At 47.7% G+C, this 56,295-nt stretch carries 47 protein-coding genes, 1 tRNA gene and 1 other RNA gene; 7 read left to right on the forward strand and 42 right to left on the reverse strand.

Annotation, left to right across the window (positions count from 1 at the left end; genetic code table 11):
* From FGT79_RS29085 to FGT79_RS29095, 3 genes are all read left to right on the forward strand, one after another.
* On the forward strand, nt 1-597 hold a 597-nt coding region (locus FGT79_RS29085), incomplete at its 5' end, for a transposase (protein ID WP_138756324.1).
* A gap of 636 nt (nt 598-1,233) precedes the next feature.
* The gene (locus tag FGT79_RS29090; protein ID WP_138756325.1) at nt 1,234-1,497 is read left to right on the forward strand and encodes an AbrB/MazE/SpoVT family DNA-binding domain-containing protein; all 264 of its coding nucleotides are present in this window, start codon (nt 1,234-1,236) and stop codon (nt 1,495-1,497) included.
* Nucleotide 1,498: 1 nt separating this feature from the next.
* A complete protein-coding gene (locus tag FGT79_RS29095) occupies nt 1,499-1,894 on the forward strand; it encodes a type II toxin-antitoxin system death-on-curing family toxin (protein ID WP_138756326.1) in 396 nt (131 codons plus the stop codon).
* Between the two features lie 52 nt (nt 1,895-1,946).
* Here the strand turns inward: FGT79_RS29095 and FGT79_RS29100 are convergent, their stop codons facing one another.
* From FGT79_RS29100 to FGT79_RS29125, 6 genes are all read right to left on the reverse strand, one after another.
* On the reverse strand, nt 1,947-2,348 hold the full coding sequence (locus FGT79_RS29100) for a hypothetical protein (RefSeq protein ID WP_138756327.1): 402 nt from the start codon (nt 2,346-2,348) through the stop codon (nt 1,947-1,949).
* 1,208 nt (nt 2,349-3,556) lie between these two features.
* Nucleotides 3,557-8,752 (reverse strand): discoidin domain-containing protein, encoded by a 5,196-nt coding sequence (locus FGT79_RS29105; RefSeq protein WP_171056504.1) that lies wholly within the window; start codon nt 8,750-8,752, stop codon nt 3,557-3,559.
* A 96-nt stretch (nt 8,753-8,848) separates the two neighbouring features.
* A complete protein-coding gene (locus FGT79_RS29110; RefSeq protein WP_138756329.1) occupies nt 8,849-9,895 on the reverse strand; it encodes a glycoside hydrolase family 130 protein in 1,047 nt (348 codons plus the stop codon).
* 30 nt (nt 9,896-9,925) lie between these two features.
* On the reverse strand, nt 9,926-11,458 hold the full coding sequence (locus FGT79_RS29115; protein WP_138756330.1) for a DUF3502 domain-containing protein: 1,533 nt from the start codon (nt 11,456-11,458) through the stop codon (nt 9,926-9,928).
* 74 nt (nt 11,459-11,532) lie between these two features.
* Nucleotides 11,533-12,417: a carbohydrate ABC transporter permease gene (locus FGT79_RS29120; RefSeq protein WP_138756331.1), complete on the reverse strand. Its 885-nt coding sequence runs from the start codon at nt 12,415-12,417 to the stop codon at nt 11,533-11,535.
* 10 nt (nt 12,418-12,427) lie between these two features.
* Nucleotides 12,428-13,366, reverse strand: a complete 939-nt coding sequence (locus tag FGT79_RS29125) for an ABC transporter permease (RefSeq protein ID WP_138756332.1) — start codon at nt 13,364-13,366, stop codon at nt 12,428-12,430.
* A 287-nt stretch (nt 13,367-13,653) separates the two neighbouring features.
* Here FGT79_RS29125 and FGT79_RS29130 point away from each other — a divergent pair, with 287 nt between their 5' ends.
* Nucleotides 13,654-15,993, forward strand: coding sequence for a helix-turn-helix domain-containing protein (locus FGT79_RS29130; protein ID WP_138756333.1), 2,340 nt, complete (start codon nt 13,654-13,656; stop codon nt 15,991-15,993).
* 796 nt (nt 15,994-16,789) lie between these two features.
* Here FGT79_RS29130 and FGT79_RS29135 read toward each other — a convergent pair.
* From FGT79_RS29135 to FGT79_RS29195, 13 genes are all read right to left on the reverse strand, one after another.
* On the reverse strand, nt 16,790-17,092 hold the full coding sequence (locus FGT79_RS29135) for a hypothetical protein (protein WP_138756334.1): 303 nt from the start codon (nt 17,090-17,092) through the stop codon (nt 16,790-16,792).
* 98 nt (nt 17,093-17,190) lie between these two features.
* Nucleotides 17,191-17,556, reverse strand: a transfer-messenger RNA (tmRNA) gene (gene ssrA, locus FGT79_RS29140).
* A 260-nt stretch (nt 17,557-17,816) separates the two neighbouring features.
* On the reverse strand, nt 17,817-18,296 hold the full coding sequence (gene smpB, locus FGT79_RS29145) for an SsrA-binding protein SmpB (protein WP_138756335.1): 480 nt from the start codon (nt 18,294-18,296) through the stop codon (nt 17,817-17,819).
* Between the two features lie 747 nt (nt 18,297-19,043).
* Nucleotides 19,044-19,244 (reverse strand): cold-shock protein, encoded by a 201-nt coding sequence (locus FGT79_RS29150; RefSeq protein ID WP_028609190.1) that lies wholly within the window; start codon nt 19,242-19,244, stop codon nt 19,044-19,046.
* 258 nt (nt 19,245-19,502) lie between these two features.
* Nucleotides 19,503-22,607, reverse strand: a complete 3,105-nt coding sequence (gene rnr, locus FGT79_RS29155; RefSeq protein WP_138756336.1) for a ribonuclease R — start codon at nt 22,605-22,607, stop codon at nt 19,503-19,505.
* A 170-nt stretch (nt 22,608-22,777) separates the two neighbouring features.
* On the reverse strand, nt 22,778-23,014 hold the full coding sequence (gene secG / locus FGT79_RS29160) for a preprotein translocase subunit SecG (protein WP_138756337.1): 237 nt from the start codon (nt 23,012-23,014) through the stop codon (nt 22,778-22,780).
* Nucleotides 23,015-23,113: 99 nt separating this feature from the next.
* Nucleotides 23,114-23,881, reverse strand: coding sequence for a sugar phosphate isomerase/epimerase family protein (locus FGT79_RS29165; RefSeq protein ID WP_138756338.1), 768 nt, complete (start codon nt 23,879-23,881; stop codon nt 23,114-23,116).
* A 226-nt stretch (nt 23,882-24,107) separates the two neighbouring features.
* Entirely contained in the window at nt 24,108-25,400 is a 1,293-nt protein-coding gene (gene eno / locus FGT79_RS29170) for a phosphopyruvate hydratase (protein ID WP_138756339.1), read from the reverse strand.
* A 25-nt stretch (nt 25,401-25,425) separates the two neighbouring features.
* Nucleotides 25,426-26,967 carry a 2,3-bisphosphoglycerate-independent phosphoglycerate mutase gene (gpmI, locus tag FGT79_RS29175; RefSeq protein WP_138756340.1) on the reverse strand — a complete coding sequence of 514 codons (1,542 nt, stop codon included), beginning with the start codon at nt 26,965-26,967 and terminating at the stop codon, nt 25,426-25,428.
* 1 nt (nt 26,968) lies between these two features.
* Nucleotides 26,969-27,727 carry a triose-phosphate isomerase gene (tpiA, locus tag FGT79_RS29180; protein ID WP_138756341.1) on the reverse strand — a complete coding sequence of 253 codons (759 nt, stop codon included), beginning with the start codon at nt 27,725-27,727 and terminating at the stop codon, nt 26,969-26,971.
* Nucleotides 27,728-27,768: 41 nt separating this feature from the next.
* Complete coding sequence (locus FGT79_RS29185; protein WP_138756342.1) at nt 27,769-28,953, reverse strand: phosphoglycerate kinase; 1,185 nt, start codon at nt 28,951-28,953, stop codon at nt 27,769-27,771.
* A gap of 174 nt (nt 28,954-29,127) precedes the next feature.
* Entirely contained in the window at nt 29,128-30,132 is a 1,005-nt protein-coding gene (gap, locus tag FGT79_RS29190) for a type I glyceraldehyde-3-phosphate dehydrogenase (RefSeq protein WP_138756343.1), read from the reverse strand.
* Nucleotides 30,133-30,241: 109 nt separating this feature from the next.
* On the reverse strand, nt 30,242-31,279 hold the full coding sequence (locus tag FGT79_RS29195) for a sugar-binding transcriptional regulator (protein ID WP_138756344.1): 1,038 nt from the start codon (nt 31,277-31,279) through the stop codon (nt 30,242-30,244).
* Between the two features lie 235 nt (nt 31,280-31,514).
* Between FGT79_RS29195 and FGT79_RS29200 the strand changes: the two genes are divergently transcribed.
* Nucleotides 31,515-31,589, forward strand: a tRNA-Arg gene (locus FGT79_RS29200).
* Nucleotides 31,590-31,809: 220 nt separating this feature from the next.
* Entirely contained in the window at nt 31,810-32,394 is a 585-nt protein-coding gene (clpP, locus tag FGT79_RS29205; RefSeq protein ID WP_169091151.1) for an ATP-dependent Clp endopeptidase proteolytic subunit ClpP, read from the forward strand.
* Between the two features lie 199 nt (nt 32,395-32,593).
* Here clpP and FGT79_RS29210 read toward each other — a convergent pair whose 3' ends face one another.
* The 23 genes from FGT79_RS29210 to FGT79_RS29320 form a co-directional block, all read right to left on the reverse strand.
* On the reverse strand, nt 32,594-32,863 hold the full coding sequence (locus FGT79_RS29210) for an HPr family phosphocarrier protein (protein ID WP_028609180.1): 270 nt from the start codon (nt 32,861-32,863) through the stop codon (nt 32,594-32,596).
* 210 nt (nt 32,864-33,073) lie between these two features.
* Nucleotides 33,074-34,003: a DNA-binding protein WhiA gene (gene whiA, locus FGT79_RS29215; protein ID WP_138756345.1), complete on the reverse strand. Its 930-nt coding sequence runs from the start codon at nt 34,001-34,003 to the stop codon at nt 33,074-33,076.
* A gap of 6 nt (nt 34,004-34,009) precedes the next feature.
* Nucleotides 34,010-34,996: a gluconeogenesis factor YvcK family protein gene (locus FGT79_RS29220; protein WP_138756346.1), complete on the reverse strand. Its 987-nt coding sequence runs from the start codon at nt 34,994-34,996 to the stop codon at nt 34,010-34,012.
* Between the two features lie 12 nt (nt 34,997-35,008).
* Nucleotides 35,009-35,896, reverse strand: a complete 888-nt coding sequence (gene rapZ, locus FGT79_RS29225; RefSeq protein ID WP_138756347.1) for an RNase adapter RapZ — start codon at nt 35,894-35,896, stop codon at nt 35,009-35,011.
* 125 nt (nt 35,897-36,021) lie between these two features.
* Nucleotides 36,022-36,972 (reverse strand): ROK family glucokinase, encoded by a 951-nt coding sequence (locus FGT79_RS29230; protein WP_138756348.1) that lies wholly within the window; start codon nt 36,970-36,972, stop codon nt 36,022-36,024.
* Nucleotides 36,973-37,158: 186 nt separating this feature from the next.
* Nucleotides 37,159-38,106, reverse strand: a complete 948-nt coding sequence (trxB, locus tag FGT79_RS29235) for a thioredoxin-disulfide reductase (RefSeq protein ID WP_138756349.1) — start codon at nt 38,104-38,106, stop codon at nt 37,159-37,161.
* Between the two features lie 21 nt (nt 38,107-38,127).
* Nucleotides 38,128-39,879: a tetratricopeptide repeat protein gene (locus FGT79_RS29240; RefSeq protein ID WP_138756350.1), complete on the reverse strand. Its 1,752-nt coding sequence runs from the start codon at nt 39,877-39,879 to the stop codon at nt 38,128-38,130.
* A 166-nt stretch (nt 39,880-40,045) separates the two neighbouring features.
* Nucleotides 40,046-40,996, reverse strand: a complete 951-nt coding sequence (locus tag FGT79_RS29245) for a ribose-phosphate diphosphokinase (protein WP_138756351.1) — start codon at nt 40,994-40,996, stop codon at nt 40,046-40,048.
* Nucleotides 40,997-41,111: 115 nt separating this feature from the next.
* Complete coding sequence (gene hisJ, locus FGT79_RS29250; RefSeq protein WP_138756352.1) at nt 41,112-41,918, reverse strand: histidinol-phosphatase HisJ; 807 nt, start codon at nt 41,916-41,918, stop codon at nt 41,112-41,114.
* A 141-nt stretch (nt 41,919-42,059) separates the two neighbouring features.
* Nucleotides 42,060-42,752, reverse strand: coding sequence for a bifunctional phosphoribosyl-AMP cyclohydrolase/phosphoribosyl-ATP diphosphatase HisIE (gene hisIE / locus FGT79_RS29255; RefSeq protein ID WP_138756353.1), 693 nt, complete (start codon nt 42,750-42,752; stop codon nt 42,060-42,062).
* Nucleotides 42,749-43,507, reverse strand: a complete 759-nt coding sequence (hisF, locus tag FGT79_RS29260; protein WP_138756354.1) for an imidazole glycerol phosphate synthase subunit HisF — start codon at nt 43,505-43,507, stop codon at nt 42,749-42,751. The genes hisIE and hisF overlap by 4 nt, the downstream gene beginning before the upstream one ends.
* Before the next feature lie 69 nt (nt 43,508-43,576).
* Nucleotides 43,577-44,191: an imidazole glycerol phosphate synthase subunit HisH gene (gene hisH / locus FGT79_RS29265; RefSeq protein ID WP_138756355.1), complete on the reverse strand. Its 615-nt coding sequence runs from the start codon at nt 44,189-44,191 to the stop codon at nt 43,577-43,579.
* A gap of 1 nt (nt 44,192) precedes the next feature.
* Entirely contained in the window at nt 44,193-44,792 is a 600-nt protein-coding gene (gene hisB / locus FGT79_RS29270) for an imidazoleglycerol-phosphate dehydratase HisB (RefSeq protein ID WP_246096681.1), read from the reverse strand.
* Between the two features lie 221 nt (nt 44,793-45,013).
* Nucleotides 45,014-46,300 (reverse strand): histidinol dehydrogenase, encoded by a 1,287-nt coding sequence (gene hisD / locus FGT79_RS29275; RefSeq protein ID WP_138756357.1) that lies wholly within the window; start codon nt 46,298-46,300, stop codon nt 45,014-45,016.
* A gap of 60 nt (nt 46,301-46,360) precedes the next feature.
* A complete protein-coding gene (gene hisG, locus FGT79_RS29280; protein ID WP_138756358.1) occupies nt 46,361-47,005 on the reverse strand; it encodes an ATP phosphoribosyltransferase in 645 nt (214 codons plus the stop codon).
* Entirely contained in the window at nt 47,002-48,231 is a 1,230-nt protein-coding gene (locus FGT79_RS29285; protein WP_138756359.1) for an ATP phosphoribosyltransferase regulatory subunit, read from the reverse strand. The genes hisG and FGT79_RS29285 overlap by 4 nt, the downstream gene beginning before the upstream one ends.
* Before the next feature lie 292 nt (nt 48,232-48,523).
* Nucleotides 48,524-49,057, reverse strand: a complete 534-nt coding sequence (locus FGT79_RS29290; protein ID WP_138756360.1) for an acyltransferase — start codon at nt 49,055-49,057, stop codon at nt 48,524-48,526.
* A complete protein-coding gene (ppaX, locus tag FGT79_RS29295) occupies nt 49,044-49,715 on the reverse strand; it encodes a pyrophosphatase PpaX (protein ID WP_138756361.1) in 672 nt (223 codons plus the stop codon). The genes FGT79_RS29290 and ppaX overlap by 14 nt, the downstream gene beginning before the upstream one ends.
* A 23-nt stretch (nt 49,716-49,738) precedes the next feature.
* Nucleotides 49,739-50,740 (reverse strand): prolipoprotein diacylglyceryl transferase, encoded by a 1,002-nt coding sequence (gene lgt, locus FGT79_RS29300; protein WP_138756362.1) that lies wholly within the window; start codon nt 50,738-50,740, stop codon nt 49,739-49,741.
* A gap of 21 nt (nt 50,741-50,761) precedes the next feature.
* Entirely contained in the window at nt 50,762-51,700 is a 939-nt protein-coding gene (gene hprK / locus FGT79_RS29305; RefSeq protein WP_138756363.1) for an HPr(Ser) kinase/phosphatase, read from the reverse strand.
* Between the two features lie 175 nt (nt 51,701-51,875).
* Entirely contained in the window at nt 51,876-52,997 is a 1,122-nt protein-coding gene (locus tag FGT79_RS29310) for an ABC transporter ATP-binding protein (protein ID WP_138756364.1), read from the reverse strand.
* An 89-nt stretch (nt 52,998-53,086) separates the two neighbouring features.
* Nucleotides 53,087-54,229, reverse strand: a complete 1,143-nt coding sequence (locus tag FGT79_RS29315; RefSeq protein ID WP_138756365.1) for a PucR family transcriptional regulator — start codon at nt 54,227-54,229, stop codon at nt 53,087-53,089.
* A 178-nt stretch (nt 54,230-54,407) separates the two neighbouring features.
* Complete coding sequence (locus tag FGT79_RS29320) at nt 54,408-55,355, reverse strand: glycosyltransferase family 4 protein (RefSeq protein ID WP_138756366.1); 948 nt, start codon at nt 55,353-55,355, stop codon at nt 54,408-54,410.
* Between the two features lie 185 nt (nt 55,356-55,540).
* On the opposite strand from FGT79_RS29320, the gene ssuE reads away from it, so the two are divergent.
* Nucleotides 55,541-56,092: an NADPH-dependent FMN reductase gene (ssuE, locus tag FGT79_RS29325; RefSeq protein WP_138756367.1), complete on the forward strand. Its 552-nt coding sequence runs from the start codon at nt 55,541-55,543 to the stop codon at nt 56,090-56,092.
* Nucleotides 56,093-56,295 lie beyond the last annotated feature (203 nt).

The following is a 56,295-nucleotide window of genomic DNA, read 5'->3' on the forward strand; positions in this document are numbered from 1 at the left end:
ATGAGAAGGCACAGTGGTGAACGAAGAGCTAGCGAACTGCTGGCTCTTGCAGCCCGCTCAGTCGGTGCCAAGCATGCTGAGAAGGCCTACAAGCTTCATCTGCAACAGCTACTAGCCGAATATGATCTAGCTATGGAGCAACTGCAGGTCATTAAGGCTGAAGTCGCGGCCGCACTGGCCCAGATTCCGCTGACTAAGCCCCTGCTGGCAATGAAGGGCATGAGCACCTTGTCTGTCGCCAGTATTCTCGGTGAGGCTGGCGGCCTCAGCGGCTATGCACATGGTAACGCCTTGCTACGGCATGCCGGCCTCAACCTGGCTGAAGCGAGTTCAGGCAAATGGAAAGGGCAAATGTCCATCAGCAAACGTGGCCGACCAAGGCTTAGGCATGCTCTATTCATGGCAACCATGGCCCTCATCATGAATGATGTATCGTTTAAACAACAGCATGAAGTGAATGTAAAGACGAAAAGCATGAAACCGATGCGTTCCGTGATGAAGCTTTGTGGCAAGCTGGCACGCGTTCTGGTTGCTATGGCACAGAGCGGCGAAGCTTACGAACCGAATCGAATCTTCCCTATGAAACAAGCTGCTTAACCGCTTCTCAATTAGCACGAATACTGGCTTATTCGCGGGATCTCAAGACTGCACGGAGTACCGGATTGCGTTGAACAAAAGGGCACAGACCCGTACCGTTAGGATAACCGGCCTCCACCCACCGGATAGGCGTAACGAAGGAATGAAAGGGCATCGACTCGTCGAGAAATGGGAGTCAAAGCCTCTGGAGGTACGTGGAGCAACGTGCAATAAAGCAGTAAAAAAGGAGCGAAAATTCGCCCCTTCTGTTCCCGCATGTGCTTCGGCTACCGATTTGGCGGTACATCCCCTCTTCTTTCCAGATAGCGATTCATCTATTGGGAGAGATCCTGCGAATAAGCGAGCATTCGTGAGGAAACTACATTTTACCGAAGGAGCTCAACAAAAATTCGCCTTAACAAAAATAAAAACCACAAAAACCGACCTCATGAGGTCGGGCCTTCCTTGGTGGAAATGGAGGCAAGGGGATTTGAACCCCTGTCCGAAGATCACGCCACACCGGCTTCTACGGGTGTAGTCACAGTTTTGATGTCACCCAAGCAAACGCCTTCTGCTACTGTAAACAATCTTTATTTATATTCAAACAATGTGTATAATTGTAATAACAGTTGAATAGTATAATTAGGAGTGAATGATATGGGTAAGGTGATAGAAATGGAACGCAAAGTTACAAAGTTCGGAAATAGCCTTGGTATTACCATGACAGAAGCCTTGAAACAAATCGGTCTTGTGCTTGGTGACACTGTGCATATTGATGTAAAAGAAACAGATGGAGAAATTATCATTCGCAAAGCAAATAAGGTTGAGTTACCAACTGGAATTGGTCCCGACTTTTTAGATACCCTTTCACAAGTCATGGAACAATATGAAGATACATTAAAAGGGTTGAAGGATCGCTAGGATGGAGATCCGTTATTTATCTGTTCAAGAAGTCATTGCGATTAATGTGGCTTTGATTCAGAAATATAGTCCTGGTGAACACGTTGGAGTCAAAGATAGTGGCTTATTGGAATCAGCTATTCTACGACCACGTTCATCCGCCTTTGGTGATGATGCCTATCCTTCATTATTCGATAAAGCTACTGCTTTTTTTGAATCATTAGGCATGAATCATCCATTTCAAAATGCCAATAAGAGAACAGCCTTTGCATCTCTTGTTATCTTCCTACAGTTGAATGGATATCTATTTGTAATGGGCCAGAAAGACGCTGAAGATATGACGGTTGATATGGTGAATCATAAATATTCATTTCAAGCACTTTCAGCACTCATTGAAGAGCACTGCGTCAACGTATAACAAAACCCGATCTCACAAGGATCGGGTTTCCCATTTTATTGGGTTACAACTTCTAAACCAACGTCAGGCCTCCGCCCGATCTCTGAAGTTCTTTGATAAAACGATATCCTTCTAGAAATCCGATTACAAAGATCTCCTTCTCCTCAAGAGCTCTTTCTATGTTTATTGTCTCCTCTATGCGACCATATAAGTTACTCTGTGTTTCGTTTAAACTATTGTAGAAACTATTAATTGCATGATGAGACTCTTCACTCACCTTTCTAACATGAGGATTATCAGAACGCATGTCACACATTTCATGATGTCTTTTAGCTGCTACTTCGCTCAGTATTTCCCTCATCCCATCAAGATAGGCATTTTCTAGTGCTTTTAACTCAGCTATTGATTCGCGTTTCTTTGGGAAATGCTTTCCCACTGTAACCATCCTTACCATTGAAATACATGATGCACCCAATAGTTATTCCTCCTTTCAAATCTATATTAATAACTTTTCCTATTTGCTAGTTTTGAATCGTTGAAATAATAAAAATTATTGATACAACTTCAACAAACTCAAACTTACCCACTTAGTCTCAAGTAATCCGTCACAAGCAAAGTTCAATATGAGTGCAGTATGACCCATTTCGTGGTAGTTATGCTTTGACTCCTTCAGTTCTTTTGATCTTTTCGAGGTACAGCCCTTATCCAGCATAGCAAAAACCCCATCCTCACGCGGATGGGGTTCTACATTTGGTGGAGGCGAGGGGCTTCGCTTCCCTTTATATACAGACTTTTTTCTTCATACATTCTCAATGCAAAGAATCCATTTTTATCAAAAACAATAATACCAATCGGAAGCAAACTGATTCTCGTTGTGTGTTGAAGAAACATCCGCCGATAGCTTTACGTAACGAGCTGCTCAGTTCTTAACTTATCGAAATATACATCAAATTCTAGATCCATTTCGTCAGTTGATGATAATATGAACTGCCGCGTTACTAACTGATTTCCCTCTAACCATTAATCTCAAGCAGCAGTACAAAGATTAAGGCAAGGTGAACAATTTTACGCAAATGAAATGATAACAATGTATACGCCTCTCCTTCACACTCAGTAGTTAAGAAAAATTTACCATAATTGAATAACTACTTTTTTCCAATTTAACTTAGCACTCTGAAAGACTAATAAAAGAATAATGACTACCACATCTTCACACTTAGCTTAATAAACCGTCATATAAAAAATACGGTAGAATCCGTTAATTGGCCCTAACATATCATTATTGGATGTTATACAGACCTCGGAAGCTCCGACTCTTCGATGTAGTCATCGGCACTTCCTTATAGACGAAAACCCCCTTCTCCGTTTAAAAACGTCGAAGAAGAGGGTTTGAAAAAACTCAAATAATCGATTAACTTTGGATTAGACCAATACTTTAATCCGCTTGACTCGGTAATCGCTTGTCGCAGTATCTGCGAGGCCACCCGACCACGGGATGCCGCGGCCCCTTCCCCAAGCCTTAAGGTAAAGTAGAGTAATTATACGAAGGTTGGAAACGAGGTCGGCATGGATTCTTTCGATCCATTTTCTTACATCACTGTGCCGGTCTCTCCGTCCTCCTCCTTATTACTTCAATTTCCTTCGAGCGGATTCTCCCGTCCGAATTTGTTTTGCCTTTTATTCTTAATCCTTGGCTGCAAGCATCCGAAGCAGAACCGTGACCGTTTCCGCCCTCGTCGCGACATTATTCGGGAAGAAGCCGTTGCCGCCCTTCCCCTGCATAATCCCCAACTTTTTCAACTCGGCTGCCGCCCCGACGGCCCAGTCTGGAATGTCGCGATCATCAGCGAATCCGGTGGAACCGGTTTCAGATGCTAGGTTTAATGCTCTCGCCAGCATTACGGCCATTTCCGATCTCGTAATGGCCGCATCCGGACGGAAGTTGCCATTCTTATCGCCCTGGATAAGACCCAAGCTTACGGCTTGCGCGACGGCTGTCCGAGCCCACTTCCCGATTCGGTCCGCATCCTTGAAGGACAGAACCGATTCTTCGTTCTGAAGCTTCAGCGCTTTCGCCAGCATCACCGCGAATTCAGCGCGCGTCACCGTACGATCGGGCCGGAACGAACCGTCCGTATAACCTGTGATAATTCCTTTCTTTTCAGCTTCCAAGATATTAGCTTCGGCCCAATGACCGGCAATATCGGCGAAGGCATGACCAGGTACTGGAACGTCCGGACCATCGTTCGAATCATCGGGGTCTAGCGGCGGGGTCACGGGAGTTCCGCCTCCCGAATTTCCTCCGCCTCCTCCGTTTGAACGCTCGTTTACGGAAACGTTTATTCTCCCCGTAACGGACGGACTCGCGGTCAATACGGCCGTAATCGTCACTTCTCCGGCAGCTGACGGCGCAGTAAAGATTGTGCTGAATCGACCATTTTCGTCCGTTACTGCTTTAGCAGTTTCGATGCTGCCCCACAAAGCCGAGACTTTGACCTCTACGCCGGAGACCGAAAGATTGTCACCGTCGTATACAATTCCCGCAATGGACACGTCATTTCCGACCATCACGGAAGACGGAGTAGCCTGGAGTTCGATTAGAACGGGCATTCGTACGGCCTTAATTACGGAAACGGTAATCGTATCTACCACGATTGGACTCGCGGTCAATACGACCGTAATCGTCACTTCTCCGGCAGTTGACGGCGCCGTAAAGACTGTGTTGAACTCGCCGTTCGCATTCGTTACGACATTAGCGGTTTCGATGCTGCCTGACGAAGCCGCGATTTCGACCTCCACGCCGGGAACTGGAAGATCGTCGCCGTCGTAGACAACTCCCGCAACGGACATGTTGCCTCCGGACATCACGGGAAACGGCACCTCCTGGAGTTCGATTCGAGCGGGCACTTGCACGATCTCGTTTACGTAAACGGCAGTCGTCTCACTCACGGACGGATTCGCGGTCAAGGCTGCCGTAATCGTCACTTCTCCGGTAGCTGACGGCGCCGTAAAGACCGTGCTGAACCGGCCGTTCTCATCCGTTACCAAACTGGCGTCTTGGATGTTGCCCGAAGCTGCCGTGATCTCAACCTCCATACCGGATACCGGAAGATCGTCCCTATCGTAAACGACTCCCGTAACGGTCACGTCGTCTCCGAACTTCACGGAAGACGGCGTCGCTTGCAGTTCGATTCGAGCGGGCACTTGTGCGACCGGGTTCACGAACACAGTAATCGTATCCGTCAAGGACGGGCTTGCTGGCAGAACGACCGCGAACGTCACGTTTCCGGCAACAGACGGCGCCGTAAAGACTGTGCTGAATTGGCCGTTCTCATCCGTTACTGCCTTAGCAGTTTTGGTGCTGTCCCACGAAGCCGCGACTTCGACCTCTACGCCGGATAACGGAACATCGCCGCCGTAGACGACTCCCGTAACGGACACATCGCCTTCAACCGTCACGACAGACGGCGTTACTTGAAGTTCGATCCGGGAGGGAACCCTTTGTACGTTTTCGATACCGTACACTTTAAACTCCCAGAGTGAGTAGCCGTATGTGGTCGCTCTTTTGGTGCCATTCATCCGAACGTATCTCGCATTCACCGGTTCGAAGGAGATTTTATCGATACCGCCGGCTCCGGTTGCGGTACTGTATACCGTAGTCCAATTCGTCGCGTCCTCGGAAACCTGAATTTGGTACTCCTTGCCGTACGCGCTTTCCCAATGGAGATCGACCTTCTGGATGGGTTTGCTATAGCCGAGATCGACGTAGATCCACTCCGAGTCGGAATAGTTAGATCCCCAACGAGTGCTCAATATGCCATCGACAGCATTACCTGGCGCCACGTCCGAGGCTCTGACCGAACTTGCCACTGCCGGCACGCCTTCCGCCAGATTGGGCGATAGTGATTCATACACTTCGAATTCCCAAATCGAGTAGCCGTATGTGGTCCCTCTCTTGATTCCATTCATTTGAACGTATCTTGCCTTTACGGGTTCGAAGGAGATATTATCGGTTCCGCCCGCTCCGTTCGCGGTGCTGTAAACCGTAGTCCAATTCGTCGCGTCGTCGGAAACTCGAATCTGGTACTCCTTGCCGTACGATTCCCAACTCAGAACAACCTTTTGGATGGTTTGGCTGGAGCCAAGATCGACGTAAGCCCACTGCGAATCGGAATAGTTAGATCCCCAACGGGTATTCACAATGCCATCGACAGCATTACCGGGCGCCACGTCCGCGGCTTTGAACGAGCTTGCCACTATCGGCTTGCCTTCCGCAAGATTGGGCGATAAAGCTTCAAATACTTTAAATTCGTAAAGCGAGTAACCATTCCCGGTGCCCTGCTGAACACCCTGCATCCGAACGTACCTGGTACTGACCGAAGGAAAGGAGATGTGGTCGATTCCTCCGTCGCCCATCGTCGTCGAGTAAACGTCCCTCCAAGCGACGGCATCGTCCGATACTTGAATTTTATAACTTTTCCCGTACGCGTTCTCCCAATTCAGCCTAACTCTATTGATCACATATTGATCTTGCAAATCAACATTTATCCACTCATTGTCCGAATGATTCGAACTCCAATACGAAGTTCTATAAATATCCGTGGCATTCGAGGAAGCATAGTTATTCTTGCTGGATGAAGCGGCCGCGCCTTTATCGTAAGCGAGATCGAACTCTCTATCGTCGATGGAGGCGTTCTCGTTCAAAGTTATGCTTCGTCCTGTGAACGTATCTTTGCCAAGCTTGTAGCTTGTCGTGGATGTTTCTCCGTTACGATTCAGCGTCACGTTCACGATAATCCCCGGCGTTTCGGGATTGGAGACCGAAATACGGACAGGAGATACGGATTCGTCAACGATAACCATTGCGGGTTGATCTACTTTGACGGTCAAACCGTCTCTCACCGTTACCGTTCCGGCTTTATAGAAGAGCATTTCCGCAATGCCCAGCGTATTATGCCGAACAGCCTGAACCGATGGTGTATTCGAAAGAATACGGATCGGGTTGTCGCTTGCGTAGCTGCTGACCTCTTCGGAGGTTTTGTTCGGCAATACGATGTATTGGTAGGAAGCGTTTGTTGGTTTCACGCCATGGTCGAGCCAAACCGAAAAAATCGATTGGGTAATCGGCGCCGTAGAGCTTCCCGTGATGACGTCGCTCCATTTCCCGGTCTTCGTCTCCCTTTGCACTTTAAAATCCGTTGGATTCGGAAATATGTAGCCGATATTATCGTTGTAGGCCCAACGACCGTTCGTTTGCAACGGTCCGTCCGCGAGCGGATTGCCATCTACGAGAACTTCTCCAACCGCTTGGCTTTGATTCAATGTCGTGTGTATGGAAGCGGCATTCGTCGAAGTAATTCCCGCGCCAAGCGCCACCATTTCATTATCGAAGAAGAAATAGCCCTTCTTCCCGCTTGTACTCAGCTTGTTGAAATCAAACGCAGTGGCGCCATAACGCTCATCGGTCACGCCGCCTACGAATGTTTTGGGGTTGTTGAAATTCCCGTCTTTCGTGAGCGCATACGGGGCCGTCGTTCCTGGAACGTGAGCCCAGTCCATCAGCGGGTAGATGGGTCTGTATTCGTCGCCTGTTCTCTGTATGGCAGTAGCTCCTTGCGGCGTCCAGTACAACAGATTATATCCGCTGGGATGAATCGTTCTCCATTCGCCGCCTTTGACCGTGCTCGAAGACATTTTGACCGTAATTCCAAAGTCATTGCGCATATGGGAGGATACCAGCGTCTGCCATTGCGTCATATTGTTGGCGTCCTGTCCGTTGCTCGTGATTGTGCCAACTTGGCGAATATTGTTCAGGAAACTCGCAAACTCCGCCGCCCTCGCCGGGTTGGCCGCTAGCATCCACTGCAACGGATCTTCATAGAAAGTCAAAGCCGCGCTTTCATAATCCGGCCAATCGGGTCCATTCATCCCCATGCCCAGATCGGCAACATCGCCCCTCACGAGATACCTGGTGCCGTCCAATAAGTAGGATGATAACGAATCGATCGCAATCTTGCTGTAAGAAAAAATGGTACCTGAGGTAACGTACGCCCAAAAGGACATATCTCTGGCAAAGCTTCTTCCATAACCCGTCGTATAATTCGTTTTGCCATGCATAAAGAAAGACATATCCGACTGGATTCCCGTAACGGTCGTCGTCACGTTCGACAGCACATTAAACGCATTCACTGCCTTCCGAACGATCTGGGCATCTTCCAGCAATAAGCCGCGGAACATATAATTTTGATTGTACCAGGACGAGTTGGCGCCATCTACCGTGTTCGGCTCGCTGTCTAACGTGGCGATAATATTGGAGAGTTGCGTTTCAGTTAAATAGCCTTCGCACAAAATCGCGATTTTCTCCAATCTTAGTTGTTTACCGATTCCGGTCTCCCACCAGTTGGTTGAAGTCGGCTTTACCGTAAACCAGTAGTCCAGCGCTTTTTGAATACCCGCTATCATGGTTTCACTACGATAGTATGGACTACTCGGGTCTGCGAACGCCTGAGCCATCGATTGCATCCGATCTAATGCAAGGTATGGCGACCAAGCTCTTCCATTGGCGCTGGAGCTTGTATTCGCGTAATCGACATCCCCCCAGCTCCCATTAGCGTTTTGACTCGATAAGTAGGTGCCAGCCTGTGACTGGAAGGTCCATTCTACCCGACCGTTCGTTCCGTCATTTATGATATCTCTTGAGATGTAGAAGGCTACTATCCGCTCTTTCATCAATCTCATTTCGGCGATTTCTTGAGCATCGTTCGTCGCCTCGGGAGTACTCGCCGATGCGGGCGAGTAGAACCAAATGGACGATATCATTGAACAGACAATAACAAGACATGTCCACCTCCTTACAAATCTTTTCATTTTGTCAGTCATACACATGCACTCCTTTGTTCTTCTAAACTGAAAAATCATTGACAACGCTTTCAGATCAGGAAATTGAAGGAGGCAGTTCGCACTGCCTCCAACCCTTTAAGAAAGCGTATTAAATATATCCTCCAACGGTATGTCCACTACGGCCATCACTTCGTCCGCTGCACCGTAATACATGCGGACCGTTTGATCCGACAACAGGGCTCCACACGAAAACACGACCTTTCCGAAAAATCCATTCACCTCATATGCAGCTTCCGGCTCCAATACGGGGATACGAGATCTCGCGATAACCTTGGCCGGGCTCTCCAAGTCGAGCAGCGCCGCGCCCATACAATAGCGATGTGTGCTATCTGCTCCGTGATACAACACAAGCCAGCCGCGTCCGGTTCGAATCGGAACCGCACCGCCGCCCATACGAGCGGAATCCCAGCCTTGCTCGCTTAGCCCCATTAGAAAATGGTGATTCCCCCAATGGTCGAGATCGGGTGATTCGGCGATCCACATTTCGGGAGAGCCGAATGATTTCGGCACCGGACGGTGCAAGGCGTAGTATTTGCCGTTTATTTTTTCTGGGAATATCATGACGTCCTTATTTTCAGGAGCTAGCATAAGCCCGCGTCGCTTGAATGTTCGAAAATCCCAGGTTTCCGCCAAGCCTACGCCTACGCCGTGCGCGGACGCGGAGCTGTAAGTGATATAATAGATGTCCCCCATTTGAGTCACGCGCGGATCCTCAATTCCCCAAGCTTCCAGAGCGTTCTCCGGAAACAAGGCTGGCTGCGGTTCGATGTCGAAATGAACGCCGTCCTTGCTTCGCGCCACCCGGAGATGGGATAAAGATGTGAGCATGACCGTGCGTCCGTCTTTTGCGATGAATCGGGAGTCGGAGTAATCATAGCTCGAATCGGTCTTGTCGTAGCACTCTACAAGTACCTCGGTACCCGCTTCGTTCAGCAGGGGGACAAGTACCTCGTCCGCCTTTTCCGATACCGGCGCTTCCGAAATACGCAGTAAAAGGATAATTTCATCCCGCAACTGCGCAACGCCTGCATTAAACACGCCCAGCACTCGAAAGTCGGGGCGGGAGGGCACAACATCCTCGACACGGATAATAGGATTTTGCGCGCTACGTTTTATGTTCATGTGAGATACCTCTTTCAGTATTTAAGTCTGTTATTTACCCGATATAACGGCGTCGATTTGCGCTTGTATTTCATCGATTACTTTTTGTCCGCCGAGGCTCGCCATTTTTTCCTCCAGCATCGTCTTACCTTGATCGGCAGGCAGCACGCCTTGGCTAAGCGGCAAGAAGATCGAATCGTGAAGCGGCGTAATCTTCGCATATTCCGTCTTCACCTTCTCAGCGTTGAAGTTGAAGCCCGAAGTTGGACTAAGTGTGAAATTAGCCGGGTTGGTAGAGAAGTCGAACCACTTCTTGTCGTCTGCCATCATCGTGTCCGCCGTGCGGGTCAATGTTGGCCGCCAAGTCAGTACATAGCCTGGGAAAGTATAGCTCGACAGAATCTTATAGCTCGATTCACCGACAGGTTCCCAGTCCTTGCCTTGAATACCGTATTCCATCAAATCGTGGTTTTCCTTAATCGACAACCAATTAGCGACGTCCAACGCCAAATCGGCGTTCTTGGATGAAGTTGGGAAGCAAAGGAAATTCCATTGCTGGAAAGCGGTATACGGCTTGGCCTGATCACCGTTCGGAACGAACACCTCAAGTTTGTCGCTGCCGTCTTGCAGCATTTCCGAATATTTCAATCCTTCCACGCCATCAGTCGAATAATAGGTAGCCGCATATTTGCCTTGCTTGAACAGTGTTTCCGCATTTTGCTCCTGAGCGATATTTTTGGAAAGTATGCCGTCCTTGTAGTATTTGGTGACGCGTTCATAAGCATCGGCAATCATCGGGCTTGCCCATTGACCGACTACTTTCTTGTCCTTGGTTGAATAGGCGAACATGTTGACACCGATTTCGAGCACTTCATCGAGCGCCTGGTTAGCAGATTCGCTCAGAATAAACGGAAGCTTATCGGCTTTGATGCCGTTAATGACGAAGGGCTTGACATCCTTCTCGTTTTCCTTGACCGCATACAAAAATTTCTCTAAATCGTCGAGCGTTTTCAACTCAGGAAGTCCGTATTTCTCGCGCAGATCTTTGCGAATCAGCATACCATAGAGCTGTCCCTGTGTGGTACCGAGCGGAATGCCCATAATCTTTCCATCGAATTTGTTATACTCCCACATCTCACCCGGAATAGATGCTTTTAGTTCCGGACGCTCGGCCACCATGACATCCAGTTCCTTCAAAGAATTGCTGGCAATCATCTGATTCATTGATAACCATGGTGCATCCAGATACATATCGAATTCTTCCCCGGCAGACATCTTCACGGATAGAGCATTCCCATAATCCGACCACGGCAAGAAATTGATATTCAAGGCCGCTCCGACATTGTCCGCTTTCAATTTATCGTTGACCGCCTGCAGCACATCATCAAAGCCCGTCGGTTTATCTCCTGGGAAGTAAGCTTTCAATGTCACCGTTGCCTTCGGAGCGGATGTAGCGCTATTCGAATTCGATGGTGAATTCTCTTCCTTGCCGCCATTCTCCGAATTGCCTCCGCACCCCGCCAACATCAGTGACGAAGCTAATACCAATGCCGTCGTCGCACCAAACCATTTTTTTAAACTCATTCTTTTACCCTCCTTATATTTTGAGAAAACGTTTTGATTAACCGGGGAATCCGATTAATGCTGATAATCCTCACTTACCCTTTAACGGCGCCTACTGTTAGACCTTTGACGAAATACTTCTGAAGCATGGGATACAGCAAGACAATCGGGCCAATAGTCAGTACAGTTGTCGCCATTCGCACGCCATAGGTTGGCGGTGTTACGGAAATGGCTACTGCAGAGGGTATGAGATTTTTAGCGGCTTCCATATTGGATACCATCCGACGCAGAATCAACTGCAGCGGGAACAACTTCTCATTGTCAACGAACATCAATCCCATAAACCAGTCATTCCAGTAGTTTAGAGCATAAAAGAGACCGACGGAGGCTAGAATCGGCTTCGAAATCGGAATCATGATTTGGAAGAAAATTCTCATTTCATTCGCTCCGTCCATTTTTGCAGCCTCCTCTAATTCTTCGGGAATCGTACGGAAGAAACTAACCAGCAAAAAGACGAGGAACGGTTGGCATAACATGGTTAAAATTAGTACCCAAACGGTATTCTGCAAATGCAGCCACTGACTGACCACAATGTAGAACGGAATGATGCCTCCAGAAAAGAGCATAGGTAAATAGCAAAAAATCAGAAAAGGCGATCGCAAGACATTCCGCTTGTTGGCCAGTGAATAACCGAGCATAGCGGAAATGCACAACGCGCTTAATGCACCTACGGCGGTTATAAAAATCGTGACCGCATAGCCGTTGAACAACACATCCGACTGCAAAACCGCTTTATAAGCGTCCAGCGATAATTTTTGCGGAAATAAAGTATACCCGTGCGCAATCAGTTCTCCTTCGTCCGTAATCGATCCGATAATCATCAGCAGAAAAGGAAACAAACAAAATAAGGTGAACAATAAAATGAACGTATAGGCAAATACCGTAAAAGTTCGATCTGCAGCGCTTTGTTTCTGTCTCATCGTTATTCTCCTAAAATAAAGCGAATTCTTTAGACACCCTTCGGGTTACCCAGTTGGCGGCAATGACGAAGACAAGACCCATAACTGACTGGAACAGGCCAACTGCCGAAGACATACCAAAGTCGTGCAACTGTCTCATGGAGCGGAATACGTAGGTGTCGATGACATCGGTAGTCGGATAGAGCAAGGAATTATCGCCGATAATGGCATAGATCATGGCAAAGTCCCCGTTGAAAATTTTACCTACAGCCAGCAAAGTCATGATCATTATGGTTGGAACGAGCAACGGCAATGTAATGCGCAGCACAATCTGCAGCTTAGATGCCCCGTCAATCCGGGCAGCCTCGTACAAATCCTCCGTTATCCCGGTAATCGCGGCCAGAAAAATAATAGAAAGATAGCCAGCTCCTTGCCATACGCGGATCACCGTCAAAATGTAAGGCCACAGCTTCGACTCAAACATCCAGTTGACCGGTTCCAAGCCGATATTTTGCAGCCAGGCATTGATCATTGGCTCTTCCCCGCCGAATAAGGATTGGACAATCATGCCTACCACAATCCAAGACATAAAATAAGGAAGAAAAATGAAAGATTGCGAGATTCGTTTAAAATAGACGTTGCGAATTTCATTGAACATTAGCGCAATTAATACCGCAGCCGCCGTAGTAAATACGATGAACAGCACGTTTAACGTCAGCGTGTTGCGCAGAATTACCCAGAAATCATCCGAAGTAAAAAAGTAATTGAAATTTCTAAAACCGACCCAATCGCTTCCCGTAATTCCTTTGGCATAATTGTAGTCTTTAAAGGCGATCATAATCCCGTATATGGGGAAATAGCTGAATACGAGAAAGAACAGCAGTCCTGGTACGGCCATAGCATAGAGAAAAGGATTTCCAATAATATGCTTCAGTTTGGACCCACGCCTTGCATTAAGTTGGTATTGCATCGTTTTGTTTCCCTCCTTTCAAGTTGTATGGCATCGTTTTGTTTTCCTCCTTTCATCGAGACTATAGTCACATCATCGTCCCGTTCTATGCCGTAACCTTACCAAGCCCGCGCCGCAGCGGCAATTCCAGCAAACTCCGATTTTTCCTGCAAACGCAGATTTACGAACTTCCTAAAAACAACACTATATCGAAAAGAAACGATTCTGCTTACGGAAATGCACGTTATGCTATACTTAATCCACCATTTTATGAAATCGGTAATTATGATTACGGGGGTTCTATTGCAATGAAATTCAGACTTCCACTCCTCGCACCGTTGAAGCGGCATCCTACCTATATGAAACTTATTTTTTATTTTGTCAGTGCAAACATTCTGGTGCTGGGTATATCTTTTGTGCTGCTCTATTGGCAGTCTTCCAAAACGCTTCTGGAAGAGATCGGAGATCATTCCGAATCCTTGCTAGTGAACGGCTCCCGGAACACAGCGCGACTGATGGAATGGGCTTTGGAATTCAGCTTCTCCTCCAGCGATGACAGCACCCTCAAGGTGTATGCCCTTTCGGATCAATACAGTGATTTTGAAACCTTTGAGGTATGGAGCCGGCTTATGGACATTAAGAACGCCAACCCATCAATCGATTCGGTATACCTAATCAACGATTATACAAATACCGTCATAGATTCCAGACTTGGATTGAATGATACGGATGCTTTTTATGATCAGGACATCATTGAGCGTTTACGGGATCCGCTTACAGCAGACCACAGTGTTCTCATACCGAGAACCTTGTCCATCCCTCTTATCGGGAATAAGCCCAAAGAAGTGATAACTATCGTAAGATTTTACGAAAAAGGCAGTTCTATCTCCGCTTTCGTTCTGAATGTGGATACTCATAATATAATGACCCTGCTTCAAAACAATTCGAATTATGCCAAAAGGTTGATCACGGTTCTGAATGATACGGATGAGACGGTTTTTAGCAGCACTCCTTTGAATCAGGAACAAATCGCAGAGTTCAGGAGCCACAGGAGTAAGGAAGAAAGCGGATGGAAGATCTTTCAGCCCCGGAATCAGGGAGAGCAACTGATGGTTTACGCAGACTCCTCCATCAAAGGAATCCAGGATTGGACCTTTATCGAAACGATCCCAATGCCTGTTATTTTGGGAAAAATCACCGTTCTTCGCAACACAAGCATAATCTTGTTCCTCATCCTGTTCGTAGCATCTTTGATCGCTATCGTTCTGATTTCCAAACGGGTGTACTCACCTATTCAAGAACTGATTAGCAGAGTGATGCGGCAGCATCAAGCTGAAAAGCCCGGTGAAGGATATAATGCTAATGAACTTGACTACTTATCCAATGTGTTTACATCCCAACGCAATCAAATTCATGAACTGACCGAGCAATGGAGGCATAATAAAATTTTGGGCAAGGAGAGGTTTTTACGGGATTTTCTAGGGGATATTTACCATTCGGTAGAAGAAATATGTTCTCAATTTCAAGAATGGGGAATTGATCTACCTGAAAATCATCTATCGGTGGCTATCTTCCGAATCGACCACTTCTCGCAATTTTCTAAGACCTACACGGAGAAAGACCGGCTTCTCCTCCGATTTGCAATTTCTAATATCATCGAAGAGTCGCTGCAATCGTCTAAGCACAAACTGCAAACGGTAGACATGGGGAACGATCACGTGGCGGTTGTTTTATCGGCCCCATTGTCCGAAGAATTCACGAAGAAGCTGCAAGTAGCCCAGCAGTTAATAGAGCAGTATTTGTCAATCGGCACGACCGTCGCTTGGGGCAGGACGCTGCCCAGCCTGACCGACATGCATGAGGTATACTTGGAGACGTATGAATTGACGCAGGAACGGTTCCGATTGGGCCCCGGATCGCTCGTCGTGAAAGCTTGGCTGGCTAACGTGCCCGAAGAACTGTATCATCTACCTGTGGACAAAGAGCGGCAGATCGCTCAAGCTCTGCCCAAGGGTAATTCGGATACGGTTCTGGAGATTATGCGCTCAGCTGTAGTCAAGCTGCGGGAACTCCCCTATTTTGAATGCAAAATGTCGTTGATAACCTTGTTTATGGATATACGCCGTCTCATGCAGGAGCACTCCAGTCAGCCGCTGCCAAGTTCATGGGGGCTGACTTCCATCGAGAATCAGTTCATACAGCTGGAAACGATGGAAAACGTGGTGCCATGGATGGAAGCACTGGTAACCAAGACACTTGAAGATATTACAGCTGCCCGCAGTCAGTCCAAAAACGCAGCCCTTATTGAGCAGGCGGATCAGTTTATTGAAGAACAATTAACCGATCCGAACTTGTCCGCCAAAATGCTGGCCGACCATTTGGATCTGTCTGTGAACTATTTCCGCAGTTTGTATAAAGCAGAGACAAATCAGTCAATTACGGATATGATATCGGCGAAACGCCTAAATTACATTTGTCAGGAGTTGCTTGCCTCTGACTCGCCGATCGAGCAGATCATCCATAATTTCGGATTTTCGTCGCTTAACACGTTTTATTCAATCTTCAAAAAGGTATATGGAATGACGCCTGCCCAATATCGAAGGATGTATAAAAACGGCAATACAGTGGAGCATGAAATAACCCGGTAAGAATTCACGCAGCGTGCGGTGCTTCTGGATGTTAGATAGGATTTGGCCATTTTGATTTGTACTTTTGAGGCTTAAAGCCATAATCAGTGCTTGACGAAATAATTTTAGGTTTAAAATGGAAAAAAATCTGTCACTCCTGTATTGTTGTAAGCCTCACCGAACATCAACAAAAGGAATAAACAGATACAAATCCAGTATATCAATGAAATGCTCGACATACCTGAACTATAGATGCATAGAATTCGATCCATTGCTTCCGAAGAAATTCATATCGAAGCCATTTCGCTTAGCTACAAACAATGTTGCCCGATTTGTAAGTCCGATTAAGACGTCATTCGTAAGGGAAGTACCACATGTTGAGCGAAGCACAGATTTTGAGATTGTGCCTCGTTTTTTTACTTTAGTTTTAGTTGCCCATCAGTATATAATCGATCGTAATAACCCAAATAGATTAATTCAAGTTTATAGATTATTTTATTCAATCTCATATTTACCACCCACTAAAATCTTATTTGCTCGATTCTATCATGATACTTTGATTCGAATGAAATAATTCATTTGAAATTGCTAACTATGTTGTAGACATTTTGTCTACAACTCAATCTATGATCAGGCAACTTAAATTCTAATGTCTACAATCCGTCTACAATTTCCGCCCATAGAAAAACCCAGCCCTCATGCGGGCTGGGTTTTCATAGTGGAGGCGATGGGATATGAACCCCTGTACGAAGATCACGTAACACAGGCTTCTACGGGTGTAGTCACAGTTTTGATGTCACCCGAGTAAACACCATAATTACAAGAGCGATTGAATATAACCAAGCACACTGCGGAAATTGGAAAAGTACTTACATTGATATGACTGCAGCTCATCAACAATCTCTTCTTGATCAAAGTCTTTCCAATTTCGACTAACAAAGACTTTCACTTTATCACCAGGTTGTTGCTTTACGTTTTTGATAATGGATGAATAAATAATTGCATCTTGCGGGGATAATCCAAGTTCCTCTTGAAAATGAATTGAATCATCATAAATAGTCCCTGTAATATCAATTGATACTCCAATTTTCAATAAACGACTCAGGGTTTTAATACACACAAAATCTCGCTCCGTAGCAAACGGTCTGTATTTAACAAAGGATATGCTTATAACCTAAGCAAAAAGAGCACCGCGTGAGGTGCTCTTTCTCATGGTATTGGTGGAGGCGAGGGGATTTGAACCCCTGTCCGAAGATCACGCCACACAGGCTTCTACGGGTGTAGTCACAGTTTTGATGTCACCCAAGCAAACGCCCTGTAACCGGCTTTCGCTAAGGTCAGCCTGATTGTCTTCTTCAGCTCACCGCAGGCGGAGATGAGACAGCGTATTCCACTACTTGTTAGCCCCTAATCCAGTCACATGGACGATGCTGGGTAGAAGCACGCACACAGTTTCTTAGGCTGCGAAAGCGTAGTTTGTTTGTTGTTTGCCGTTTAATAGGCTTTAGCGTTGATGAAGCAGACGACTCCCTGCTACCCGCAACCCGCGCTCGTCCAATCCCCGTCGAATCCATAAACGCCCCCAATTTTGCATAAACAGTCAGCAGCTTACACTAACGTTTAGCTCAATTGAAGCTTTAGGATTAAGGAGCAGCTTCCGTCAAATAACTCTTCCGTTTGGCTGTCCGATTGTCTAGCACGAATGCACTTGCTGATCATAGCTTGTTGCTGATATGCGTTATGTTGCCTTTGCTACTGCTCTAGTATACCACGAACAGCAAGTAAATGCGCGTATTTGTTATTGGCAACGTTGGCTGCTTGCTTCCATGGAAACTTCAACATATCTAACGAACGACCTTCTGCTTCTCGCGCAAGGCACGCTGAATGTCACGCTGAGCGTCACGTTTAGCCGCTGTATCACGCTTATCATACTGCTTCTTACCTTTACCAAGCCCAATTAACAGCTTAGCGAAACCATTGCGTATGTATATCTTCAAAGGTACAATTGCATATCCCTCTTGCTTCGACAAGCCGAGAAGCTTGTGAATCTGAGCCTTATGCATTAATAGCTTACGAGCACGCGTTGGATCGGTAGGGTTATGCATATTGCCTTGTTCAAACGGGCTGATGTGCATATTGTGAATGAACAATTCCCCGTTACGGATGGTGGCAAAAGCATCACCAATATTCGCTCTGCCATTTCTAAGCGATTTAATTTCTGTACCCATAAGCACCATGCCTGTTTCGAAAGTTTCCTCAATGAAATAGTCATGGGAAGCCTTCTTGTTCTGGGCGAGCTGCTTACCGTCACTTTTCTTACCCATGCTAGTCACCTCGTCCCCATTCAACACCTATCTTTGGTGCATATATACTGGTGTTCATTGTAACAACTTTGGAAGCGGAAATCAAGGCAGCTTAAGCGAGCCCTCATCACGTAGACTTGTCCCCACAATAGAATGCCTACACAGCTTTAAATCATTGACACTACTACTAATAAAGCGTTTACAACGATAACGCACGTATAGACCGAATAGAGATTATCTTAGCCTTCGAGGAAGGCAGCCTAAGTATATAAGAGAGGTTAGGCCCTTCGAACGATTGAGCAGCTGCTGGAAGCCGCTGGCGATCTACCCTGCGCCTTCTACGGAGTTTTTGATAAAATTATTTAGAAAAAATATTCATTTTTGTCTCTACTAGTGAAATACCAGCAAAGCAAATAGGTGCTCACATTAAGAAGAAAGTCGACCGTATTCAGCGCCTTCGAACATGAACATGGTTGATCCTTCAAGCTAACGGGCATACTATAATATCCTGCCAGAAAACGGACTGATGGTTACGTTGTCACCTTCTCTCCTGACTTCCCCAAGGCGCAGACTATTCACTCAGATCGAGTGTCAGAAACGTCATAATAACGAATTCGATTGTGTACTGCCTCATACGTAATACGTGTCAAATGCTTGACTCATTCCATAAAAAATAACCTTACCACTCGAAACACAACCTTATTTTCGCACAAAAAAACCGCCTTCAACCCTAAGGTCAAAGGCGGTTTTATCAACGTTCGTAAGCTACTACAGCTTTACAACGTTTTCTGCTTGTGGTCCACGGTTGCCTTGAACAACGTTAAATTCTACGCGTTGTCCTTCTTCAAGAGTTTTAAAGCCTTCGCCAGTGATTGCGGAGAAGTGTACGAATACATCGTTGCCGCCTTCAACTTCGATAAAGCCGAAACCTTTTTCTGCGTTAAACCATTTAACTGTACCTTGTTGCATGTGTAAAAACCTCCAAAAAAATAATATTAATATGCGCCTGGTTTGTCTTTAAACAAAAAATTCACACATTGGAAAGGGTTTCATGACTATAATGACACCCTTTTCAATATGTGAATTCAGGTTCATATTATCGATTGATTTGAGTGTACTATACCCAGAATTAAAAAGCAAGCGACGAGCTTAAATATATTTTCCCATATTGTCCAGTTCGCGGCGACTTCCAAATGAGACATATTACGGAAGTCGCCGCCCTGTTATTTACTTACGGTTCTTGCGGACAAATGCTGCTGTGGCATTGCCCCCGCCTCCGCTTTTCTTCTTCCGCTTGCTCTTGCCTTCAGCCGCGCCACTGCCACCAAGGCTTGGCGCATCTTCCCCGCGCTCGCTACTGCTAACCGCATCGCTCGGCGCCGATTGCTTCCGCCTCGCCGCATCCACACCATCGCTCCGCCGCTTCCCGGCTCCGCCACGACCGCCTTGCCCGCCGCTGCTGCGGATGGGCAGGCCCCACATATCCGTGCGCGATCCGCTTCCGCGCAACTGCTCCCTGCCGTTGCCCGGCGATGAATCCGCCTCATGCCCCGGCCCACGCTCCGCCGACGAAGCTCCGCCGTCGTTCGCGCCAGCACCGCTGCGCCGCTTTCCGCCGCGCCCGCTGTCAGGAGCATCGAGCCGCCACGGATTGGCTTGCTCGACAATACCTACCACGCTGCGGTCTATACCGCTGTGGAATCCTCCGCGGCCTCCGCTTTTACCACCGCGGCCTTTGCTGCCGCGCGCTCCAGCACCTGCTGGGCCGCGTTTGCCATCTGCTCCTGCGCCTTGGCCATTTCCACTACGGCCGCGATCCTCTGCTCCGCCGCGTTTCCCTTCAGTTCCTGCGCTTTGGCCATTTCCGCTACGGCCGCGATCCTCTGCTCCGCTGCGTTTGCCTTCAATACCCGCGCTTGGACTATTTCCGTTACGACCACGATTCTCTGCTCCGCTGCGTTTACCTTCTATTCCCACGGTTGAAGCATTTCCATTGCGACCACGATCTTCTGATCCACCACGTTTGCTATCGCTCCCAGCACCTTGACCTCGGCTGCGGCCGCCATCACGACCTTTTCCACCTCGTCCGCCACGATCAACACTGCCCGCACGATCACCGAAACCACCGCGTTTTTTGCCTCCGCCGAAGCTGCTTGGTATACCTTTACCGCTGCGCGGTTTCATGTCCATCAGCTCGAAGTCAATCGTATGCTCGGTCATACTGACACGAGAGACTCGAATTTTCACTTCGTCGCCGATTCGATATATTTTCGAAGTACGCTCGCCAACCAATATCATATGCTGCTCATGAAAATTGTAGTAATCGTCGGACATATCGCTAAGACGAATTAAGCCTTCAACGGAGTTGTCCAGCTCAATAAACATCCCGAAGCTCGTTACGCTGCTAATAATACCTTCGAATTCCTCGCCAACCTTATCAAGCATGAATTCACATTTCTTCAACTGCTCAGTATCACGCTCAGCATCCACTGCTACGCGCTCCCGCTCAGAGGAGTGCTGCGCGATTTCAGGCATACGCGCCGTAAGCGTCTCATTGCGCGCTTCCGTCAGTTGACCTCCACCATTCAACACCTCGCGAATAACGCGGTGAATAACTAGGTCAGGATAACGGCGAATAGGAGACGTAAAGTGCGAATAAAACTCAGCCGCAAGTCCGAAATGTCCGAGGCTTTGCGCATCATACTTGGCCTGTTTCATCGAACGCAGCATCACCGTCGAGATAACGGTTGCCTCCTTCGTGCCGCGTATATCCTCAAGCAGCGTCTGCAGTGCTTTCGGATGAATCGAATTGCCAGTGCCCTTTACGGTATAGCCGAAGTTTGAAGCGAATTGAACGAAATTGAGCAGCTTCTCCTGAGTCGGATCCTCATGAATCCTGTACAGGAATGGAACGCGCAGCCAGTGGAAGTGCTCTGCAACCGTCTCATTTGCAACCAACATAAACTCCTCGATGATTTGCTCAGCGACGGAACGCTCACGCTTGATAATATCGATTGCTTTGCCGTTCTCATCTACGATAACCTTCGATTCTTGGAAATCGAAATCAATAGCGCCTCGTTTCATCCGCTTCGAGCGCAGGCGCATCGCGAGATCCTCCATCAGGCTGAACATATCGAGCAAATCGGCGTAACGTTCTTTAAGTTCCGTCTGCGGCTCTTCTTCCGTAGCTGTCAGAATTTTTTTCACATTCGTATAAGTCATCCGCTCTTTCGTACGAATCACACTCGTAAATACGTCATGACGCACACGCTTCAGCGTTGCCGCATCAAACTCCATTTCGCAGGAGAGAGTCAAGCGGTCCACTTTCGGATTAAGCGAGCAGATCCCGTTCGACAAACGATGGGGCAGCATCGGTATGACGCGGTCGACCAAATATACACTGCAGCCTCTGCGATAGGCTTCTTGATCCAGCTCAGAATTTTCCGTCACATAATAGCCGACATCCGCAATATGTACACCAAGCAAATAGTTGCCGTTCTCCAGCCGTTTCACATGTACCGCATCATCCAGGTCCTTTGCGTCCTCGCCATCGATTGTAACAATGACTTCACTGCGAAGATCACGTCTTCCTTGCTGTACAATCTCTTCATCGGTAATGGAATCCGGCGCAGCTTCCGCTTCTGCCGTTACCTCTTCCGGGAAGCCTTCCGGCAGCTGATGCTTGCGAATAATCGACAAAATGTCGACACCAGGATCGTTCTTATGTCCTAAAATTTCGACAATTTCGCCTTCCGCTGCGGAACGTCCCTCGGGATAGGAAACGATTTTGACAACGACTTTCTGTCCAGAAACCGCTCCTTGATAGCCGCCTTTAGGAATGAAAATATCACGGTTAATCCGTTTATCATCCGGTACAACGAATGCATACACATCATGATCCTCGAATGTCCCTACGATTTGGGTAACCGCACGTTCTACAATGCGGACAACTTCGCCCTCCATTCTGCCGCCATGCTCACTTCTCGTCGTCACGCGAACCAGAATAATATCGCCATTCATTGCACTCTTCAGGTCATTGGCATGCAAATATACATCGCCATGGTCTTTGTCATCAGGAATTAAGAAACCGAAGCCCTTCGCATGCGATTGCAGCTTGCCTCTTAATAAGTTCATTCGCTCCGGCACTCCGTAGTGATCATTCGGTGTACGAATAATTTTGCCCGCATCTTCTAGCAGGTTCAGCAGTTTAAGGAACTCCTTAAACTCCGCTGCGCCCTCGATACCAAAATGCTTTTCTAGCTCTTGGTACGTCATCGGCTTATAAGCCGTTTCTTTCATAAAATCAAGCAGTTGCTGCTCGTGAATGGTCATTAGTTGTTTTTCTCCTCATAAACCTGCAAGCCGTTTCTAGCTTAGGTTGCAGCAGGTTGATAGATTATCATATACCATGTAGTATACACGAAATGGAAGCCAAGCATCCGTGAATATGTGTAAAATACAAAAAAAGCGAGGAATATCCTCGCTTTCTGCGTGTGTGTTCGTTATTGTTTTACGAAGTAAGATACAACAAGCGCTAATATAAAGAAGCCAGCCGCAAGAACTACTGTCAAACGCTGCAAGAACAAATCCAAACCGCGCGCTTTCTGTTTGCCGAACAAGTGCTCAGCACCACCCGTAATCGCACCGGACAAGCCTGCGCTCTTCCCTTTTTGCAGCAAGACTACAGCAATCAAGCCGACAGAGAAAATAACGAGCACGATCTTCAATATGATATCCATTCATTCCACCTCCAGCATAGGAGCTCCGTAAAAACACGTAAATCGAGTGTACCATAGCTGGGCCTAAATTACAATAGGACTAGCCCAAAACAAGGCCTTTTATGCAAAGCCATGGGATTTCAGGAATTGATAGTTATTAGCCGCGCTCTCAAGCGAACTTGACTCGAACTGCTCCTGCTCAACAATCATAAATTCAACACCTGCTGGCTCAAGCTCGCTTAACAGTTCAGCATATCCAACCTCACCTTTTCCGATTTCTGCGTCTTTCAAACCTTTGGAGAAATCCTTCAAATGTACTAACGGTACGCGGCCTTTATAGTTTTTCAAATAGTCAGCAGGCTTATAGCCCGAGATATGCAGCCAGCCCAAATCAAATTCCATCACCATCAGCTCAGATGGCATTTCGGCTAATATCTGATCGAGAACCGTTTTTTTCTCCACCAATTTGAAATCGCAGTCGTGATTATGAAACCCATACTTCATCCCTGCTGCTCTAACCTGCTGGCCGCATTTCGTGAACACATCAATCAAATATTTCACATTATCCATCGTCGGCTGCTCCGGTACAGGTGCCCAAGGCGTTATGATATAAGTCACGCCAAGCTCTTTGGCATATTCAATTTGGCCTGCCAAATCGGATTCCATATTTTTCGAATCGCTAAAGTTCAAGGGAACATGAACGGAGGGAGCCGCCAGTCCAAGCTCGCTTAGCTTGCTCTTGAGTTCAACCGCCGGTGTTTTGAAATACCCTGCAAACTCAACTGCCGCATATCCAATCTCCGCTATTTTCTCGAGTGTGCCCAGAAAATCAATTTCAGTTTGATCCCGCAAGGAATACATTTGAATGCCTATACCCGGTCTCGCCATACATCACACCGCCTAATCGAATAATGCTGTTCCTGTTTATTATGTCCAAGCGTAAAAGGCTGATGCCGTCCTTTGGCGGCAAAGCTAACGTTTCGCTTAGAAATATAGAGAAAGCTGGCGAAATGATATCCTTTCCTATATTTCGAGGTGCAGCTTGAATGATGGCAAAAAAAAGAAGGGCATGCCCGAGTGGACACGCCCTTCTTCAAAAGCCGCAATTTGCGTCTTATTTGAAGTTTTTCAAGTTGTAGAATGCTGATTTACCTGCATATTGAGCAGTTGAACCCAATTGGTCTTCAATGCGAAGCAATTGGTTATATTTCGCAACGCGGTCCGTACGGGACGGAGCGCCTGTTTTGATTTGGCCAGCGTTTGTAGCTACAGCGATGTCAGCAATTGTGCTGTCTTCGCTCTCGCCTGAACGGTGAGAGATAACTGCTGTGTATCCAGCGCGTTTTGCCATTTCGATTGCATCGAATGTTTCAGTAAGCGAACCGATTTGGTTAACTTTAACCAAGATCGAGTTACCCACGCCTTTGTCGATACCGTCGGAAAGACGCTCTGTGTTTGTAACGAATAGATCGTCACCAACCAATTGCACTTTACCGCCAAGTTTCTCAGTAAGCAATTTCCAACCATCCCAATCGTCTTCAGAGCAACCGTCTTCGATTGTGATAATTGGGTATTTGTCAGCCCATGAAGCAAGAAGGTCAACGAACTCAGCAGGTGTGAATGATTTGCCTTCGCCTGCAAGCACGTATTTGCCATCTTTGAAGAATTCAGTAGAAGCAACGTCCATACCTAGGAATACGTCAACGCCTGGCTTGTAGCCTGCGCGCTCGATTGCAGAGATGATTGTTGTGATTGCTTCTTCGTTCGAACCAAGGTTAGGAGCGAAGCCGCCTTCGTCGCCTACAGCTGTGTTAAGGCCTTTGTCATGCAATACAGCTTTCAGGTTGTGGAAAATTTCAGCGCCGATACGAAGCGCTTCTTTGAAGCTTTCAGCACCAACAGGAAGAACCATGAATTCTTGAACGTCGATGTTGTTGTCAGCGTGCTCGCCGCCGTTGATGATGTTCATCATTGGAACTGGAAGTACTTTAGCGTTGAATCCGCCAAGGTAAGTATAAAGAGGTACATCAAGAGCGTCAGCTGCTGCGCGAGCTACTGCCATTGATACGGCAAGGATCGCGTTAGCGCCAAGTTTCGCTTTGTTAGGCGTACCATCAAGCTCGATCATTTTGCGGTCGATAGCTACTTGATCAAGAGCGTCAAGACCAATAATTTCTGGAGCGATTTCTGTATTAACGTTCTCAACAGCTTTCAGAACGCCTTTACCTAGGTAACGGGATTTGTCGCCATCACGAAGCTCAACAGCCTCGTATGCGCCAGTCGAAGCGCCGGATGGAACGATTGCACGGCCTTTGCCGCCTGATTCTAGGGATACCTCTACTTCTACAGTTGGATTTCCGCGGGAATCCAGCACTTCGCGTGCGTATACATCAACGATAATTGACATGAGAGAAAACACTCCTTTTAAAGTTTTATTTGGGGTTAATCAAGGAAACACCAGTCATTTCTTTCGGTTTAGCCAGCTCTAGAAGACCAAGAAGCGTTGGCGCGATGTCGGCAAGAATGCCTCCATCACGTAGCGTCTCGCCCGCTTTTGTAACGATAAGCGGTACAGGATTTGTCGTATGCGCCGTAAACGGACGGCCATTCTCGTCAAATACCATATCAGCGTTACCATGGTCGGCCGTAATGATGCACACGCCGCCTTTGGCAAGCACAGCTTCTACCACTTTACCTAGGCACTCGTCCGTAGCTTCTACCGCCTTGATCGTAGGCTCCAGCATGCCGGAGTGGCCTACCATATCAGGGTTGGCGAAGTTAAGAATAATAGCGTCATGCTTGTCTGATTCGATCTCGCGAACCGTAGACTCAGCTAGCTCATACGCACTCATTTCCGGTTGAAGATCGTACGTTGCGACCTTCGGGGAGTTGATAAGCACGCGAGTTTCGCCTGGAAGCTCATGATCGCGCCCGCCGCTGAAGAAGAACGTAACATGCGGGTACTTTTCCGTCTCAGCTGTACGCAGCTGAGTCTTGTTGTTCTGCACGAGAACTTCGCCAAGGGTGTTATCGAGGTTCTTTGGTGAATACGCAACGAATCCGCCTACGGTTTCACTGAATAGCGTCAAGCAGACGAAATACAGGTTAAGCGGCCGGTTCTCGCCACGATCAAATCCGCGGAAATCCTCATTGGTAAATACTTGCGACAATTGAATCGCACGGTCAGGACGGAAGTTAAAGAAGATAACCGCATCCTCTGATTCTACAAGACCAACAGGCTTGTTTTCACCATCTACAATGACCGTTGGCATAACGAATTCATCATAAACCGATTTCTCGTAGGATTCAACCACCGCTTGAATCGGATCGAAGTATTGAGGACCTTCACCGTATACCATAGCCTTGTAAGACTTCTCGGTACGCTCCCAACGCTTGTCGCGGTCCATCGCATAGTAACGGCCTTGTACTGTTGCGATGCGGCCTACGCCAACCTCTTCAATCTTCGCTTGCAGGCGCTCGAGGTAACCTTTCGCGCTGTCAGGAGATACATCACGGCCATCAAGGAAAGCGTGAATATACACTTCCTCAAGTTCTTCCTTCTTCGCTAGATCAAGCAATGCGAACAAGTGCTCAATGTGGCTGTGTACGCCGCCATCGGAGAGCAAACCATAAAGGTGAAGCTTCTTGCTGTTTGTTTTCACATGACGAACGGCGCCAAGAATCGTTTCATTCTCGTAAAATTCGCCGTCACGAATTGATTTGCTGATACGAGTCAAGTCCTGATACACAATACGACCTGCACCGATGTTCAGATGTCCAACCTCGGAGTTGCCCATCTGACCCTCTGGCAAGCCAACTGCTTCGCCGGATGCTGTTAATGTCGTATGCGGATAAGTCGACCAGTATCGGTCATAATTCGGTTTGTTCGCTTGAGCAACGGCATTGCCGACAACATCGTCGCGCAAGCCGAAGCCATCAAGAATGATAAGCACAACAGGTTTAGGAGCAGCCATCTTACTTGGCCCCCTCGACCAAAGCGATATAAGAAGCAGGCTCTAGGCTAGCGCCGCCGACAAGTGCGCCGTCGATGTCAGCTTGACCCATATATTCAGCTACGTTGTTAGGTTTAACGCTGCCGCCGTATTGAATGCGAACCGCATCAGCCGTTGCTTGGTCATAAAGACCTGCAACTACGCCACGGATATAGCCGATAACGTCCTGTGCATCTTCAGAAGTAGAAGATTTGCCAGTTCCAATCGCCCAGATTGGCTCGTATGCAATAACAACGTCAGCTGCTTGTGCTGCGGATACGCCTTGGAAAGCCGCTTCCGTTTGCACTTTGCAAACATCCTTCGTTTGTCCTGCTTCACGCTCTTCCAGTTTCTCGCCTACGCAGACGATTGGCAGCAAGCCGTTTTTGAAAGAAGCATGAACCTTTTTGTTCACGATCTCATCGGATTCAGCGAAGTAAGCACGACGCTCAGAGTGGCCGATAATCACGTATTTGACGCCAAGATCCTTCAGCATAACGCCGCTGATTTCACCTGTGAATGCACCGTTTTCTTCGAAGTGTACGTTTTGTGCTCCAATTGCGATTGAAGTACCTTTTGCAGCTTCAACCAGTGCTGGAAGCGTTGTGTAAGGTGCGCAGATAACGCTCTCTACACCGTCAACCTCAGCTTTGCCTTTAATCTCGGAGAAAAAGGATACAGCTTCGGATACTGTTTTGAACATTTTCCAGTTACCTGCAATGATCGGTTTTCTGTTGCTCATACGTAATCCTCCTCGTAACTATTTTATTTGGGTAAAAGCTATTATTTATCGTTAAGAGCTACAACGCCTGGAAGCACTTTGCCTTCCATGAACTCAAGGGAAGCGCCGCCGCCTGTCGAGATGAAGTCCATTTTGTCAGCCAGGTGGAATTTCTCAGCTGCAGCTGCGGAATCGCCGCCGCCAATAACTGTGTAACCTGTTGTTTCTGCACAAGATTGTGCAACTGAAAGCGTACCATGCGAGAATGGCTCGATTTCGAATACGCCCATCGGTCCGTTCCATACTACTAGCTTGGAGTTTTTGATTACTTCAGCATAAAGCTCACGCGTTTTCGGTCCGATGTCGATGCCTTCCCAATCAGCAGGAATGCTGTCAACGTCAACGATTTGCGTGTTTGCATTTGCACTGAAATCGTCTGTTACAACGATATCTACCGGAATCAAGAAGTTTTTGCCTAGTTTTTTTGCTTTCTCGATGAACTCAAGTGCAAGATCAAGCTTGCTGTTGTCAACAAGTGATTTACCGATTTCGTGGCCTTGTGCTTTGAAGAATGTATAAGACAAGCCGCCGCCGATAAGTACGTTGTCAGCAATTTCAAGCATTTTGTCGATAACCGCGATTTTGTCTTTTACTTTAGAGCCGCCAACAATTGCTGTGAATGGACGCTCAGGGTTGTTTAGCGCCTTGCCTAGTACTTCAAGCTCTCTCTCCATAAGAAGACCAGATACAGCCGGGAGGATATGAGCGATGCCTTCTGTTGATGCATGCGCGCGGTGAGCAGCGCCGAAAGCGTCGTTTACGAATAAGTCAGCCAGCTTAGCGAATGCTTTCGCGAGTTCCGGATCGTTCTTCTCTTCGCCTTCGTAGAAACGAACGTTTTCAAGCAGCAATACATCGCCATTGTTCAAAGCAGCCACTTGCGCTTCAACCGCTTCGCCAATCGCTTCGTTTGCTTTCGTTACTTGCTTGCCAAGAAGCTCGGACAAACGTGCTGCCGATGCTGTGTGACGAAGCTCTTCTACCACTTGACCGTTCGGACGTCCAAGGTGGCTTGCAAGAATAACTTTAGCACCCTTTTCAATCAGGAAGTTAATTGTAGGAAGCGTTTCGCGAATACGCTTGTCATCCGTAATTTTGCCATCCTCAAGCGGCACGTTGAAATCAACGCGGACAAATACCCGTTTACCAGCCAGCTCTGCTACATCACGTACACTTTTCTTGTTCATTTATGAAACCTCCCGGAAAGTTGTTATGGAAAGGGATAGCCGTCGAATTACAAAAAAAAGAAGGGCGTTCCTTCAAAGAAGAAACGCCCCCGTGATTTACGTCTCCTAGAAGCCGCAAATCAAAGACCTGTGCTCCGCCTGCGCGAAAGCCGCGGGTCCGTCCGCCTTCTTTGCTTACAGACCTTTGCTAGCAATGTAAGCAGCAAGATCAACTACGCGGTTCGAGTAGCCCCACTCGTTGTCGTACCATGAGATAACTTTAACCATGTTGCCTTCAACAACCATAGTCGAAAGACCATCGATTGTAGAAGAAGCAGGGTCGCTATTGTAGTCGCTTGATACAAGCGGCAATTCGTTGTAGTTCAAGATGCCTTTAAGAGCGCCGTCAGCAGCTTCTTTCAATGCTGCGTTAACTTCTTCAACTGTTACGTTAACTTTAAGCTCAGCAACAAGATCTGTTACGGATACGTTAGGCGTAGGAACACGCATTGCCATACCGTTCAATTTGCCTTTAAGCTCAGGAAGTACAAGTGCAACAGCTTTCGCTGCGCCAGTTGATGAAGGAATGATGTTCTCAGCAGCTGCGCGAGCACGACGCAAGTCTTTGTGAGGAACGTCAAGTACGGATTGGTCGTTTGTGTATGAGTGAATAGTAGTCATCATACCTTTAACGATTCCGAATTTGTCGTTCAATACTTTTGCGAAAGGCGCTAGGCAGTTAGTCGTACAAGAAGCGTTGGAAATAATGGTATGTGCCGCAGCGTCGTATTTATCTTCGTTAACGCCGATAACTACTGTAATATCTTCGTTCGTTGCTGGAGCGGAGATGATAACTTTTTTAGCGCCGCCTTGCAAGTGAAGCTCAGCTTTTTCTTTCGCTGTGAAAATACCAGTTGATTCAACTACGATTTCAACGCCAACAGATCCCCAAGGAAGGTCAGCAGGGTTGCGCTCTGCGAATACTTTGATTTCGCGTCCGTTAACGATAAGCGCGCCTTCTTTAGCTTCTACAGTACCGTCAAGTTGACCGTGAGTTGTATCGTATTTCAGAAGATGTGCCAGTGTTGCAGTATCCGTAAGATCATTTACTGCTACGATTTGAACATCAGGGTTGTTCAGTGCTGCGCGGAATACGTTACGGCCGATGCGACCAAAACCATTAATACCAACTTTAACCATTTTTGTTTCCTCCTAAGCGTTTTTAAAAGAAATGAATATATTTCAAAATGTTCCGCGCGTGGCCAATGGCCCATTGCGAATCATCATGATACCTAATAACAATGTGGCGCTAATCCTTATCTTGCTCGATTAAAGCTACCATTTCAAGTGCTGCTGCTTCGTCGGTTACAAGCACATCATTATGTCCGAAGCGCATAATCGCCGCTATTGCCTCGCCTTTGCTCTTCCCGCCGGCTACGCCTATAACAACTTCAGTCTTCACAATATCCTCGAGCCGTAACCCTACCGTTTGCATTTTGTGCACGACAGCGCCTTTCCGGTCGAAATAAAAACCGAATGACTCAGCGAGTGCGCCCTCAACTTCCATTGCGTCTATGATCTTGCGATCAAGCCGCCGGCGTCTTGCCATCACCATAGCATCTCCGATTCCATGTACGACGATGCGAGCACTGCGGATAACTTCCACAATTTCACGTATATTCGGCTCGTTCATAATGGAAGCAAATGCTTCTTCACCTAGATGGTCCGGCACGTGTAGAAGCCTGTATTGCGCCCCGGTGCGCTTAGCCATCATCGAGGCAATGGTATTGGCCTGATAGTCCAAGCTCTCTCCAAGACCGCCTCTGGCTGGTACAAACAGGTTTGTCTTGAGCTCTGAAGAGCTTGCAAGTTGGTTTGAGACCTGAGCAATCGTCGTCCCGCCAGTCACTGCAACTACATCATTAGGCTGCAATACTTTGATCAGAACTTGACTGCATGCACGACCAAGCTCTCGCTTTGTCTGTGCGGAGACTTCCGAATCGCCTGCTACAATAACAACCTGCGATAAACCGTAATGGCTGCGGATCGTTTCCTCCAGCTCAGATAGTCCGAACATCGTTTTGTAGAAGGGCTCAAGCTGTTCCAATAATTGCTTGCCTGAATCGCTAATTCGCATGCCTGCCGAGTGAATCTCGAGCAATCCCTGCATTTTCAGAAAATCGGTCTCAGCTCGAAGCATCCGCTCCGTCATCGATAATGAAGACGCCAGTGTACGACGCCCTATTAAATCCGACAGCATCACCCGATGCAAGATCGAATACCGTTTCTTCATGACGTCGAGCAGATCCGGCACAAGCTGCTGCTGCAGTTCAACGATCTGACGCATCTCTTATCCTTCACTCCATCGGCCTCTAGCGTATTCGGTTCACACGCGTTGGACTCAATATGTCCCGCGGTATCATTTCAAGTCCCACCTTTATTTTATCGGAAAATGCTCACAGTAGCAATAGCCGTTTTTCTGATGAAAGCGATTTCCGTCACATTTCTAACAAATTTAATTTTTAATCTCCCCTTGCTTTAGCGAGCCGAATATCATATAATCATTTTTGCGACTATTTTATGCGCCCGTGGTCCAATGGATATGACGCAGCCCTCCGAAGGCTGAGATCTAGGTTCGATTCCTTGCGGGCGCGCCACTATAACCTTTCAGCCATTTTGGCTTGCAGCATCTATAATGATACAGACGAACCGTTCCTATACGCTGGAGCGGTTTTTTTATTGTCAGCCTCATTTTCGTATGCGCAGCAAAGCCATTCGGAACTTGTTTGACTATCTTTGACTTTTGCTTTTTCATCCGTTATTATGAAAATACGATTTAACCATTCATTGTTTTCTGGGGAGGGGCTTACGTTGGATATGAATTTCGTTCCTATGGTTATTGAGCAAAACAATCGAGGTGAGCGTGCGTATGACATTTACTCTCGCCTATTGAAAGACCGTATTATTTTTCTTGGTTCAGGTGTAAACGATGTGGTGGCCAACTCCATCATCGCGCAATTGTTATTCCTGGCAGCAGACGACCCAGAGAAAGACATTTCTCTTTATATTAACAGCCCTGGTGGTTCCATTACGGCAGGCATGGCGATCTACGATACGATGCAGTACATTAAACCTGACGTATCGACCATCTGTGTGGGCATGGCGGCTTCCATGGGCGCTTTCCTGCTTACTGCAGGCGCTATTGGCAAGCGTTACGCGCTTCCGAACAGTGAAGTGATGATCCATCAGCCGCTCGGCGGAGCTGAAGGCCAAGCAAGCGACATCGCCATCCGCGCGAAACGCATCATCGGTATGCGTGATAAGCTGAATGGCATCCTAGCCGAGCGCAGCGGACAGTCGCTAGAGCGTATTGAGAAGGACACGGACCGTGATTATTTCATGAGCGCAGCGGAAGCTAAGGAATACGGCCTTGTCGATAAAGTAATCGAGAAGCTCGCATAATAAGAAGCAGCCATTTATAGAAAGAGGCGGCTCCTACTGGTCTTTGCAGACTAAGCAGGAGCCGCCTCTTTCTAATTTGGAAATCGATTTATGTGTGATTTTCTCTCATCATTCTATACACCATGTCCATAACTGCCTATTAAAAAAAGCTGGCCACGGTCATAGCGACCATGGGCAGCTTTTATTTAATTTTCACCAATTATTGGTTCTCTAGCTCTTCTTTACTAACCAAAGCGACTAAAGCGTTTACAGCCTGTTCTGCATCCGAACCCTCTGCACTTATGGATACTTCAGTGCCCGAGCTGATCGCTAAGCTCATAATTCCCATTATGGATTTAGCGTTTACTTTTTTGTCGTCTTTCTCTACAAATACTTCGGAGGAAAATTTGTTCGCTTCTTGTACGAATAATGCTGCAGGTCTTGCATGTAGTCCCGTCTTAAGACGAACAACAACCGGAAGCCTTGTCATGGAAACCATACCCCCTATATTTTACTCAAGCATTAGCATGCGGCACAAGCTTATACAGCCCTATTATCGCCGTCTTCTGGCTGCAAAAACTTGTTTCCCGGTCAAAGACAAAAATGCTGTTGCTTGATTGCTTCGCATTCCTATCTTTTATAAATAAAGCCATTTTCAATTATTATATCATTATACCAGCCGATACACTAGGATGAAAGTTCACACACCGCGGATTTTTTCCGCAAGCTCATCGATTTTACGCAAACGGTGGTTTACGCCGGACTTGCTCACCTTGCCTCCAAGCATTTCGCCGACCTCAGTCAAATTCATATCTGGATGCAGCAGTCTAATCTCAGCAACTTCCTTCAGCTTATCAGGCAAGCTCTCAAGTCCTACTTCCCGCTGCAGCAGCTTAATATTCTCAATCTGGCGGACTGCAGCACCGATTGTTTTATTCAGGTTAGCCGTTTCACAATTCACAATACGGTTAACGGAGTTGCGCATATCACGCATAATGCGCACATCTTCGAACTTGAACAGCGCTTGATGCGCGCCAACAATATTAAGGAGCTCGATGATTTTCTCGCCCTCTTTGATATAGAAGATAAAACCTTTTTTCCGTTCAATGCACCTAGCGTTAAGATCAAATTTGTTCGCAAGGTCAACCAACGACTCGCAATGCTCTTCATACATCGAAGAAATCTCCAAATGATAGGAGGAGCCCTCCGGATTGTTGACCGAACCTCCTGCGAGAAATGCACCTCGCAAGTAGGAGCGCTTGCAGCAAGGCTTGCGAATGATTTCCTTGTCTATGCCCAGGTTGAACATAAACCCTTCAGATACAATTTTGAGCTCACTCAATATTTCCTGTACACCGGCCGGTATTCGCACGATATACACATTATTTTTCTTCAGACGCATCTTCTTACGTACTAGCAGCTCGACGTGTATCTCATAGTGCTTTTTGAGCAGTGAATAAATTCTTCTGGCAATTGCAGCATTTTCCGTCGAGATGTCCAAAACGACTTTGCGGCTGGATACGCTAACCGAACCATTCATCCGTATAAGCGCAGATAACTCTGCTCTCTCACAGCAGCTGTCCGATTCAATAAGTGTCAGTTCTTTTTTCGTTTGCGCCGCAAATGACATTGTGTATCACCTCTTTCGTAACATCCAGTTCTCTACCAATTTATAAATATGATGGCTCAATCGCTCGGCATCATGCCTAAGAAAAGTTCGGAATAAAACAAGTCGGTCCGCTATAACCTCGTAACCCTTCTGGGTAACCGCGTCCAAGTCAAGATGAACAGCCTTTGAACCCAGCTCTGCATACTTACTCTCGATTTGAGGAGGAATCTCGCCGTCATTCACAATGACGTAATCAAATAAATGATGGCCGATATGCGCGTGGATCGCATCCAAGTGATCGCCCACGGAATAATTATCCGTTTCGCCTGGCTGTGTCATGACATTGCACACAAAAAGCTTCACAGCCTCGGATTCAACAATCGCATGAGCAAGCTTAGGAACGAGCAGATTCGGAATAATACTTGTATATAGGCTGCCCGGTCCAATTAAGATTGCATCCGCCTGTTCAATAGCTTCTACGGCTTCTTGAAGAGGCTCTACATCCGTCGGCTCCAAAAATACACGCTTAATTACTTTTCCCGCCTTGGGAATCATTGATTCACCGGTTATAATTGTGCCATCCACCATTTCTGCTTTCAGCACAATCGCTGTACCTGCTGCAGGAAGCACTCGCCCGCGAACAGCAAGTACACGACTGAGCTCACGAATACCCGTCACGAAATCACCAGAAATATCCGTCATCGCTGCCAGCATAAGATTGCCAAGACTGTGTCCGGCTAGACCCGGTACTGTTTTGAATCGATATTGCAATACCTCGGTCAGAAGCGGCTCTGCATCTGCAAGAGCCATGAGTACGTTGCGAATATCGCCTGGAGGAGGGATTTGCAGCTCATTGCGCAGAATGCCCGAGCTTCCGCCATCATCGGCAACCGTAACGATTGCCGTTATATCCAACGGCTTCTCCTTTAGTCCGCGCAGCATGACAGAGAGACCCGTACCGCCGCCAATAACGACGATCTTCGGCCTTCTTAGAATTTTATGCCTACTTTGCATTCTCTCACCCCGTTAATGCTTGTCACGTTCGGCATCGCGATGAGTGACACGCACACGTTCCGTATCGCTGCTGCCGAGCATGCGTCCCAAATATTCAGATATGGCAACGGAACGATGTTTCCCGCCAGTACAGCCAATACCAATAACGACCTGACTTTTGCCTTCCTTGCGATAGAGCGGAATAAGGAACTGCAGCATGTCTAGCAGCTTTGTGAGGAATTGCTGAGTTTCAGGCCATTTCATAACATATTCGTACACTTCGGGGGTTTGACCGGTATTTGGACGCAAATGCTCAATATAATGAGGGTTAGGCAAAAAACGCACATCATAAATCAAATCCGCATCAATCGGTATGCCATATTTGAAACCGAAGGAGGTGACGTTAATCGATAGACTGTTCTGCTCAAGGTTCGTAAAGTGCGAAATGATCCGTTCTTTCAGATGAGCCGGCTTTAAGGTACTCGTATCGATAACCTGCGAGGCCCAGCCCTTCAGATCCTCCAGCAAGCGCCGTTCGTTTTTAATCCCTTCCAGCGGCATGCCTTCGGGTGCAAGCGGATGACGCCGACGGCTCTCTTTGTAGCGCTGAACAAGCACACCGTCTGTTGCATCCAGAAACAGGATCTCGCAGCTGAGCGTATAATGCTCTTTGATATAGGCTAGCGACTCCGATAGCGCTGTGAAAAACTCCCTGCCACGCAAATCGATGACGAGCGCCACGTTACCGATTTTACCGTTCGATTGATCGATCAGCTCTGCGAATTTCGGGATAAGTACGGGCGGTAAATTGTCGACGCAGAAGAAACCGAGGTCCTCCAGGCTTTGGACAGCAATGGTTTTGCCCGCGCCAGACATCCCGGTTATTATGACAAGCTTAGCTACTGCTGCTGCCGTTTCCATGATCAAACCTCCTAAAGACTTTGCGAATGCAAAGTCACTTCGTAAGGATACGCTTAGACTTTGCAGATGCAAAGTCACTTCGTAAGGATATGCTTAGACTTTGCGAATGCAAAGTCACATTATCATTAACCTCTGAGAATAAGTCCTGCAGCGCCTACTACACCTGCATTGTTGCCAAGTGTTGCTGCTACGATTTTCACGTTCTCCTTCGCCTGCTCCTGCGTGTACTTCTCGAATACTTCGCGGATTTGGTCGAATAAGAAATCTCCCGCCTTAGATACGCCGCCGCCAATAATAAAATATTGCGGATTCAGCACGATTGCGATCATCGCCATCGATCTGCCTAAGTAATAGGCGGCACGATTCACGATACGAGTCGCTACTTCATCGCCAGCTTTCGCCGCATCCAGCACATCCTTCGCCATAATATCCGCTACGGAAGTAAGGGATGTACGGTCGCCGCGTTCAACAGCGTCCTTCGCCATACGAATAATACCCGTTGCCGAGGATACAGATTCCAAGCAGCCCATCTTGCCGCAGCCGCATTGAATAGCTTCCAAATCAGGCACAATAGCCATATGACCCAGCTCACCAGCCATGCCCATATAACCTTCAACGATTTTACCTTCTATAATAATTCCGCCGCCCACGCCTGTTCCGAGCGTATAGCATACGCAGTGCGCAATGCCTTTACCCGCTCCGCCCCAAGCCTCGCCTAGTGCAGCGACATTTGCATCATTGTTGACTTTAACGGTTTTGTTCAGCGCTTGCTCCAAATAACCCTTCAAATTAACGTTCTCAATTTTTAGATTTGGTGCAAACTTTACAATGCCGTTTGGAATATCCAAGAAGCCTGCAATACCTACGCCTACGCCGTCTACTTGCTCCCAGGTAAAGTCGGATTCTGTTACGATTTGCTGCGCGTATTTTGCAATATTTTGAAGGATAGTGTCCGTTCCTTTGCTCGCTTCCGTCGGCCCTTCATACGTATGGAGCAATTGTCCATCCGCATTGCATATGCCCACCTTAACTGCTGTACCGCCGACATCGACTCCAACGTAAATCTTTTCAGACATCACTAATCCACCTCATCAATATGTTAATCTTCTCTGTAACACTATAAGCGACCTTCACCCTCTGGTCAAGATAGGCGAATGCTGTCAAAACCGGCACTCACAGCCATTTAAAAGGCTATACCATCAGGCGTTGCGCTCTGCCGGTATAGCCCCTTTCAACATCATATGATGCTTTTCAAACAAGTATTAAAGCGATTGACTCCAGTCATGCGTAACTGCGCCTTCAAGGAATCTCTCACAGTCGAGTGCAGCCATACAGCCGCTTCCTGCTGCGGTAATCGCTTGGCGGTATTTGCTGTCCTGTACGTCACCGCAAGCGAATACGCCTGCTACGTTAGTCTCGGATGTACCCGGCTTCACAACAATGTACCCGTGGTCATCCGTATCGATTTGTCCATTCAAAAACTTCGTATTCGGTGTATGGCCGATTGCAATGAAGATGCCGTCTGTTTCAAGAACGTCCTCTTCACCTGTTTCATTGTCACGAACTTTCAGACCGGTAACGCCCATGCCTGTTGCTACTACCTCAATCGGCGTACGGTTCAGGCTCCAGCTGATTTTCTCATTCTCGCGAGCGCGATCTTGCATGATCTTCGAAGCGCGCAGCTCATCGCGGCGATTGACTAACTCAACGTTCGTCGCAAAGCGAGTAAGGAAGTTCGCTTCCTCCATAGCAGAGTCGCCGCCGCCAACTACGATAATTTTCTTGCCGCGGAAGAAGAATCCGTCACAAGTAGCGCAAGTACTTACACCTTTACCGACATTGTCCTTCTCTCCTGGAATGCCTAAGTATCTCGCAGAAGCTCCTGTTGAGATAATAATACTCTCGCCAACAATCTCGCCTTGTCCTTCTACCTGAAGCTTGAAAGGACGCTCTGACATGTCCACGCTGTTCACCCAGCCTGTAATAAACTTTGCGCCGAAGCGCTCCGCTTGCTTACGCATATTTGCCATAAGCTCAGGTCCCATAATGCCTTCAGGGAATCCTGGGAAGTTCTCAACCTCTGTCGTCGTAGTCAACTGGCCGCCTGGCTCCGGTCCTTCAATAATAAGCGGGCTCATGTTGGCGCGGGCCAAATAGATCGCTGCTGTAAGACCGGCAGGGCCGGTACCGATAATAATAGATTTGTACATCGTCATTCACCTCGTAGAAGATTATTCGTCCTGCATTTCCTGAGTCGAGAAGACGGAGCTCATCGACTTCATCTTTTCTTTAATGCCGCAAACACCGTCAATCTGCTTAACGTTTTTGCTGACAGTCGCAATGGACGTTCCGTATCTAAGTGATACCTCATGATAAGATATCGAACGCCGGTGCATTTTGGCTGTTAAATATTCTAGCGCGGCAGCCCAGCCCTCAGGCTTTGTGAGCTTAGGAACATCGGGATAGACACGCGACAAAAATTCTACCCATAGGGTCATTAAATCATGCTGCTGAACCAAATCGTATTGCTTGCTCATACGCGACAGCGCCGCTTCTACAACTGCCTGCCATTTGTCTTCCCATACTGGAAGTCTTGATGGAACGCGATTCGGTTCGATTACCGTTTCCTTCCCTTCGAGGAAGATCGGCAGCGGCTCTTGCACACCCATCGTGCGGAGCACGAAGATCGCAATTCGCTTTAGGTAATCATCCTCATCTCGCTCGAGCAGGAAGGTCTGCAATACGTCCTTCACCTCACTATCGGCAATCATGCCGAGTGCCTGAATAACCTGCAGCTTCGTATGCTGATCGCCATGACGCAGCGCCCAGAAAAACGAAGACCGCACAAGCGGATCACGCTTGAGATGGTCGGGAATACCGTCAGAAGACTTCTCCCACAGCTTGAACTGTTCCTCGAAAGGCAAATGGTAGTGATAGCTGATGGACGCCGTCATCTCCCCGCCTCGCAGAAGCTCTAGTTGCTCCATATAATAATGGGGTATGCCTGATTTGGGATCCAGCTTAATCGTCTGCTTCCATAACCGTTCCGCTTCCTGCAGACGTCCGATATTGCATGCTGCGACAGCCGCATAATGGTATAAGCTCGGGTCCTGCGTCAGCTCAGCGTCTTTCAGCAGCCTTGTAAAATGCTTGTAAGCAGCCCCATGCTCTCCTAAGATGCCCATTGTGGTTGCCAGTTTAAACACATGTTCCTGATGAAACGGCACGGTTTTGACAAGCAGGTCGACAAGGGGACGAAGGCTGTCCTCATCATTCTTGTGCTGATAGAAGATTGCGAGATTGCATAGCGCGTGCAGATTGCCTGCTTCCAGCTCAAGCACCTCATGAATCGTGTCCATCGCTTTCTCAAACATACCCATATAGTAGAAAGCAAGCGCCAGATTGTTGCGCGCTGCAAGAAAGTCAGGCTGACCTTCAATGATTTTCTCTAAAATGCGCACAGCCTCCGTGAACTTGCCTTCCTCCAGCAAAGTACGGGCCAAATCATGCTCCACCATGCCTTCGCGAGACTTAATGTTAGTTAGACGCGTCGGTCGTTCCAGTTCATAATGCAGTAGATCCATCATATCCTCTGCCTCATCAAGGAACTGCCCTTCCGAATCCTCTTCTAAATATCGTATAAGCGAGCCTTCGGCTGCTTCATATTGCTCCATATTGGCAAAGTTGTTCGCCATATAGAAATGGCATTCCGTCATCGTCGGATCAAGCTCATCCACAATCCAGCCCAAGATCCGGTTCGACTCCTCGTAATTGCCCATCTCAGATAGAATGCCGGCCATATTGCAATGGTTTACCGGATTATCCGGTTCGTATTCCACGGCGCGACGAAAATATTTAAGTGCCTTGTCATAATGGAATCGATCAAGTGACCGAACCGCACGTTCGAAAAAAAACGTAGCGTCCCATTGAACCGGTATGACTTTCGTCTGTTGATCTACGGCAACACGTTTCTTCCCTTTCATTGGCAAGGCACCTCCCGTTACTTCCGATTTTCTACGATTATACCATAGCCGTACCTTTGAGAACATGAAAGAATATGTGGGAAAATCGCGGACAGCAAATATGCCGCCCGCGATTTCCCTCGTCATTCCTATTCAATTCATGCGCTCAGCATTCCTGATTGAGCACTTATACGCCATTGCTTTTGAACAGCGTACTGATCGAGCCGCCCTCCAAAATAATGCGAGTTGCTTCTGCAAGCAGTGGAGCAACTGAAAGCACCTTAAAGCGCTCTGGAGTGGATTCCGGCAAGCTGATGGAGTCCGTTACAATGACTTCTTTAATATTGGGATGATCCAAACGCTCAATGGCTGAGCCGGAGAATAGCGGGTGCGTTGCGCAAACATATACGTCCTCGGCGCCGCGCTCCTTCAAGCCTTCCACCACATTCACAATTGTGGTACCTGTGTCGATCAGATCCTCGATAATGATTGGTGTCTGACCTTCTACATCCCCGATCACGTGTGTAATGACCGATTCATTATGCGCAGGGCGTTTCTTGATCATAATCGCAAACGATGTATCCAGGTAGTTCGCAAGCTTCTCTGCGGTTGAAGCACGTCCTGCATCCGGCGATACAACAACCGGGTTCTTGATGTTTTTTGACTTCAAATAATCGCTGATGAGATCAAGCGCAGTCATATGATCGACCGGAATGTTGAAGAAGCCTTGAATAGCTGGCGCATGCAGGTCGATTGTGATTACGCGGTTCGCTCCAACAGTCGTGAGCACATCCGCCAGCATTTTTGCTGAAATCGGCTCCCGTGGTGCTGCTTTGCGCTCCTGACGCGCATAGCCGTAATACGGCATAATGATGTTGACCGTTCTTGCGGATGCACGCTTCGCCGCATCGATCATCACGAGCAATTCAACAAAATGCTCGTTGATCGGATGAGAGAATGATTGTACAAGGAAAACGTCGCAGTTCCGAATCGTTTCCTCATAATGCACATAAATCTCTCCGCTTTTGAAACGGGACATCTTGATCGCGCCTAAAGTCAGACCAAGCTCTGCACTAATTTTCTGAGCCAATACCGGATTAGACGAACCCGAAAAAATACGCACCTTGTCGCTTAACATGATACCCTCCTGAGCGTTAAAACCAATTAATTTTACGGAACAATTACTCGTCCTTGTCGCATCATTCGACAAAGCTTATTTGATCTTCTATATTATACATGTAATTTACGATATTTCAAAAATCAATCATCACTAATTTTCGACAATTAAATGTCGCCAGCTGTTTAAAACCTACTTCTCTCAGCACACTGTATGCTTGATCCAAGTATTGGCCAAGTCTTTCAGGCTGATGGGCATCGGAGCCCACTGTTATAGGGATGCCTAGATCACGCGCATATTCGAGCATTCTGCGGCTTGGGAACATCTCTGCGGCAGGCGTACGAAGACCAGATGCATTAAGCTCGATCGCTATCCCGCTCCGCTTGACCGCTTCCAAGGCCGCATTCTCCAAATGGATTACATCCTCGCTTGGCTTAAAGCCGAAGCGTTTGATAACATCAATATGCCCAATATAGTCATAAAAGCCGCTCGCCGCCGCTTTGCCCACAGCTGCGTAATACTGCTCGTAAACCGCCATGCGGTCACGGCCTTCCCACCCTGCCGTTTGCCGAAAGTCGGTAATATCCCATTCGCCTAGAAAGTGAACAGAGCCAATCACATAATCCCAAGGATAAGCTTTGACGATCGTTTCAATCTGTTCCTCACAGCCCTCGATATAATCGCCCTCCAAGCCCACCCGGATGTCGATCTGACCCTTGTACTTTTCTTTAAGAGTGAGGCACTCCTCTACATAACGAGGCAGCTCATCCATAGGCATGGCCATCTCTGGGTAATAAGTAGCCGGATCAACATGGAGCAGCGGCATATGATCGGAAAGGCCGAGCTGCACGAGTCCGATCTCTATTCCCTTCCGAACGTACTCCTCCAGCTCGCCTACAGCGTGACCACAGCGGGCATGATGGGTATGGTAATCGATAAACATGTGCGTACCGGCCTTTCTATTATGAGTTGCGTGATGGGTGATTTTGGTGGTTCAAGTGATTGGTGCGAAACACATAATTCAATTGATTGATGTGACTTATTTGAATCAAGTGATTGTTTAGATTTAGAGATAAGCCACTGCTTATCTCATCTTGTTCGTTGTCGGTTTTCCGTGACGACTGTTAATCTCGCTGATCACATCATCAAACGGGAGCCCTCTCTCGCGAAGCAGCACCATCAGATGGAAAATCAAATCGCCAACTTCGCTTCTCAGCTCATCGTTATCCTTATTTTTGGCGGCGATAATGACCTCTGAAGCTTCCTCGCCGACCTTTTTCAAGATTTTGTCCACGCCTTTGTCGAACAAATACGACGTGTAAGAGCCTTCAGGGCGCTCTGCATAACGTTCAGCAATTGTGCCTTCCAGCTGTCCAAGTGTAGCGAAACGGTCGGAAGTCGTGACTGCATCGCTTGTGGATGCCGCCTCACGTCCATTTATCTCCACCGCATTGAAGAAGCAGCTGTAGCGGCCTGTATGGCAGGCTGGGCCTACCTGATCTACTTTGACCAGAAGCGTGTCGCCATCGCAATCATAAGTCATGGAAACGATACGCTGTGTATGCCCACTGGTGGCACCTTTGTTCCACAGCTCATTGCGCGAACGGCTCCAGAACCACGTTACACCCGACTCTACAGAAAGCTGCAGCGATTCTTTATTCATGTAGGCCATCATAAGCACTTCTTTGCTTTGTGCATCCTGTACAATTGCAGGCACAAGCCCCGCGTCATCCCATTTGATGCTAGAGCTGAGCTCGCTTTGATTCGAATCCGTCATCGTACCTCTACTCCCTTTAACCGCAAATCATCCTTCACTTCGCGGATCGTCATTTCTTTATAGTGGAATATCGTAGCGGCAAGCGCCGCATCGGCATGTGCCTGCTTGAACACATCGTTGAAGTGTTCAATTCTTCCCGCTCCGCCTGATGCAATAACCGGGATACCCAGCGATTCCGATACCGCCTTGGTCAGCTTAATATCGAAGCCATCCTTTGTTCCATCCGCATCCATGCTTGTTAGCAGAATTTCGCCCGCTCCGAGACGCTCCACCTCGCGTGCCCATTCGAGCGCCTTGATGCCTGTTGTTTTACGTCCGCCGTGTGTGTACACTTCCCACTCGCCCCACTCCGCATTAAACTTCGCGTCTATGGCAACCACGATGCACTGCGAGCCGAACTTGCGAGAACCCTCCTGCACAAGTGCAGGATTAACGACAGCCGCCGTATTAATGCCGATCTTGTCCGCGCCTGCGCGCAGCAGCCTCTTCATGTCATCGACATGGGAGATGCCTCCGCCTACTGTGAACGGTATCGTAATTTCTCCTGCTGTCCGCTTAACGACCTCGATCATTGTTGCGCGACCTTCTACAGAAGCCGAGATATCCAAAAATACAAGTTCATCTGCGCCTTCTTGGTCATAGGTGGCCGCAAGCTCGACAGGATCACCCGCATCGCGCAGGTTTACGAAGTTCACGCCTTTCACAACGCGTCCGTCCTTGACGTCAAGGCACGGAATAATACGCTTCGCCAGCATGTTTCCCTCTCCTTTGTGCCCAATAAAACAGGCTTCATCTATAGGAACCACTGTATAATCACGTGGTAATTACTGTTCGTTTTTCGTTAACGCGAGGAATCTGCCCAGCAGTTGCATGCCCAGCTTACCGCTTTTCTCCGGATGGAACTGCATACCGTACACGTTGCCGCGTCCTACAATCGCCGTTACTTGCTGGTAATAATCCGTAGTCGCCAGCAAGTCGGAGTCCTGCTCCGGCTTCGCATGGAAGGAATGGACAAAATACACATGACCTTCAGTCAAACCATTGAATAGCGGCGACTGCTCTTGCAGGAAAGATAGCTTATTCCAGCCCATGTGCGGAATTTTGTAGTCGCCCGCGAAGCGAACGACCTTGCCAGGAAGCAGATTAAGCCCCTCATGCGTCCCGTACTCCTCGCTCTCGCTGAACAACAGCTGCATGCCAAGGCAAATGCCAAGCATCGGCTTACCGGAAGCAGCGTACGCTTTGGCTACCTCATCAAGCTTCGTCTCGCGCAAGTTCTCCATCGCATCGCCGAAAGCGCCGACGCCTGGCAGAATTGCACCGTCTGCAGCAGTAATTGTCTGTGGATCATCGGTAATAACCGCTTCGTAGCCCAGACGCTCTACCGCTTTGCTTACGCTGTATAGATTGCCCATGCCGTAATCGATGATCGCGATCATGCTATAGCACTCCCTTCGTTGAAGGTACTCCTTGTACACGTGGATCAATGCTAGTCGCTTCATCGAGCGCACGTCCAAGCGCCTTGAATACGGCTTCGATCATGTGATGCGTGTTTTTGCCGTAATGTACGATTACATGCAATGTAATACGCGACTCCAACGCAAGCTTCCATAGAAATTCGTGAACAAGCTCTGTAGAGAAGCTGCCTACCTGCGTAGATGGATACTCTGCACGATACTCAAAGTGCGGACGGTTGCTCACGTCAACAATAACCTGTGCAAGCGCCTCATCCATCGGTACGAACACGCTCGCATAACGCTTAATGCCGCGTTTTTCGCCAAGCGCCTCCCGAAGGGCTTGCCCGATGCAAATACCGATATCCTCTACCGTGTGGTGATCATCGATGTCGATATCCCCGCGCGCTTCCAGCTCCAGGTTAAACTGGCCGTGCTTCGTAAACAAGTCAAGCATATGGTTTAGGAACGGCACATCCGTTTCGAGCTTCGTCTCGCCCGTTCCATCTACTGCAAATGTAAGCTTAATATCCGTCTCGTTCGTCTTGCGTGCTACCGATGCTTCGCGTACCTGATTGTCTGACACTTTCATTCCTTCTTCCTTCATTAGGTTTCGTTTATAGGTTGATTCAAGTTTCTAATGCCGCGTTGTAGTCTCTGCTTTTGCAGCCTTTGTTCTCATCCATTCACCAATAGGGCAGTACATCTGAAAAAATGAGCCAGTGCCGCATGCTCCCAGCCGTGTAGCGAATCTCCACACCGCATCCGAGGAAATATCATTTATGATTAATAAGCTTGCTTGTATGATTACTCGCGCTCTTTCTGTAGACGAATCTCTATTGCGCGAGCGTGCCCCTCAAGTCCTTCATGGCGCGCCAGCGTCATAATCTTCTCGCCATTAGCAAGCAGCGCTTCTTTACTGTAATAGATCAGGCTGGACTTCTTCAGGAAGTCGTCAACGTTCACCGGCGACGAGAAACGTGCTGTTCCGTTCGTCGGGATGATGTGATTCGGCCCTGCAAAATAATCGCCAACCGGCTCCGAGCTGTAAGGCCCGAGGAATATGGCACCGGCATTCTGGATGTAGCCGAGCAGACGCATCGGATCAACCGTCAGCACCTCAAGATGCTCAGGCGCAAGCTGATTGACGACGTCGATGCCTGCTTCTATCGAATCCACGAGCAGCACAGCACCGTAACTGTCGATTGAGCTGCGCGCGATATCCTGGCGCGGCAGCGTGGACAGCTGACGCTCCACCTCCGCAGCAACCGCCTCAGCAAGCTGCTGCGACGGCGTAATGAGAATCGCCGACGCCATCTCATCGTGCTCGGCCTGCGACAACAGATCCGCGGCTACGTACGCGGGATCTGCTGAATCGTCTGCAAGCACGACGATTTCACTTGGCCCGGCGATACTGTCGATATCGACGGCACCGAATACGGCGCGCTTCGCCAGCGCCACATAAATATTACCCGGTCCGCATATTTTGTCGACCGGAGCAATGCTGTCCGTGCCGTATGCAAGCGCGGCAATGGCCTGAGCCCCGCCGACCCGGTACATCTCCTTGACGCCTGCTTCAGCGGCGGCAACGAGTATATACGGGTCGATCCCCGCAGTGCCGCCGGTTGCAGGCGGCGTCACCATGACGATCTCCGGCACGCCGGCTACCTGTGCCGGAATCACATTCATCAGCACGGACGACGGATAAGCCGCCTTGCCTCCGGGCACGTATACGCCGACCCGCTTCAGCGGTCGCATAATTTGCCCGAGCAGCGTTCCGTCCTGCTGCAGATCCATCCACGAGGTCCGCATTTGCTTCTCGTGGAACACCCTCACGTTCACGGCCGCTTCGCGTATCGCCGTAAGGAAATCGGCGTCGACCTCTGCGTACGCCGCCTGAATCTCTTCCTGCGTCACACGCAGCGATGCCGCATCCAGCTTAACCCGGTCATGCTGCTCCGTATACCTCAGCAGCGCCGCATCTCCCTCGGCCTTTACGTCTGCGACGATTCGCAGAGCCGATTCATTCTGCTCCGGTGTTCCATACTCCACCTCGCGCTTCAATCCAAACTGCTCAGCACGCATAATGCGCATATCATCCACTCCTTCCTCTTACTCGCCATATGATCAAAGTCTTTTGTCGCCAAAAGACGCTTATTCCCGTTTAGCCAGCGTCGCCTGCAAGCGATCGCACAAGCCTTGTATCACATCGTTTTTCATCCGGTAGCTCACCCGGTTAGCAATTAAACGGCTAGTGATGCCGAAGATCGACTCCATCTCCACAAGTCCGTTCTCACGCAGTGTTTGGCCTGTTTCCACCATATCTACAATGCGGTCTGCTAGACCGATCATCGGCGCAAGCTCGATAGAGCCATTCAGCTTAATGACCTCCACCTGTTGACCAAGCTCGCGGAAGTATGCGGATGCGACATTCGGATACTTAGTGGCAACGCGGGGATTCATGGTAGGTTTCCAGTCCGGCAATCCGATAACGGACATCCGGCATTTTGCAATCCCCAGATCAAGCAGCTCGTAAACGTCCTTGTTTTCCTCCATCAGCACATCTTTACCGACAATGCCGATATCTGCCACACCATACTCCACATATGTAGGCACATCTACCGGCTTCGCCATTATAAATTCCATGCCTACCTCTGGCAGCTCGATAATGAGCTTGCGCGTATCGTCGAAATCGCTTGGAATTGGCAGTCCAGCCTCACGGAACAGCTTCGACGCTACTTTATAAATACGGCCCTTAGGCATCGCCACTTTTAAAATATCTTTAGTCTGTCCGCTCATGTGGCGCTGCCCCCTTTAATTCCGTTGCCTTCATACGATAGCAAAGCTGTATACGCTACACCCTTATACGTGAATGATTTCTTCACATCGTTCTTGGCGTGCTCCGGTACTCTGCTTTCCTCATTCAATCGCTCAGTCACGACATTAACACCTGCCGCCCGCAGCTCCTGCGCTTTCACAAGCGCTTCTCCGCGACCTTCAGCATCATAGACGATCAATGTCCGTGCGATTTCGTTCTCCTCGTTGTCGCCTAGAAGTTCCAGAATACGCGTCGTTTTCAATGCGAAGCCTGTAGCCGGTGCTGGTCTGCCGAACTGCGCAAGCAGATTGTCATAACGACCGCCGCTGACAACCGGGAATCCTAGGTCTGCTGCATAACCTTCAAAGGTCATGCCTGTATAGTAAGAGAAGTCTCCAATCATCGTCAGATCAATAAGCACATGCTCACAAACACCATACGCCTTCAATACATCCCAAATCTCGCATAAGTGACTAATTGATGCACGCGCCTCATCATCCACGTTAAGCTGGAGCGCTTGATCACAAATCTCCTGCCCGCCGCGCAGCCTTAGAACGCCTTCAAGCTCGCTTTGCACGGACTCTTCAAGCGATAGCTTACGAAGCTGTTCGCGATAGCCAACAAAGTCACGTCCGAGCAAACAGCTTTTGAGCTGCTCCTGAGCATCCTTGCGTCCTGGCAGCGATTCTTCCATTAAACCGTTTAGGAAGCCGACATGGCCGATTGCGATTTTGAATCGCTCCACGCCTGCAGCTTTAAGCGAAGCGATAGCGAGCGCAACTACCTCAGCGTCCGCTTCTGCTGATGAATCTCCTACGAGCTCCACGCCTGTTTGGAAAAACTCTGCTTCACGACCCGCTTCCTCCTCAATTGCACGGAATACGTTCGAGTGGTAAGACAAGCGCTGGGGAAAATCAGCTTGCTTCAATAAAGAAGAAACGACACGAGCGATCGGAGCTGTCATGTCGGAGCGCAGCACAAGCGTCGTACCACGGTTATTGAGCAGCTTAAAAAGCTTCTGATCCGAGGTCGAGCTGGCTACACCTACTGTATCGTAGTATTCCATAGTAGGCGTAATAATTTGATCATAGCCCCAGCTCTGCATACAAGCTAGAACTTCACGTTCAATATGACGCAGCTTAGCAACTGCGCCTGGTAAATAATCCTTAACACCTATCGGTTTCTCGAACACTTTTGGTTTAGACATATAAGTTCACCTTCGTTTACTTTAGTAGTTTAAAGCAATACCGTGTTACCATGCTAACAAATTAAAGGGTTTAGTCGTTATATTAGCATGAACAGCTTCATTCAGTCAAGCGTATAACCAGCCCAATACCAAAGGTGAAACGGTTGTCTCTGTCCTCCGGCGGCGCAGCGCGTTTCATTCCGTGAAATATATAGAAAGGATGGCGAAAGCATATCCTTTCTATATTTCCAAAAAGAAAGCCCCGACCGAACACGATTTGAACTCGCGCGGACGAAGCTTTTTTGAAAGCTCATTAGTTCAAAAGGTTGCGGACATTCTCGTCATTATTGCTCGGCATAACGATATCGCCCCGCTGTATTTCCCGCATTGGATTGCCCCCAACAAACGCATAGGCTGGAACATCCTTATGAACGAGAGAGCCTGCTGAGACTATTGCATTATCGCCGATTGTAACGCCGGGCAATATGGTCGTGTTTGCGCCAATCATAACGTTTGAGCCGATAGAGACGTTACCCAAACGATACTCCTTAATCAAATATTCGTGAGTTAGAATGGTTGTATTATATCCGATAATGGTATTATTGCCAACCGATATCCGCTCTGGGAAAAATACATCTACCATCACCATAAGAGCAAAAGCAGTATGCTCGCCAATTTTCATACCGAGCACTCGGCGGTAAATCCAATTTTTTAGCGGAAGAATGGGACAATAGCGCGCTAGCTGGATAAAGATAAAGTTACGAACCGATTTGATTCGGCTTACCGTTGAATACACCTGCCACAGCGCGTTTGGTCCCTCCACTGGATATCGTTCAACTTTGCGCAAGCGTCTCCCGCTCCAATCCTACATAGGCATACAGATCACGCATGTCATGAATGACCGCATGCGCCCCCGCTTCTTTCAGCTTCTGCTCGCCTTTCAGCGACCAAGCGACTCCAATCGCTAACGCTCCTGCGGCTATAGCAGAATGGATATCTACTATGCTGTCCCCGACCATTAGCGTCGTTGCTGGATCTGCTCCGAGCAAGCCAATAGCCTTGCTCACAGGCTCAGCATGAGGCTTGGGATTAACGACATCGTCAATGGTAACAATCGCATCTACATAATCGTACAAGCCCACATATTTCAAGCCCCGCTCTGTTGTAAGTCTCATCTTAGTTGTAACCACGCCGATTTGAATACCTTCTCCATGCAGACGCTCAATGACCTCATTCACATAGTCGAATGACTTCACGTATTCATCATGAAGACGCAAATTGACCTCGCGGTATGCCGCCACCAAATGTGTAACATCTTCTAGGCCCGAAAAACGCTTCATCTGGTCCGTTAGCGGTTCCCCCATGCTAGGAATAATATGCTCTCTGCCGAAGCCTTCAGCCGCTACTCCCTGCAGGGATTCTATGAACGAGCGAATAATAAGCTCATTGGTGTCGATTATTGTACCGTCCAGATCGAACAGCATCGTCTTGATTGTGCCTGTCATGCATAAACCTCCTTGATGTACGCTTATCGTTTGTTGTCTTCTTTCTCTTTAACGGTGCTCACTGTATCAGCAGGGTTTACTGTAATCGCATCATTGCCGCCATTGCGCTCCGGTTTACTCGTTGTAATGGGGTCCAGATAATACGCGGATGCATAGCCTTTCTTCCGGCGCACAATAATGAACGTAACCGCTCCAATAATAAGGAGCAAAGCGAGTACTTGAGAAATTCTAATGTTGCCATAAGCAGGATCAAGATAACCTTGCTTGAATAAAGCCTCCATAGGCGTCCATAGTCCATTAATTAATGATGCTAGCCACGATGGTCCTCTGAATGCCAAGCTGTCCGTACGCAGCGCTTCAATAAAGAAACGCCCAATGGAATACCATATGAAATAGCTGGCTGTCAGCTCACCCGCACGCAAAAATCGTTGACGGCGCAATACGAACAAAACTATAAGACCAACTAAACTCCAGATGGATTCGTACAGAAAGGCAGGATGGCGATATACGCCTTCAATGAGCATTTGATCTACGATAAAGGATGGCAAATGAAGCGTATTACGCAGGAATGTTTCGCTTACCTCACCGCCGTAAGCCTCCTGGTTCATGAAATTGCCCCAGCGTCCGATCATTTGTCCAACTAGCATACCTGGAATCGCAATATCGACAAGTCTCCAGAATTTATAGCCTTTGTAACGGAAATAGAAGAACCCGCATATGAACGCCCCAATAATAGCGCCATAAATAGCAATTCCGCCATTCCAAATTTTGAATACATCAATCAAATTTCCTTTATAGTCATCCCACTTGAACGCCACATAGTAAATACGCGCACCAATGATCGCTGAAGGCACGCCGAGAAGCAGCAGATCCATAAATAAATCCGGTTTAATACCGAAGCGCTTGCCTTCCTGCACAGCGAGCAGCAAACCAACAAGCGCTGCCGCTCCAAGAATAATGCCATACCAATGCACATCAAGCGATCCTAGACTGAAGGCGATTGGATTAAGTTGCAATGTCTTCATTCTTTTATATCCCCTTTAGATTCAATCGTATTCATCCATATCATCTGCAATGGTTTCCGTTAGCTTGTTCGTGAATTGAAGAGCGGCGTTGTAGCCCATTCGCTTCAAGCGGAAGTTCATGGCCGCTACTTCTATAATAACCGCTAAGTTCCGCCCTGGACGTACCGGCACTGTGACAAGCGGTATGTCTGTATCAATAATGCGCGTCGTTTCCTCATCTAGTCCGAGTCGGTCATATTGCTTGTCCTGCTGCCAATTTTCCAGCTTGATGACAAGACCGATGCGTTTCTGCGTACGCACAGCACCTGCTCCGAACAGCGTCATGACATTGATAATGCCAAGGCCTCTAATTTCAAGCAAGTGACGTATGAGCTCCGGCGCACTGCCATGCAACTGAGCATCAGAGGTTTGCATTAGCTCTACTGCGTCGTCAGCAACAAGCCGATGTCCACGCTTGACAAGCTCAAGCGCTGTTTCGCTTTTACCAATTCCGCTCCCGCCCGTAATAAGCATACCTACACCATATACATCAACAAGCACGCCATGGATTGTTGCAGTAGGCGCAAGTTTTCTTTCTAAGAAATCTGTAATCCGACTGGATAGAATCGTCGTCGCAATTTGGCTGCGCAGCAGCGGAATTTGTGTCACATTACATTGCTCAACAAGCTCCTGCGGCGCTTCAAGTCCTCTGGTCAGAATGATGCACGGCGTATCTTCATTGCATAGCCGCACCATCCGATCCTTCCGTTCCTCACTGTCAAGCATGTTCAAGAACGAAATTTCTGTACGACCTAACAGCTGCACACGCTCACTCGGATGGTAATGGAAATAACCAGCCATCTCTAGACCAGGACGATATAAATCATCAACCGTAATTGCACGTTTCATTCCGTCCTCGCCAGCAATAATTTCGAGCTGGAACTGTTTAACAAGCTCAGATACTTTCACTTTCTTCGGCATCGCTTTAGCCTCCCTCATATGACAGCTGCGTATATGTATGTATGTTTTTTTCCAATGTCTTCATCGTAAAGGAAAACGACTGCGAACGCAACGTTTGCTCCATGTGACGCCCTGCCAATAAAGGACAAAAAAAGAACAGCCGGATAGTCCGACCGTTCTCTCTCCATACTATTTATTAAGCTTCAAAAATGTTAAGTTCTGTCGCTTTGTCAAACAAATGTACTTTGTTCATATCAAGCGCAAGCTTAACGCTTGTGCCATCACGTAGACCAGAACGGCCATCAACACGTGCGATAACTGTTTCAGTGCCGATACCGTTCAGGTATAGGTACATTTCGTGACCAAGGTTCTCAGCAACCTCAACATTTGCGTTCACAATTGTTTGTGGTGATGCTTCAAGGAATACTGGCTCTTCGTGAAGATCTTCTGGACGAATACCCAGAACCACTTCTTTGCCGATATAGCCTTTCGAACGAAGCGATGCAGCTTTACCTTCTGGAACAACTACGTCAACGCCGCTTGCTTTGAAGCGAAGCGCGCCGCCTTGCTCTGTAAGCGAACCGCTGATGAAGTTCATCGAAGGAGCGCCGATAAAGCCAGCTACGAAGATGTTTACAGGGTGGTTGTAAAGCTCTTCTGGAGAAGCTGTTTGTTGAATGAAGCCGTCTTTCATAACAACGATACGGTCACCCATTGTCATTGCTTCGATTTGGTCATGCGTTACGTAGATAGTTGTTGTTTCAAGACGTTTTGTAAGCTTGCTGATCTCAGCACGCATTTGTCCACGAAGTTTCGCGTCCAAGTTGGAAAGCGGCTCATCCATCAAGAATACTTGCGGCTCACGAACGATTGCGCGTCCTAGAGCGACACGTTGACGTTGACCACCGGAAAGTGCTTTTGGCTTACGATCTAGCAAATGCTCGATATCTAGAATTTTAGCAGCTTCACGAACACGTTTGTCGATGTCTGCTTTTTTGAATTTACGAAGTTTAAGGCCGAAAGCCATGTTTTGGTAAACGTTCATGTGCGGGTACAACGCGTAGGATTGGAATACCATCGCGATGTCGCGGTCTTTAGGAGCAACGTCATTCACAAGGCGATCGCCGATGAACAATTTGCCTTCAGAAATTTCTTCAAGGCCTGCAATCATACGAAGAGTAGTCGATTTACCGCAACCAGATGGTCCGACCAATACGAGAAACTCTTTGTCTTTAATATCTAAGTTAACGTCAGTAACCGATGCTTTGTCAGTACCCGGGTATTTTTTGTAAATGCCTTCTAAACGTACGCCTGCCATGATAATTTTCCCCCTAGAAAGAAATTTCGATATGCCTATATCTTATCCCACCAAGGAGCTTGTGACTATGCACAAACTTTACAAAAAAACTAATTTCTTTTCGTAACTTTGTACAATAGCAATATAATTTTGACTAGAACTGCATCACGGAACTGGCGTACATCAAGACCTGTTTCTTGTTTAAGCTTGTCTAAGCGGTATAATAACGTATTACGATGAATGTATAATTTCTTGGCCGTCTCACTAACATTGCAATCGAGTGTGAAAAAAGTCTCAAGCGTACTGAGCATTTCAGACTCAACGAACAGGTCTGCTCTTTTCAAAGACTGCTCCAAATATTTGGCTCGCTGTAATTCTGGGATGGCATTCAACAGCCGCTCCAATTGCAGCATCCACGGCAAATGAATATTCGTTCCGACATGAAATTTCCTTCCGAGATTAATCGTTTCCCGTAAGAGCATAGTCGTCTCAATCATCCCTTTAGCCGGAGAAGCTGGATGAGCGACCGCAAGATGACATTCGCCAATCCACTCGCTCGCAAGCATCTCATGCAACCCAAGTCCGATCGATGCCAAACTCTCCTCAAGCGACTCTTCCTCTTGCTCATCGAAAGTATCCGAGTCCTCATCCCTCAATAATGACATAGAGCCCCAGATCAACCATTCTTGACCCTTAAGCGGTATAAGCAAAATGTCGTCTGACATAAAGGATCGAAGCAACTTTTCTAAATCGGCGTATGTAGCTTGCTCAGTACCTTGTTGCTCGGTAACAAGAAGAAACGGAATCATCTCATTAAACAAACGACTGCCAACGGTTAAATGATCTGGCAGCGAATAGGCTGGCTCGTCGGCTTCAAGCTGCTTTTGTATCCAATCGCTAAGCTTTAGCGCCTGTCGTTCCGTTTCTGAGAGCGCAGCGCTCTTCTTCTCCGTCAAGGTACTCCCGTTCAACTGCAGGGTCCAGCTAATCAACTCTTTCTCTTTGTCTGCAAGAGCAAATCGATTGAGTTCAAGCAGGCTGACTTCATACTCATTAGAGGAAATAACGATCCATGTATGGTTATCTTTTTCTACACGCTGGCCTTCTATAGAAGAAGACGTTGTATGCTCGCCTAGCCACAGATCGTCAGCATCGCTTATTAATGCTTTCCACTCCGTAAGTGATTTCGTAACAGCATGTACCGGACAGTTCAAAATGTACTCCAGCGGCTTCAACCAATCTGTCGTGCTCATTTCTCTATCTCCAATCTCCATAAGCATTAGCAGCTATGCGGCAGCCTCATCTGGAAAACCGCGCGAAGGATCTTTTAGCAGCTCTATATCAGCGGTTTAATGTGTAAAAAAAGCTTATTCGTCCATCGATATAGAATAACGCTTTTCCCCGTCATTGTACCACATAGGCCTCGTTAATTCAGCTTATAGCAAGTAAAAGTATAATTGATAGCAATGCGAACAACGCCGCTATCAAATATAAGAATGATACGGTTTGCACTTGGCTAAGGCCCCACTTCATCAATAAATGATGGGTATGCAGCTTATCTGCACGATGCAAGCCCTTGCCGCTAATTAATCTTCTTAGCATGACGTAGACCGTATCAAAGATGGGGAGGCCAAGCGCTAGCAGTGGAACAAGCAGCGTGATGAAGGTAGCTCTTTTGAACGTCCCGTCCACAGCGATGACTGCAAGCGTATAACCGAGAAAGGTTGCACCGGCATCACCCATAAATATACGTGCAGGATAGAAATTGTGTACAAGAAACCCAAAACATGCCCCCGCCAAAATGATCGCAAGTATGGCTGTGCTCGGCTGGCCTTTAATCATCGCAATGATTAGTAGCGTCAGCGCCGACAACGTACTTACACCCGAGGCTAGACCGTCAACGCCGTCAATGAAATTAATCATATTGATCAAAGCGAATACCCATATCATAGTCGTTAGCCATGAAACCCAGTCGGGAAACGAAATAAACAGGCTTGTGAATGGATTCGCTATACCTGCGATATTAATATGAAATAATGTGGGTATGGAGGCGGCGCCCAAATAAAGAATGACACGCGGCCATACGGGAAAATCTTTTCCCTTCGCTTTCGAAGCATCATCAAGAAGCCCAACCACAACGAGTATGGTTCCTCCAGTAACGATCGTCCATGTAAGTGGCGTGAAACCGATAAAAACAAACATAGCAATGACGCAGCCGACAAAAATAGCCGCTCCTCCCATCAGAGGAATCGGCTTATTGTGAATTTTCCTTTGATTGGGACGATCAACAAAGCCAAGGCGCAGCGCAAGGATTCGAAGCGGTGGTACGCTTGCAAATACAATCGCAAAGCTAATAAATGCCGCTAATCCGTATACCATTGCAACTACCCCTTTTTCTAATTAGTCATTCTGTGTATACATTGTTCCCTTATATCGTTAAAATACAAGAAAACATGCATCTCTGTTTGACCGATTTTCACATTCATGATACTATTTATTCAAAGTTTACTTATCGGATTAGTGTTACATCTGAATTATCGACCCTAAAACAGAGGAGCCTACTTATGCCGAATATCGTTATTATTTCTGGAAGCCCGAATACATCTTCCCGTTTGAACGGGATTACACAGTTTGTTGAGCAGCAGCTCCAAGAGAAAAGCCTAACCGTTGATACGATAACAGTTGTTTCTCTGCCTGCTGAGGATCTAATCCATGCACGTTTTGGCAGTCCAGCCATCGTAGAAGCTAATCAACTTGTAGCCAATGCAGATGCTGTTATTATCGCAAGTCCCGTATATAAAGCTTCTTTCACAGGTGTACTCAAAACTTTCCTTGATCTGCTTCCGCAGAAAGGACTTGATAAAAAAATCATCGTACCTCTGTTTATCGGCGGAACGATTGCACATCTTCTCTCTATTGATTATTCCCTCAAGCCCGTACTCGCATCCATGGGTGCCAGAATTTATGTTAGTGGCGTATACGCTGTTGATTCTCAAATTAATCGGATCCAGGAACCTAACGAGGCCCCCGTATTCGAAATTAATGAGGAGCTCACACTCCGTTTGGCGGAGACAGTCAATGAGCTGGTACAAGAACTTGAACTTCGCGGCAAATAAGCCTCTCATAACAAAAAAACGGTGGACATTCGCGCGAAATTTTCGCGCTTGTGTCCACCGTTTTTTGTGCTGAGAAAACAAAAAAACCGAAGATCGCGAGATCAACGGCTACGATGTTATATTTAGAAAAAAATGGTGAGTCATGTAGGATTCGAACCTACGACACCCTGATTAAAAGTCAGGTGCTCTACCAACTGAGCTAA

Source organism: Paenibacillus sinopodophylli (genome assembly GCF_005930355.1).
In the GTDB taxonomy this organism is placed as follows: Bacteria; Bacillota; Bacilli; order Paenibacillales; family Paenibacillaceae; genus Pristimantibacillus; species Pristimantibacillus sinopodophylli.

Excerpts from the sequence above, each read along its gene's own strand:
- FGT79_RS29090 (WP_138756325.1), top strand. The coding sequence starts at position 1,234 with ATGGGTAAGGTGATAGAAATGGAACGCAAAGTTACAAAGTTCGGAAAT.
- FGT79_RS29095 (WP_138756326.1), top strand. The coding sequence starts at position 1,499 with ATGGAGATCCGTTATTTATCTGTTCAAGAAGTCATTGCGATTAATGTG.
- FGT79_RS29105 (WP_171056504.1), bottom strand. The coding sequence starts at position 8,752 with ATGACTGACAAAATGAAAAGATTTGTAAGGAGGTGGACATGTCTTGTT.
- FGT79_RS29110 (WP_138756329.1), bottom strand. The coding sequence starts at position 9,895 with ATGAACATAAAACGTAGCGCGCAAAATCCTATTATCCGTGTCGAGGAT.
- FGT79_RS29115 (WP_138756330.1), bottom strand. The coding sequence starts at position 11,458 with ATGAGTTTAAAAAAATGGTTTGGTGCGACGACGGCATTGGTATTAGCT.
- FGT79_RS29120 (WP_138756331.1), bottom strand. The coding sequence starts at position 12,417 with ATGAGACAGAAACAAAGCGCTGCAGATCGAACTTTTACGGTATTTGCC.
- FGT79_RS29125 (WP_138756332.1), bottom strand. The coding sequence starts at position 13,366 with ATGCAATACCAACTTAATGCAAGGCGTGGGTCCAAACTGAAGCATATT.
- FGT79_RS29130 (WP_138756333.1), top strand. The coding sequence starts at position 13,654 with ATGAAATTCAGACTTCCACTCCTCGCACCGTTGAAGCGGCATCCTACC.
- smpB (WP_138756335.1), bottom strand. The coding sequence starts at position 18,296 with ATGGGTAAGAAAAGTGACGGTAAGCAGCTCGCCCAGAACAAGAAGGCT.
- FGT79_RS29150 (WP_028609190.1), bottom strand. The coding sequence starts at position 19,244 with ATGCAACAAGGTACAGTTAAATGGTTTAACGCAGAAAAAGGTTTCGGC.
- rnr (WP_138756336.1), bottom strand. The coding sequence starts at position 22,607 with ATGACCATTCACGAGCAGCAACTGCTTGATTTTATGAAAGAAACGGCT.
- secG (WP_138756337.1), bottom strand. The coding sequence starts at position 23,014 with ATGGATATCATATTGAAGATCGTGCTCGTTATTTTCTCTGTCGGCTTG.
- FGT79_RS29165 (WP_138756338.1), bottom strand. The coding sequence starts at position 23,881 with ATGGCGAGACCGGGTATAGGCATTCAAATGTATTCCTTGCGGGATCAA.
- eno (WP_138756339.1), bottom strand. The coding sequence starts at position 25,400 with ATGTCAATTATCGTTGATGTATACGCACGCGAAGTGCTGGATTCCCGC.
- gpmI (WP_138756340.1), bottom strand. The coding sequence starts at position 26,967 with ATGGCTGCTCCTAAACCTGTTGTGCTTATCATTCTTGATGGCTTCGGC.
- tpiA (WP_138756341.1), bottom strand. The coding sequence starts at position 27,727 with ATGAGCAACAGAAAACCGATCATTGCAGGTAACTGGAAAATGTTCAAA.
- FGT79_RS29185 (WP_138756342.1), bottom strand. The coding sequence starts at position 28,953 with ATGAACAAGAAAAGTGTACGTGATGTAGCAGAGCTGGCTGGTAAACGG.
- gap (WP_138756343.1), bottom strand. The coding sequence starts at position 30,132 with ATGGTTAAAGTTGGTATTAATGGTTTTGGTCGCATCGGCCGTAACGTA.
- FGT79_RS29195 (WP_138756344.1), bottom strand. The coding sequence starts at position 31,279 with ATGCGTCAGATCGTTGAACTGCAGCAGCAGCTTGTGCCGGATCTGCTC.
- clpP (WP_169091151.1), top strand. The coding sequence starts at position 31,810 with ATGAATTTCGTTCCTATGGTTATTGAGCAAAACAATCGAGGTGAGCGT.
- FGT79_RS29210 (WP_028609180.1), bottom strand. The coding sequence starts at position 32,863 with ATGACAAGGCTTCCGGTTGTTGTTCGTCTTAAGACGGGACTACATGCA.
- whiA (WP_138756345.1), bottom strand. The coding sequence starts at position 34,003 with ATGTCATTTGCGGCGCAAACGAAAAAAGAACTGACACTTATTGAATCG.
- FGT79_RS29220 (WP_138756346.1), bottom strand. The coding sequence starts at position 34,996 with ATGCAAAGTAGGCATAAAATTCTAAGAAGGCCGAAGATCGTCGTTATT.
- rapZ (WP_138756347.1), bottom strand. The coding sequence starts at position 35,896 with ATGGAAACGGCAGCAGCAGTAGCTAAGCTTGTCATAATAACCGGGATG.
- FGT79_RS29230 (WP_138756348.1), bottom strand. The coding sequence starts at position 36,972 with ATGTCTGAAAAGATTTACGTTGGAGTCGATGTCGGCGGTACAGCAGTT.
- trxB (WP_138756349.1), bottom strand. The coding sequence starts at position 38,106 with ATGTACAAATCTATTATTATCGGTACCGGCCCTGCCGGTCTTACAGCA.
- FGT79_RS29240 (WP_138756350.1), bottom strand. The coding sequence starts at position 39,879 with ATGAAAGGGAAGAAACGTGTTGCCGTAGATCAACAGACGAAAGTCATA.
- FGT79_RS29245 (WP_138756351.1), bottom strand. The coding sequence starts at position 40,996 with ATGTTAAGCGACAAGGTGCGTATTTTTTCGGGTTCGTCTAATCCGGTA.
- hisJ (WP_138756352.1), bottom strand. The coding sequence starts at position 41,918 with ATGTTTATCGATTACCATACCCATCATGCCCGCTGTGGTCACGCTGTA.
- hisIE (WP_138756353.1), bottom strand. The coding sequence starts at position 42,752 with ATGACGGATTCGAATCAAAGCGAGCTCAGCTCTAGCATCAAATGGGAT.
- hisF (WP_138756354.1), bottom strand. The coding sequence starts at position 43,507 with ATGCTGGCGAAGCGTATTATTCCGTGCCTTGACGTCAAGGACGGACGC.
- hisH (WP_138756355.1), bottom strand. The coding sequence starts at position 44,191 with ATGATCGCGATCATCGATTACGGCATGGGCAATCTATACAGCGTAAGC.
- hisD (WP_138756357.1), bottom strand. The coding sequence starts at position 46,300 with ATGCGCATTATGCGTGCTGAGCAGTTTGGATTGAAGCGCGAGGTGGAG.
- hisG (WP_138756358.1), bottom strand. The coding sequence starts at position 47,005 with ATGAGCGGACAGACTAAAGATATTTTAAAAGTGGCGATGCCTAAGGGC.
- FGT79_RS29285 (WP_138756359.1), bottom strand. The coding sequence starts at position 48,231 with ATGTCTAAACCAAAAGTGTTCGAGAAACCGATAGGTGTTAAGGATTAT.
- ppaX (WP_138756361.1), bottom strand. The coding sequence starts at position 49,715 with ATGACAGGCACAATCAAGACGATGCTGTTCGATCTGGACGGTACAATA.
- lgt (WP_138756362.1), bottom strand. The coding sequence starts at position 50,740 with ATGAAGACATTGCAACTTAATCCAATCGCCTTCAGTCTAGGATCGCTT.
- hprK (WP_138756363.1), bottom strand. The coding sequence starts at position 51,700 with ATGCCGAAGAAAGTGAAAGTATCTGAGCTTGTTAAACAGTTCCAGCTC.
- FGT79_RS29310 (WP_138756364.1), bottom strand. The coding sequence starts at position 52,997 with ATGGCAGGCGTACGTTTAGAAGGCATTTACAAAAAATACCCGGGTACT.
- FGT79_RS29315 (WP_138756365.1), bottom strand. The coding sequence starts at position 54,229 with ATGAGCACGACAGATTGGTTGAAGCCGCTGGAGTACATTTTGAACTGT.
- FGT79_RS29320 (WP_138756366.1), bottom strand. The coding sequence starts at position 55,355 with ATGGTATACGGATTAGCGGCATTTATTAGCTTTGCGATTGTATTTGCA.
- ssuE (WP_138756367.1), top strand. The coding sequence starts at position 55,541 with ATGCCGAATATCGTTATTATTTCTGGAAGCCCGAATACATCTTCCCGT.